The sequence below is a fragment of the Saccharopolyspora sp. NPDC045839 genome (assembly GCF_056431645.1).
In genome coordinates this window covers 24,936-82,344 of record NZ_JBWKKH010000015.1, presented here as the reverse complement: position 1 = coordinate 82,344, position 57,409 = coordinate 24,936, and the positions used below count along the sequence as shown (strand labels likewise).

Sequence of the window (57,409 nt, the reverse complement as noted above, 5' to 3'; positions counted from 1 at the left end):
TCGTGGACGGAGACCCGGCGGACGGGCGATTCGTCGCGATGTACCGCCGCGATGGCGAGGCCGTCGGCGTGCTGGGCTGGAACATGCCCAAGCAGACCCGGTTGCGCCGCGGCGAGGTCGTCGAGGCGCTTTCCGCACCGGTCCGGTGACGACGACCCAGGAAGGCAAGCGATGATCCCAGTTCGCGAGGAATCGGCGGATGTCCCGGAGTTCCCGATGGCCCGGGCGGCGGGCTGCCCGTTCGACCCGCCGCCAGACCTGCGGTCCCGGCAGGAGGCGGGGCCGCTCGCGAAGGTCCGGCTGTGGGACGGCAGCACTCCGTGGCTGGTGACCCGCTACGCGGAGCAGCGCACGCTGCTGGCCGATCCGCGGGTCAGCGCCGACATCACCCGCCCCGGCTACCCCAGCTCGGCGCCGGTCAGGCCGGGCGGTTCCGCCGTCAGCTTCATCCTGATGGACGACCCCGAGCACGCCAGGCTGCGGCGGATGGTGACCGCGCCGTTCACCGTCAAGCGGGTGGCCGCGATGCGCCCGGCCGTGCAGAAGATCGTGGACGACCTGATCGACGAGATGCTCGCCGGCCCGAACCCGGTGGACCTGGTCGAGGCGTTCGCGCTGCCGGTGCCCTCTCTGGTGATCTGCGAGCTGCTCGGTGTCCCCTACTCCGATCACGACTTCTTCCAGGAGAACAGCAAGACCATCATCAAGCGGGACGCGAGCCCCGACGACCGCACCGCCGCGATGGGCCGGCTGGCCGGTTACCTGGACGAACTCGTCGGCGCGAAGCTCGCGAACCCCGGCGACGACCTGCTGTCCCGGCTGACCGAGCGGGTCGCGGCCGGGGAACTGGCCCGGGACGAAGCGGCGCGGATGGGCGTGCTGCTGCTGATCGCAGGGCACGAGACCACCGCGAACATGATCGCCCTCGGCACGCTCGCCCTGCTGGAGCACCCGGAACAGCTGGCGCTGCTGCGCGGGTCCGACGACCCGAAGCTGGTCGCCGGCGCGGTCGAGGAACTGCTGCGCTACCTGCACATCACGCACAACGGGCGACGCCGGGTGGCGCTGGAGGACATCGAGATCGACGGTCACGTCATCCGCGCCGGCGAGGGCCTGATCATGGCCAACGACATCGGCAACCGCGATCCCGAGGCGTTCCCCGATCCCGACCGGCTGGACCTCACCCGCGACGCCCGCCACCACGTGGCCTTCGGTTTCGGCGTGCACCAGTGCCTCGGGCAGCCGCTGGCGCGGATGGAGCTGCAGGTCGTCTACAGCACGCTCTACCGGCGCATCCCCACCCTGCGGCTGGCCGAGGACCTGGCGCAGATCCCGTTCAAGCACGACGGTTCCGTCTACGGCGTCTACCGCCTGCCGGTCACCTGGTGACCGCCCGACCCCGAGGAGTTCCGATGAAGGTGACCATCGACCAGGACAAGTGCGTCTCGTCCGGTCAGTGCGTGCTGGCCGCGGAAGAGGTCTTCGACCAGCGCGACGAGGACGGCGTCGTGGTGCTGCTCAACGCGAATCCGCCAGCCGAACTCGCCGAGGACGTCCGGCAAGCAGCGGTGCTGTGCCCGGCGCTGGCCATCGTCGTGGAGGACTGACGGCAGCGATCGCGCCGCGGCTCGCCTGCGGCGCGATCGTTCAGGCCTTGGCCCGTCGGCGAGCCCGGTAGGCCGCGGCCTTGACGCGGTTGCCGCACTCGTCCATCCCGCACCAGGTGCGCCGGGCGCCGCGCGAGCGGTCGAGGTAGATGCGGGTGCAGTCGTTGCGACCGCATTCCTTGAGACAGGCGTGGGGATCGCCGAGCACGGCGATACCGCTCCTGGCTATGTGAGCCAGCACTGCACGGAGATCTCCCGAGATGTGCAGCCCCGCGTCGCTGAGCTTGATCGCGGGCAGCGGCGCGGCGGCCGCGCCGTTGACGATGTGCAGGCAGCCCGGGTCGAAGGGCCGGTCGAGCACGCGATCGAGGGCGAGCCGGTAGAGCGCTTCGCGCAGTGCCAGCGCGAACTCGAAGGTTGCGAAGTCGGCGGTGACCCGGTCCGGGAGCTCGGCGCATTCGGCCACCCACCGCTCCAGGTCCGCGGGCGCCGCCAGGGCGTCGATGGGCTCGTCCCGGCGAGACCCCACGGTGCCGGTCAGGTCGAGGGCCGCGTTGCCGCTCACGAATGCGAAATCCACGTCACCATCTTGACCGGTGACGAACTTGGGAGCAATATCGTCACCTGTCAAACCGGTGACGCCAAACCCCAGGAGGAGATCGCGTGGCAGAGATCCGCGACGTCGAGGTCGTCGTCTTCGACGTCCTCGGAACACTGGTCGACGAGCCCGGCGGACTGCGAGCGGCTATTCGCGACGCCGTACCCGCGTCCGACGATGCGAAGGTCGACGAGCTGCTCGCCGCGTGGCTGGAGCACGTCGAGCTCGAACAGCAGCGCATCGCGCAAGGACATCGCGCGTACGCCAACTCCGAGATCATCGACGGAGAGGCCGCTCGGCTGGTGGCCGACCGCGCCGGGCTCACCGATCCAGCGGCCATCGCCCGGCTGGCCACGGCGGGCCAGCGGCTGCCGCCCTGGGACGACACCGTCGCCAACCTGGAGCGGCTCGCGGAACACTTCGCCGTGCTCGGGCTCTCCAACGCCGGCCGCACCGCATTGATGCGGCTCAGCGCGCATGCGGGGTTGCGCTGGCACCAGGCCTTGCCCGGCGAAGCCGCCCTGGCCTACAAGCCGGCGCCGGAGGTCTACCGCCTCCCGATCGACACCGCCGGCTGCCCGCCAGAACGCGTGCTCATGGTGGCCGCCCACGCCTGGGACCTCCGCGGGGCCCAAGCGGCCGGCATGCGGACCGCCTACGTCCACCGGCCGGGAGGAGATCCGCCGACGAGCTCCGACACGTTCGACTGGCGGTTCGACGACCTGGACGACCTGACCACCGCGCTGACGGCGAGGTGACCAGACCCCGCCGCAGTCCGCCAAGCGCAGTGCCCCGGCCGACGGCGCGGCAGGTCGATCCGCCAGGTTCAGCCGGCGGCGATTCGGCCGAACTGGGCCGGCGCCGCCCCGAGGACGTCAAGTCCTATGTGGACGCCGTGCTGGAATCCTTCGGCGCGCCGGCGAATCGCTGGCACGCCTGCGTCCGGAAACGAAGAAGCACACGACCTGCGCACAGGTCGTGTGCTTCTGCTACCGACTCAGTCGGCGTGCGCGCTGCTTGCCGCGGCCTGCGGCAGCGGCGTCCCGCGCGGCGGGATCGCGTCGGCCTCCGCCGGATCGACCTTCGCCAGCGAGCCGTCGGCCGCGCCGTGCGCGATGGCCAGCATCGACCGCAGCGCCGAGTCGATCTGCGCCTGCTCGTGCTCCGCACCCATGTCGCTCAGCTCGATGAGCACGCTACCGCTGCCGCGCAGGCCGTAGGCGTTGCGGGCGATGCCCTGGTAGTCGCCGCCCGGGTACTGCGACACGTTCGCGCCGCCCTCGGTCATCGACCGCTGCGCCACCACCGAGATCTGCTTGGCCAGCGCGATGTCGTCGGCTTCGACACCCGGGGCCGTCGGCCACAGCAGCGACGCGGTGATCTCGCGCCCCGAGCCGTCGACGTAGCGGCCCTGCATGTGGTAGTCCACCACGATCTGCGGCTGGAACTCCGCGTAGTGCCGCTGGATCAGGCCGGCCTCGGTGGCCGGGTTGTCCTCGGGCGCGACCGCGGGGTCGTGGTAGCGGTTGATGTCGTAGCCCTTGCCCGCCTCGCCGTACTCGGGGTCGGCGTCGGGCGCGTAGTTGTAGCGCCAGTTCTGCTCGTGGCCATCGGGATTCGCCCGCACCACGATGTCGACGGTCACCTGCGACCGCAACCAGCGCTGGTAGTCGCTCCGGCCGACGCCGACGTCGCGCAGGAACTCCAGCGCGGCGGGCGTGCCGAGCGGCTCGTCACCGTGCTGCTGCGTGACGTAGAGGATGCGCAACGGCCCGTCGCCGACCCGCGCGCTCCACACCGGCCTGCCCTGGTTCGACTCGCCGATGGCGTCCACCCGGATCGCGCCGCGGCTGCGCCACTGGAGCTTCTGCAGCTCCCGGGCGAGCTCTTCCGTGCTGGGCCGCGGGTCGACCCGACCGGGCGGCGCGGCCTGCGAAGGCGCGACGAACCCCAGGACGGAAAGGACCGCTACGACAACGGAAAGCAGCGCTATGCGCGTCGACTTCACCATGACGCAGGAGTCTGCCCCGCCGGACGGCCGCACCACAAGATCCGGAGCCCAATTCCCTTGCGCCGACAACGATCGGCGGGTCCGTTTCACCGCCAGGCGCTGACGCACTCCCGGCTCCGGCTCGTGCCGACACCTGCCGTCGACCGCCCGGCGCGAACCCGTTGGCGCCGAACGAAACCGGGACGCCGAGCGGCGCTGTTCGGGTGGCGCGGTTAGCCCGTTCGTGCCCGCCGGTCGTGGCTCGCCCCAACGCCGCCTGCCACCGGCCTACGTTTGCGCTACGCGACGACGGGCCGGCGCGGAGAGGACGATGACGTGCAGCAGGTGATCACGGCGGGACAGGTGCTCATCGGCCCGGCCCGGCGCGAGTTCCAGCCGCCGGGCTGACCGGGCCGCGGCGAATTGGCCCGTGTTCCCCGCCCGCGAATGCACCAGATCCGCGGTCGTTCCAGCGCTTAGGGTCGTGGGGTGACAGCTTTCCCGGTGCCACAGCGCATGGATTCCTCCGCCGTCCTCGTCACCGCATGACCGGCGGCTCCCACCGGCAGCGCGCTGCGGATCGCTCTCCCCGAGAAGGGTTTCTGGAGTCGTGACGACCTGCGAGGATCCGGTGTCCGCGACCGGCCGGTCGACCGCCAGGGGCTGGCTCGCCGTGCTGGCGGTGTCCCTGGGCATCTTCTCCCTGATGACCTCCGAGCTGCTGCCGGTGGGTCTGCTGACCCCGGTCGGTTCCGAGCTGGACGTGTCGGAGGGCACCGCGGGCCTGATGCTGACCGTTCCCGGCCTCGTCGCCACCGTCTCCGCGCCGCTGGTCACGGTCGCGACCGGCCGGCTCGACCGCCGCGTCGTGCTGGCTGCCCTGATCGGCCTGGTCGGCGCCGCCAACCTCGCCTCCGCCTTCGCGACCGGCTTCACCACCGTCCTGATCGCGCGCTTCCTGGTCGGCATCAGCGTCGGCGGCTTCTGGTCCGTCTCCGGCGGAATCGCGCTGCGCCTGGTGCCGGAGCGGCACGCGCCCCGGGCGACCGCGGTCATCTTCGGCGGGGTCGAAACCGCGTCCGTCTTCGGCGTTCCCATCGGCACGTTCCTCGGCGACCTCACCGGCTGGCGCAACGCGTTCGCGGCCGTGGGCGGCCTCGGACTCGTCTCCCTGGTCTGCATCGCCCTGCTGATGCCGAAGGTGCCGGCCCGGCGGACCATCGGATTCGCCGACCTGCCGCGGGTCTTCCTGGGCAACGCGGGCGTGCGGGCCGGCATCGCCATCACGTTCCTCGGTGTCACCGGCCACTTCCTGGCCTACACGTTCATCCGGCCGATCCTGCAGGCCGACGGCGTCGACGGCGCCCTGATCGGCGTGCTGCTGCTGGCGTTCGGCCTCGCCGGGATCTGCGGCAACTTCGTCGCCGGCGCGCTCATCGCCAGGCGGATGCGGCAGACCGCCGCGGGCATCGCCGCGATCCCCGCCCTGGCCATGGTCGTCCTCTCCGTCGTCGACAACACCGCCGTCACCGCGGCCACCGTCCTGGTGCTGTGGGGTGCGGGCTACGGGGCGCTGCCGGTCACCTTCCAGACCTGGATCCTCAAGGCCGCGCCGGAGACCACCGAGGCCGCATCCTCGCTGTACGTCTCGACGTTCAACCTGTCCATCGCGCTCGGCTCGCTCGTCGGCGGCCTGGCCGTCGACGGCATCGGCACCACGAGCGTGCTGTGGTTCGGCGCGGCGCTCGCCGTCCTCGCCCTGTTCGTGGTGGGCGGATCCCGCCGCGCGAGGACCATCACCTCGCGATGAATGTCCACAAGGGATGTTGGACTCAGGGCTGCAGCCCCGGGAACCGCCGCGTGCGCTCCACGCAGTAGACGCGCAAGCCGTCGACCAGGGCCTGGATGGAAGGCCGCGCGTAGTGGGCGGCGTCCCAGCCCGCGTGGAGGGGCACCGTCAGCGGGCCTTCGCCGGTGCGCACGATCAGGTCCCGCAGACCGAACCTGGCCTCGTCGGTGACCAGGCAGATCCCGCGGCCCGCCGCGGCGAGGGCCTGGGCGAAGGCCGAGGAGCCGGTCTCGACGACACCGGCCGGCGTCAGGCCCTCCCGGCTGATGGCCTCGTCGACGACCAGCCGGGCCACGTTCGACCGGGTCATCACGATCAACGGCTCGGCGACCAGCTCAGCGAGGTCGATCGTGGTGCGCCCGCCCAGGGGGTGCTCGGCGGGGACCTGGGCCAGCACCGGGGTGCGCCCCAGGAACGCCGACTCCAGCGAGGCCGGGGCCGGGAACGTCGAGATGCCGATGTCGGCGTCGCTGCGCATCAGCGTCTCGAAGACCCGGCTCGGCTCCTCCTGGATCGCATCGCGGAGCGTGGGCCCCGCCACGCCGCCGCCCGCCATGAACGGGGCCAGCAGGGACGCGACCGTGGCGGGCGCGGCGACCACGGTGAGCGCCGCCTCCTCCCCCTCACCCACGGCGGCCATCGTCTCGGCGGCCTGCTCGGCGCGGCGCACCAGGTCCTGGGCGACCGGGCGGAAGCGGCGGCCGGCGGCGTTGAGCGTCAGCGACCCGGGGCGGCGCGTGAACAGCGAAACCCCCAGATCCCGCTCCAGGGCGCTCAGCTGGCGGGACAGGGAGGGCTGCGCGACGTGCACCATGCGGGCCGCGGCCGTGACCGACTCGGACTCCGCGACGGCGAGGAAGTAGCGCAGCACCCGCAGCTCCATGTCGTCCTCCCTTCCCATCATGCCTCCGAGGCATGAGATTGCTAGCAATCAAGTATTAGACGACATTGGTGGCCGAATTCAAACTATGGGCTGTCCAACACACCCGCCCGGCTCCTCCGGTGAGAACCCGCACCGAAGGCTCCGCTACCGCCGGAGACCCATGAACGTCCCACGCCCCGCCGGGGTTGCCCGCGCCTCCAGCCAGGCCCGCCGCGCGGGTCTCGCCTCCTTCGTCGGCACCACCATCGAGTGGTACGACTTCTACATCTACGGAACGGCGTCCGCGCTGGTCTTCGGGAAGCTGTTCTTCCCCGAGGTCTCGCCCGCCGCGGGTGTGCTCGCCTCCTTCGCGACCTTCTGGGTCGGTTTCCTCGCCCGGCCGCTGGGCGGCGTCATCTTCGGCCACTTCGGCGACCGCATGGGCCGCAAGGGCACGCTGGTCACCACGCTGCTGCTGATGGGCGTCGCCACCTTCCTGATCGGCGTGCTGCCCACCCACGCGCAGATCGGCGTCGCCGCCCCGTTCCTGCTGGCGCTGCTGCGCGCCGTCCAGGGCATCGCCGTCGGCGGCGAGTGGGGCGGCGCGGTCCTGATGGCGTCCGAGCACGCGCCGAAGGGCCGGGGTTCCTTCTTCGCGATGCTGGTGCAGCAGGGCTCCCCGGCCGGGGCGATCCTGGCCACGCTGGTCTTCCTGGCCGCGGGCACCCTGGACGACGCCGCCTTCCTCGCGTGGGGCTGGCGGGTGCCGTTCCTGCTGTCCGGGGCTCTCGTCGTGGTCGGCCTGCTGATCCGCATGAAGGTCGAGGAGTCCGGCGAGTTCGAGCGGGTCAAGTCCAGCGGCGACGTGGTGCGGCTGCCGGTCGCCGAGGTGCTGCGCACCGCCTGGCGGACCGTGCTGCTCGGCATCGGCGCCTCGATCATGGGCATCTCGACCGCCTACTTCACCAACACGTTCGTGCTCTCCTGGACCACCAACGAGCTGCACATGAACCGGCAGACGATGCTGTACGTCCTGCTCGCGCTCTCGGTCGCGCAGTTCCTGTGGCAGCCGGTCGCCGCGCTGATCTCCGAGCGGGTCGGCGAGGCCCGGTTCATGGTCTGCTCGCTGCTGGTCAACGCAGTCGTCGCCGTCCCGATGTTCCTGCTGATCAACACCGCGCAGCCGCTGCTGGTCTTCGCCGGGATCGCGCTCGCCATCGTCAGCGGCTGCGGGTACTACGCCGTGCTGGCGGGCTTCCTCGCCCGCGCCTTCCCCTCCCGGATCCGCTACACCGGGATCTCGCTGGCCTACCAGCTCTGCTCGACGCTCATCGGCGGCACGACGCCGTTCGTGGCCCAGGCCCTGCTGACCTCCAGCGGCGGTTCCTTCTGGCCGGTGGCCGCCTTCTACGTGGCCCTGCTGCTGATCACGACCGCGAGCGTCGCCGGTCTCGCCCGCTTCGGCGCGCGGCGAGCGGCCCAGGAACAGCCCGCCGAAGCCATCGCCTGACCCATCCAGAGAAGGAGTTGACCAACCGTGCGCCTCGACGCGATCTTCCACAATGGACGGTTCACCACCCTCGACCCGGACCGTCCCGCCGCCCACACCGTCGGTGTCCTGGGCGGCCGGATCGCCGCGCTCGACGACGAGGTGGCGGGCTGCGCGTCCGACGTGGTGGTCGACCTCGGCGGCGCGCACGCCGTGCCGGGCTTCAACGACGCGCACCACCACCTCAGTCTGGTCGGCAAGGGGCTGCGCGAGCTGGACGTCTCCTACGAGGCCGCGCCGAGCCTCGACGCGCTCTACCAGGCGGTGGCCGAGCGGGCGGCGACGCTGCCGGCCGACGCGTGGGTGACGGGCTCGGGCTACGACCAGAACAAGATCGGCGCCCACCCGACCGCCGAAGTGCTCGACCGGGCCGCGCAGGGTCGCCCGGTGTGGCTGATGCACACCTCGCACCACATGGCCGTGGCCAACACCGAGGCGTTCAGGCGGGCCGGGTTCACCGACCTCGCGGACGTGCCCGACATGCCGGGCGGCCACGTCGTGCGCGACGCGGGCGGGCGCGCGGTGGGGCTGCTCCAGGAGACCGCGATGCAGCTGGTCGAGCACGTGCTCCGGCCGGAGCCGTCCGAGGAGTGGGTCGCCAACATCGCCGCCGCCTCCGAGGCCGCGCTCGCGATCGGGCTGACCAGCGCGACGGAGCCGGGCATCGGCGTCGTCGACGGCATCGGCAATGGCCCCGCCGACCTGGACGCCTACATGCGCGCGCGGGAACGGGGGCTGCTCGGTGTCCGGATGACTGTCATGCCCTACATCACCGCGCTGCACGACTGCGGCGCACTCGAGCCGGGCAACACCTGGTACGGCCTCGACCTCGGCCTGCGCACCGGGTTCGGCGACGAGTGGCTGCGCATCGGGCCGACGAAGATCCTCTCCGACGGTTCGCTGATCGGCCGGTCCGCGGCGATGTGCTGCGACTACCACGACGCCCCCGGCAACAGCGGGCTGCTGCAGTACGAGCGGGAGCAGATCCGCCGCTACATCGTCGAGGCGCACCGCTGCGGCTGGCAGGTGGCCACGCACGCCATCGGCGACGCCGCTCTCGACGTCGTCCTCGACTCCTACGAGGAGGCGCAGCGACTGCACCCGCGCACCGACGTGCGGCACCGGATCGAGCACGCGGCGGTGACGAGCGCCGAGCAGGTCGCCCGGATCGCCGAGCTCGGCCTGATCCCGGTGCCGCAGGGCCGGTTCCTGTCGGAGATCGGCGACGGCATGCTCGCGGCCCTCGGGCCCGAGCGGGGACGGCTCGCCTACCGGATGCGCTCGTTCCTGGACGCGGGCGTGGTGCTGCCGGGTTCCACGGATGCGCCGGTGGTCGCCCCCGACCCGCTGCTGAGCATCCACGACATGGTGAACCGGCGAACCGCCTCGGGCGCGCCGATCGGACCGGACGAGGCCGTGACGGCGCACGAAGCCCTGCGCGCCTACACGATCGGCTCGGCCCACGCCGTCCACGAGGAGCACATCAAGGGCACTCTCGCTCGGGGTATGCTCGCCGACTTCACGGTCCTCAGCGACGATTTGCTGAGCGTGGCGCCGGAACGCATCGGCGAGCTCACGGTGGGCGCAACGGTGGCCGGCGGACGGATCGCCCACGACACCGGAGCGTTGAAGACCGTCTGAACGCACCGCAGCCGCCGCCGCACAACCCTGCGGCGGCGGCTCAGGCTCCGGGCGCGATGATGCGGCCGTAAGGCGTGGTCAGGTGTTGCGGCGGCCGGGACAGGTGCAGTGCGGCGTGGTAGCTGCCCCTGGTTTCCTTCCCGGCGGGGTCGGCTCCGGTGGCCTCGACGGCCGCGATGGCGTAGTGCTGCTCTTCCGGGTCGGTGAACCGGCGTTGCACGAAGGTGCGGGCCTCGTCGACCTCGGTGACGAGCCCGTGGTCGGCGAGGGCGTCGGCGATCGGCCGGTAGGTCCCGGTGCGCAGGACGAACGCGGCCACCCACACCTCTTCGGCGGCCGCGTGCAGCAGCTGGTGGAAGGTCCGGGCGGAGAGGAAGCTGACGCCGCCGGTCACGGTGATCAGGCTCGCCGGAGCGGCGGCCCGCAAGAACGCCGGAGACGCGGACGCGGTCTCCAGGTTCTCGGTGAAACCGGCGTCGAGCAGGCCGGCGGCCACCGCGTAGTCGATCGCGGGCGCGGCGATGTCCAGGCCCACCACCGGGACCGCGTCCGCGCGGCGGCGGGCGGCGTAGAAGTCCTTGTCGCGCTCGATCAGCTCGGCGGTCCCCAGCTCGGCCACGTCCGGCGAGGTGTAGTGGGCGTGGAGGTCGTCGAAGGTCAGGTGGTGGTTGAGCAGCGCGGCGTTGATGCCGTAGGAGCAGCACAGGTCCAGCACCGTCACCCGCCCGGCCCTCGCCCGTTCCGCCAGGAGGCGGCGGAACACCGGTTGGGCGTGGTGCGGCGTCCGGTAGCCGTACCGGCCGAGGCTGCGGAAGTAGGCGCGGGGGTCGGGCTGGTCGTAGATCTCGTCGAACGGCGTCCTGCTTCCCCGGGACTGCGACATGCCTCGATTCTGGCAGCGCGCCCGGCTTTCCGAGGCCCGCTGATCATCTGCAACACCTTTGGAACCAAGGCTTCGTCCAGATCGGTGAACGCGCTTGCTTCACGGCGCACACCGCCTCCGGCGGCAGAATCCACCGCGTCAGACGGGAGTTCCATTCGCAATCCACTGTGGACACACCGTGTCGGCGGAAGAACCGAACGACGAGGAGGGTGCCGGGTGTCCGCAACCCGACGCCCGCTCGCGTTCCCGCTCAGGCCGTCCGACGGCGACCGTCCCGCCGCGGCGCACCCGACCTGAGGGGTCGTTTCAGAATGGTGCGCGGGCGCGTGTGGGCGGTGGCCGTCTGGGCGGGTGCGGGGCGCCGGGGGACGAAACGACCCCCAAGTCCGCGTCAGCCCGCCTGATCGGCGGATTCCGGCAGGTTCCAGAGGCCGCTCGCGGTGCCGTTGGACACGTGCTCCTTGTAGACCGCGACCTTGTGGTCGATCAGGGCGAGGCAGTCGGTGAGCTCGTTGATCCGGTCGACGACCTGCCGCTGGTGCTCGCGCAGCAGCGCGAGCCGCTCGTCCTCGTTTCCTGGTCCGCTGCGGACCAGCTCGGCGAAGTGCCGGATGGTGGCCAGCGGCATCCCGGAGGCGCGGAACTTGGTGCAGTTGACCAGCCACTCGACGTCCAGCCGGCGGTAGACGCGGCGGCCGCTGGAATTGCGCCGCACCGGGCCGATCAGCAGCCCTTCGCGTTCGTAGAAGCGCAGGGCGTGCACGCTCAGCCCGGTGCGTTCCACGACCTGTCCGATGCCGAGCTCCGAGGCGCTGTGGGTCATGCCGCGAGCCTACTGATTTGACCTAGAGCGGGCTCTAGCTCATAGCGTCCGCCGCATGACAGCAACCGCAACCCCGCAGGGCAAGATCGGATCCGGGTTCGGCGCCCGCAGCACCGCCGCCGACGTCCTGCAAGGGATCGACCTCACCGGCAAGCTCGCGATCGTCACGGGCGGCTACTCCGGCATCGGCCTGGCGACCACCCGCGCGCTCACCGACGCCGGGGCGCACGTCGTCGTCCCCGCCCGCCGGCCGGCCGAGGCGCGGGAAGCCCTCGGGGATGTCGAGGTGGCCGGGATGGACCTCGCCGACCTGGACAGCGTCCGCGGCTTCGCCGACCGGTTCCTCGCCTCCGGCCGCCGCATCGACCTGGTCATCAACAGCGCCGGCACCATGGCCTGCCCGGAGACGCGGGTCGGTCCGGGCTGGGAGATGCAGTTCGCGGTGAACCACCTCGGCCACTTCGCGCTGATCAACCTGCTGTGGCCGGCGATCGCGCCGGGTGCGCGCGTCGTCTCGGTGTCCTCGGCGGGCCACCAGTTCTCCGGGATCCGGTGGGACGACCCGCACTTCGAGCGCGGCTACGACCGGTTCCTGGCCTACGGGCAGTCGAAGACCGCGAACGCGCTGTTCGCCACCCACCTCGACGCGCTCGGGCGGGATAGCGGCGTGCGGGCGTTCTCGCTGCACCCCGGTGCCATCCTCACGCCGCTGGTGCGCCACCTGCCCAAGGAGGAGATGGTCGCCGCGGGCTGGATCGACGCGGCGGGCAACCTGGTGAACAGCGACTTCAAGACGCCGGAGCAGGGCGCGGCGACGCAGATCTGGGCGGCGACGTCCCCGCGGCTGGCCGGGATGGGCGGCGCCTACTGCGAGGACTGCGACATCGCCGAACCCACCGACAGCACCGAAGGCTGGACCGGCGTGCGCGACTACCTGACCGACCCGGACCAGGCGGCCCGGCTGTGGGCGCTCTCCGCCGAGCTCACCGGCATCAACGCCTTCGCCTGACGGCGGCAGCCGACGTCCCGACCGGTGTCGTGAGTGCTTTGGAGCGCCATAGCGGCCAAAAACACTCACGACCCGATCGCTCCGCCGCGGTCATGCCCCGACCGAGGCTCCCGCAAGAGCAGGGGCGCCCCTGGCCGGCTCGGTCAGGGGCGCCCCTCGCCTCACGGCGAACAGCTTTCGATCACACCATCGGACGATCGGTGGGAGCGATCGGCGACGGCAGGATCTTGCGGCCCGCCAGGTAGCGGTCGACTCCCGCCGCCGCGGAGCGGCCCTCGGCGATCGCCCAGACGATCAGGGACTGGCCGCGGCCCATGTCCCCCGCCGAGAAGACTCCGTCCACACTGGACATGAAGTTCTCGTCCCGGGCGACGTTGCCGCGGGCGTCCAGGGATACGCCCAGATCCTCCAGCAGACCCGCTCGCTCCGGGCCGACGAAGCCCATCGCGAGCAGCACCAGCTGCGCGGGCAGCTCCCGCTCCGTGCCCTCGACCGGCTCGAAGCCGGTGTCGGTGCGCCGCACCTCCACCAGCCGCAACGCCCGCACGCGGCCCTGGTCGTCGCCCAGGAACTCCTGGGTGTTGACCGAGTACAGGCGCTCGCCGCCCTCCTCGTGCGCCGAGGACACCCGGTAGATCATCGGGTAGGTCGGCCACGGGTGCGCCTCGGAACGCGACTCCGGCGGCATCGGCATGATCTCCAGCTGCGTCACCGAAGCCGCGCCCTGCCGGTGCGCCGTGCCGACGCAGTCCGCGCCCGTGTCACCGCCGCCGATGACGACCACGTGCTTGCCCTCGGCGTGGATCGGCGAGCGCGCGAGGTCGCCCTCCTGCACCTTGTTGGCCAGCGGCAGGTACTCCATCGCCTGGTGCACGCCGTCCAGCTCGCGCCCCGGCGCCGGCAGATCGCGCGCCTGCGTCGCACCGCCCGCGAGGACCACCGCGTCGTAGTCGTCGCGCAGCTGCTCCACCGTCACGTCCACGCCGACGTTCACGCCGGTGCGGAATTCGGTGCCCTCGGCCCGCATCTGGCCCAGCCGCCGGTCCAGCCGCTGCTTCTCCATCTTGAACTCCGGGATTCCGTAGCGCAGCAGCCCGCCGATGCGGTCCGCCCGCTCGTAGACCACGACGCTGTGGCCGACGCGGGTCAGCTGCTGCGCCGCGGCGAGCCCTGCGGGCCCGGAGCCGACCACGGCGACCTTCTTGCCCGTGCCCGCGAGGGGCAGCTGCGGGCGGACGTGACCGGCTTCCCAGGCCTTGTCGATGATGGTGATCTCGACCTGCTTGATGCTGACCGGGTCGGAGTTGATGCCGACCACGCAGGCCGCCTCGCACGGCGCGGGGCACAACGTCCCGGTGAACTCCGGGAAGTTGTTCGTGGCGTGCAGCCGCTCCGCGGCCTCCTGCCAGTCGTCCCGCCACACCAGGTCGTTCCACTCCGGGATCAGGTTGCCCAGCGGACAACCCTGGTGGCAGAACGGGATCCCGCAGTCCATGCAGCGGCCGGCCTGCTTCTGCAGCTTGGGCTGTTCGAACTCCAGGTAGACCTCGCGCCAGTCCTTGATGCGCACGTCCACCGGGCGACGCCGCGGCGTTTCCCGCGGCGTCGTCATGAATCCCTTGGGATCAGCCATGTGCGGCCTCCATGATCGCCTCGTTGACGTCGCGCCCGTCGCGTTCGGCGGCGGTCCGGGCCGCGAGCACCCGCTTGAAGTCCCTCGGCATGACCTTGCCGAAGCGCTCGACGGCGGCGTCCCAGTCGGCCAGCAGCTCGCGCGCCACCGCCGACTCGGTCTGCTCGTAGTGCCGCCGAACCCGGTCGTGCAGGAACTCGCGGTCGGCGTCGTCCAGCGGATCCAGGTCGACCATCTCGGGGTTGATCCGCCTGGCGTCCAGGTCCAGCAGGTACGCGACGCCGCCGGACATGCCGGCCGCGAAGTTGCGCCCCGTCTCGCCGAGGATCACCACGCGACCACCGGTCATGTACTCGCAACCGTGGTCGCCGACGCCTTCGACGACGGCCACGGCACCGGAGTTGCGCACGCAGAACCGCTCGCCGACGACACCGCGAACGAACAGCTCACCGCTGGTCGCGCCGTAGAGCAGCACGTTGCCCGCGATGATGTTCTGCTCGGCCGCGAACGGCGCGGACGCGTCCGGGCGGACCACGATCCGCCCGCCGGACAAGCCCTTCCCGACGTAGTCGTTGGCGTCGCCCAGCAGCCGCAGGGTGATGCCGTGCGGCACGAACGCGCCGAAGGACTGCCCGGCCGAACCGGTGAACGTCACGTCGATGGTGTCGTCCGGCAGGCCCTCGCCGCCCCACCGCCGCGTCAGCTCCGAGCCGAGCATGGTGCCGACCGTGCGGTTGACGTTGCGCACCGGAATGTCCAGCCGCACCGGGGTGCCTTCCTTCAGCGCCCCTTCGCACAGCTGGATCAGCGTGTTGTCCAGCGCCTTCTCCAGACCGTGGTCCTGCTCGGTGGTCTGGTGCCGCGCCGCGCCGCGCGGCAGTTCCGGCACGTGCGTGATCGGCGTGAGGTCGAGGCCCTGGGTCTTCCAGTGCCGCACGGCATCGGAGGTGTCGATCAGGTCGGCGTGCCCGATCGCCTCGGCCAGCGACCGGAATCCCAGCTCCGCCAGGTATTCCCGCACCTCCTGCGCGATGAACTCGAAGAAGTTCACCACGTATTCGGCCTTGCCGGTGAACTTCTCGCGCAGCTGCGGGTTCTGCGTCGCCACGCCCACCGGGCAGGTGTCGAGGTGGCAGACCCGCATCATGATGCAGCCGGAGACCACCAGCGGCGCCGTCGCGAACCCGTACTCCTCGGCCCCGAGCAGGGCCGCGATCACCACGTCGCGCCCGGTCTTGAGCTGGCCGTCGGTCTGCACCACGATCCGGTCGCGCAGGTCGTTGGCCAGCAGCGTCTGCTGCGTCTCGGCCAGCCCGAGCTCCCACGGACCGCCGGCGTGCTTGATCGACGACAGCGGCGAGGCGCCGGTCCCGCCGTCGTGGCCGGAGATCAGCACCACGTCGGCGTGCGCCTTGGACACGCCCGCGGCGACCGTGCCGACGCCGACCTCGGACACCAGCTTGACGTGGATCCGCGCCCTGGGGTTGGCGTTCTTCAGGTCGTGGATCAGCTGCGCCAGGTCCTCGATCGAGTAGATGTCGTGGTGCGGCGGCGGCGAGATCAGGCCCACGCCCGGCGTGGAGTGCCGGGTCTTGGCCACCCACGGGTACACCTTGTGGCCGGGCAGCTGCCCACCCTCGCCCGGCTTCGCGCCCTGCGCCATCTTGATCTGGATGTCGTCGGAGTTGACCAGGTACTCGCTGGTCACGCCGAACCGGCCGCTGGCGACCTGCTTGATCGCCGAGCGCCGCGAATCGCCGCCTGCGTCCGGGGTGAACCGATCCGCGTCCTCGCCGCCCTCGCCGGTGTTGGACTTGCCGCCCAACCGGTTCATCGCGATGGCCAGCACCTCGTGCATCTCCTGCGAGATCGACCCGTAGGAGATGGCGCCGGTGGCGAACCGCTTGACGATCGACGACACCGGCTCGACCTCGTCGATCGGCACCGGCTTGCGCACGCCGTCGCGGAACTTGAACAGCCCGCGCAGGGTCATCAGCTCCTGCGACTGGTCGTCGACGGCCCGGGTGTACTCCTTGAACACCTCGTAGCGGCCGCTGCGCGTGGAGTGCTGGAGCTTGAACACCGTCTGCGGGTTGAACAGGTGCGGCTCGCCTTCGCGCCGCCACTGGTACTCGCCGCCGGTCTGCAGCATCCGGTGCGGTGCCGCGACGCCGTCGGCGGGGTACGCCCGCCGGTGCCGGTCGGCGACCTCCTCGGCCAGCACGTCGAACCCGACGCCGCCGAGCCGCGAGGTGGTGCCGGTGAAGCACTGCCGCACGACCTCGTCGCCGAGGCCGATGGCCTCGAAGATCTGCGCGCCCGTGTAGGAGGCCACAGTGGACACGCCCATCTTGGACATGGTCTTGCGGACGCCCTTGCCCAGCGCCTTGATGAGGTTCGCGGTGGCCTGCTTGGCGTCGACGCCCTTGATCACGCCACCGCGCACCAGATCTTCGACGGTGGCCATCGCCACATACGGGTTAACGGCAGCGGCGCCGTAACCGATGAGAAGAGCGACATGGTGCACTTCCCGGACGTCGCCGGCTTCGACGATCAGGCCCACCTGGGTGCGCTTCTTCTCGCGCACCAGGTGGTGGTGCACGGCGCCGGTCGTCAGCAGCGACGGGATCGGCGCGCGCTCGACGTCGGCCGAGCGGTCCGAGAGCACCAGCACGTGCGCCCCGCTCGCCACCGCGGCCGAGACCTCGTCGCAGATCTCGTCGAGGCGCGTGCGCAGCGCCTCGCCGCCACCGGCGACGTGGAACGTCGCGTCGATCACCGCGGGCTTGAGGCCCGGGTGGTCGCCGTCGTCGTCGACGTGCACGATCTTGGCGAGCTCGTCGTTGTCCAGCACCGGGAACGGCAGCGCCAGGTTGTGGCAGGCCCGCGGGTCGTGGTCGAGCAGGTTGTGCTCGGGCCCGACGTGGGTGCTCAGCGAGGTGACCAGTTCTTCCCGGATCGCGTCGAGCGGCGGGTTGGTGACCTGCGCGAACAGCTGGGTGAAGTAGTCGAACAGCTGCCGCGGCCGCTCGGAGAACGCGGCGAAGGGCACGTCGTTGCCCATCGAGCCGATCGGCTCGGCTCCGGTGGTGGCCATCGGCTTGAGCAGGACGCCCAGCTCTTCCTGCGTGTAGCCGAAGACCTGCTGCCGATGCACCAGCGAGTCGTGCGAGGGCAGCTCGCGCTCGCGCCCCGGCAGGTCCGCCAGGTGCACGACGCCCTCGTCCAGCCACTCCTGGTACGGGAATTCGGCGGCGAGCTCGCCCTTGATCTCGTCGTCGTCGATGATGCGGCCCGCGCCGGTGTCGACGAGGAACATCCGGCCCGGCTGCAGGCGGCCCTTGCGGACGACCTTGTCCGCGTCGGCCTCCAGCACGCCGACCTCGCTGGCCAGCACCACGAGCCCGTCCTCGGTGACCCAGTAGCGCCCGGGCCGCAGCCCGTTGCGGTCGAGGACCGCGCCGATCTGGGTGCCGTCGGTGAACGCCACCAGCGCGGGGCCGTCCCAGGGCTCCATCAGGTAGTTGTGGAACTCGTAGAACGCGCGGCGGGCCGGGTCCATCTCGGCGTGGTTCTCCCACGCCTCGGGGATCATCATCAGCACCGCGTGCGGCAGCGACCGGCCGCCCAGGTGCAGCAGTTCCAGCACCTCGTCGAAGGTCGCCGAGTCGCTAGCGCCCGGCGTCGCGATCGGGAACAGCCGCTGCAGGTCACCGGGGATCAGGTCGGTGGCCAGCATGCTCTCGCGGGTCCGCATCCAGTTGCGGTTGCCCTTGACCGTGTTGATCTCGCCGTTGTGCGCGATGAACCGGTACGGATGCGCCAGCGGCCAGGACGGGAACGTGTTGGTGGAGAAGCGGCTGTGCACCAGGCCGATCGCGCTGGCGAACCGCTCGTCGTGCAGGTCGGGGTAGAACGCGCCGAGCTGCGCTTCGGTCAGCATCCCCTTGTAAACGATGGTGCGCGCCGACAGGCTCGGGAAGTACACGTCGGCTTCGTGTTCGGCCCGCTTGCGGACGCAGAACGCGCGCCGCTCGAACTCCAGCGCCGTCTCGCCGTGCGCGGCATCGGTGCCGTCAACAAAGGAGAGGGGACCGAGGAATAACTGGCGGAAGCTCGGCATGGTCTCGCGCGCCGAACTGCCGGCGCAGCTGGGCTCCACCGGGAGTTCGCGCCAGCCGAGCAGCCGCAGGCCTTCCTCGGCAACGATCCGCTCGATGTCCGCCGCGGCCCGCGCCGCTTCGCCGGGGTCCGCGGGCAGGAACGCGGTACCCGCCGCGTAGCCGCCGCGCTCGGGCAGGTCGAACGGCACGACGGCGCGGAAGAACTCGTCCGGGATCTGGGTCAGCAGCCCGACGCCGTCCCCGGTGTCCGGGTCGGCACCCTTGGCACCGCGGTGCTCCAGGTTGCGCAGCGCCGTCAGCGCTTTGGTCACCAGGTCGTGACTGCGCCGACCGCGCAGGTCGGCGACGAATGCGACACCGCAAGCGTCGTGTTCGTAGGCCGGGTCGTAAAGACCCTGGGAAGCGGCGCTGCGCTGCGCCAATTTTCTTGCATGGTGGGATTGGGGCATCAGACCTCCCGTCGTCAGGCCGCAGGTCGCAGCAGGGCATGACTCACCCACTGCGATCCCGCAAGAGCCTTTGGGGGCACTGACAAAAGGATGCGCCGTTGCACTCTTGGTCAGTTTGAGGCACTCTACATAGCGAGCAGCCGGAAAGCTACCGCTGAGTAACGCGAAGTTAAACGAAGATTGCGGAGCTCCCAGCCATTGGGACACCGTTGTCGCAAACCCGGCGGGCTCGGGAATTCTGCACCACGACAATGTCCATACGCGACTGTTCCACGCCCCGAGTGGCATTGTTCACGATCTTCTTGCGCACCATCGAACCGTCGAACTACGAGTTCGGATTCGGTTCAGAACAAGCGTTTTCCGTGTTCGTCCGGACACCCCGGGTGCACCACGGCGAACTCACCCGATTGCCAACGAGTTCGCCGCCGCGGACCGTCCACTGTCGAGCCGGAGGTCCGGCTCAGCTCCGCAACGCGGCCGCAGCGAGTAGTTCTTCCGGCGCAGTCGGACGTGGTTGATTCCGGGCAAAACGACCGAGAAGCACAAGCAGCGCAAATCCGAGCAGCAGATAGGGATTGCCGAACACGTGCTGCAACGGCGTCCACGGCGGTCCCGTGGGCAACATCCGGAACGACGCGACGAGCACGGTCGCCAGGGTCACCCCGGCGGCGAGCAGCCAGCCCGGGCTGCGCAGCCGAACGGCGTAGCCGAGCAGCACCAGCAGCCCCGGCGCGCACCAGACCCAGTGATCCGACCACGACGTGGGCGACACCAGCAGCGCGAGCAGACCGTTGGCGACCACGGCGAGCGCCGGCTCGGTCCGGCGGATCGCGTAGGCCACGACAGCCGTGCAGGCCAGCGCGAGCACCAGCCACATCCCGTTCTGCGCCACCGGGGCCAGTTCCAGCCGGGCCAGCCCGCCCATGATCGACTGGTTGGTGTGGAAGGCGGAGCCGCTGACTCCGTGCGCCGGGCCCTTGCCGAACCAGTACTCCACGGCGGCCCGGTAGTTCAGCGCGAAGCCCGCCAGCGTGCCGAGCACGGCCGTCGCCACCGCGACACCGACGGCGCGGAAGTCCTTGCGGAACAGGAAGAACAGCAAGAAGGCGGCGGGCGTGAGCTTGATCGCAGCGGCGATGCCGATCAGCATGCCGCGCGGCCATCGCGGGTGGGGCGCCAGGCAGTCGACGATGACCAGCCCCATCAGCGCGATGTTGATCTGGCCCAGCCCGAACGAGGCGTACACCGGCTCCAGGAACAACGTCCACGGCAGCAGCGCCATCGCCACCGCGAGCGCGCCGCGCTTGCCGACCACCGGCCACATGTGGCGGGTGACCAGGTACAGCGCCGCGCCGATGGCGAGCAGGTCCACGACGTAGAGCGCGACCAGCCCGGCGACGAACGGCAGCAGCGCGAACGGCAGCAGCGGCAGCAGCGCGAACGGCGGGTACACCCAGGGCAGCACCCGGCCGATGCTGACGGTCGGGGCCGTGTTCATGATGTCGCCGCCGGCCAGCCAGGTGTGCACCGCCCAGCGGTACACCTGGTAGTCGATGCCGGAACCCTGGTCCAGCCCGGCCCGCCGCATCAGCACCAGCAGCGCGAACGACGCGATCAGCAGCGGCACCGAGACCGCGATGACGGCGCGGGCGTGGTTCACGACGATTCCGCGAAGCCGGTCCGGCAGGCCGCCGAGGTTCAGGACAGCACGGCCGGACTCGAACTGCACCGTGGCCAACTGGGTCCTCTCGATCAGGCGACCGACGTCGACCACCGCTTCGTGATCGAACGATCACTCCGAGTTCGCCAGGTCGCGGGAAACACCCGTGATGAACCGAAGAACTCTAACCCAACGAGATCAGGTGCCCGCACTCGCCTCGCCGCAGGACAGCGGGTCATCGCGCGGTTCCGTCGAGTGATTCCAGCACCTTGGCGAGGAGCTCGCCCAGTTTCTCCCGTTCGTCGGGTGCCAACGGCGCGAGCAGGTCGCGTTCACGCTCCAGCTGCGCCGGGAACAGCCGGTCGATCAGCTCCAGCCCGCGCTCGGTGAGCCGCACGTCGATCTCCCGCCGGTCGCGCCGGGACGAGGTGCGGGTGATCAAGCCCTCGGCCTCCAGCCGGGCCAGCCGCTTGGTGGTGGCCGCGCCAGAGGACAGCGTCTCCCTGGTGAGCTGGCTGGGCCGCAGCCCGCCGCCGGCCCGCCGCAGCGCGCTGAGCACCTCGAACTCCATCCGCGACAGCCCGGAGTCGGCGAACGCGGACTCGTCGAGCTGGTTGGTCAGCGCACCCAGCCGCCGCACCCTGCCGATCACGTCGATCGGGGACACGTCCAGGTCCGGGCGCTGCTCGCGCCATTGCGCGCTGATCCGTCCGACCACGTCGCCCAACGCAACTCCTTCACGAGTAAACCATCTGGTAATATTTTACTAGTGAACGTCTTCTCCCGCCTCCGCCGGACCCTGCGCACCCGCGAAGCGCTGCGGTTCGACTGGACGGTCGGCGGCGTGGTGGTGCCCGCGGCGCGCGTCGGCGTGTCGTTCGCCACGCCGATAGTCGCGCTGGTGGCCCTGGACCGCATCGACCTCGTCCCCTTCGCCGCGTTCGGCGCCTTCACGTCGCTGTACTGCCGGGTGGACACGTGGTCCCGCCGGGCGCGCCTGCTGCCGCTGATCGCGCTGGGCTTGGTCGCGAGCGTGGCGGCGGCAACGATGATCGCCGCCGCCACGGACCACCCGCTGGCCGGGGTCCTCGTGCTCACGGCGATCGCGGCGCTGGGGAAGCCGGCATCGGACGTGCTCGACTTCGGCCCGCCCGGCGGCCTGATGTTCGTCTTCGCGGCCGGCGCGGCCGCGTACGCCTCGCACGGCTGGTCCACCGTCGGCCTGCACATCGGGGTCACCGCCGCATCGGCGGCGCTGTCGGTGGCGCTGAGCCTGCTCGGCAACCTGCTGCACCCGACCGGGCCCCACCGGGTGGCCGCCGCCCGCGCCCTGGCGGCGGTCGCGGACCACCTCGAAACCCCGGACCACGCCACCCGCCACCGCGCGCACCTCGCGGTGCACCGGGCGTCGTCGACGCTGCGCGGCAAGCCCCACCGCGGCACGTTCGACCGCATCCGCGCCCACCTGGTCCACGCGGAAACCCTGCTCCACCACCCGGCCGACGCCGCCGCGGAGCTGCGCGCGCTGTCCCGGAAGATCCACCGCGGCCGAGTCCCGGCCACACCACACCGGCCCCCGGAGCCGCAGTTTCAATTGAAACCGCAGACGAGGACCCGCGGTTCGCGGTTTCAATTGAAACTGCGGACCACCCGGTTGCTGCGGCGGGTCGGGCCGTTCCTGCCCGGCGCCGGGCGGATGGTCATCGCGTGCCTGCTCGCCGGGTTGATCACCAACGCGTTGGGCCTCGGCCACGAGTACTGGGCGATCGTGTCGGCCAGCGCGGTGCTGCAGTCGGCGAACGCGACGAGCACCTGGCACCGCACGGTCCAGCGCACGACCGGGACCATCGCCGGGGCCCTACCGGCCCTGGTGATGTTCGGCTTCCACCCGGGACCGATGGCGATCCTCGTCCTGGTGGTGATCTGCCAGCTGGCCGCCGAACTCGTGGTGCAGGCCAACTACGCGCTGGGCCTGATGTTCGTGACTCCCCTGGCCCTAGGCCTCAGCTCGCTCGGCAACCCGGCGGCGCACAACACCCTGGTCGCCGAGCGGATCGGCACCACGGTGCTGGGCGCGCTGATCGCAGCCGCGGTGAGCCTCCTGCTGATCAACCGCCAGACCACTCGCCGCCTCGACGCGGCGCTCACCGAGTGCCGCCGGGCCCAGGAATCCCTCCGCGACGCCGTTTCACGCCACGAGACCACTGTGGACGGGGTCCGTTCCCGCCTGGCACGCTCCCTCTTCGCGCTCCGCAACGCCCACGCGGTCGCCAAAGGCGAACTCTGGCACCGGAACGCCCGAACCCAAGAAGTCCTCGACACCGAGCACACTGCCTACGAGCTCCTCGCGGCGACTGCTCCGGCCCGTGAGCGTTTTGGGGCGTCATAGCAACCCAAACCACTCACGACACGATGCTTCCGCCCGGCGGACCGTGCCGGGCATAGGCGTCCACCCCGATTGGGAGTTCCTCCACCACGACCATGGCACCCTGCTCGCCGGGACTTTCCATGGTCAGGAACCTAAAATCCGGCCCACCGACACCTCCCGTCAGCTCACGGCCCGCAATTTCCATTGAAATCGAAGGTTCGATTTCAATGGAAATTGCGGGATGACCCGGCACCCGAACACCTGGGGGCGCGCCGAAGCGGCACGGAGCGCTACGCAGCCAGCGGGCCAGCTCGGCGATCAGGCCCGGGTCGAGCTCCATGGCCTGGCTCGGGTCTTCGTTCTCGTCGGCACGGGGCGCCGCGCGGCGGGTTCCGCCGGATCGCCTCAGGCCAGGGCGCCGTGGGCCCAGAAGTTCGCCGTTCCCGGCTCACCTCGTGGACCTCGCGTTCCGGGTAGCGGTGGAGGACGAAGCGTGCCGCCCAGGAACGCTGCGCTGAGGTCCGGATCCGGGTCGGGCCGCAGTCAAGGTACGACGAGGTGTGAATCGAGAACGCGGGATGTCTGGCATCTGAGACACGTTCAGAGGCGGCGCGCTGGTGAACCGCACTACCGGCGTTGATGCTGTTCGGAAATGAAGGCGAGCCCGTGGAGGCGTGCATGGCCGGCACCCCGTGGTCCTGTCGTTCCGGAACACGAATTCGCCACCGCAGCGGGAAATCAGGCCCCAGTCGTGTTCGACCGGGGGCGCCTGCTTGCCATGATCGGCAACGCGCTCGGCGTCACGACTCTCTTCGAGGTCATGGCGCGCTCGCATCCAACCGTATGCCTGGACCGCGCAGCCGCCCGCCACGTACGGCGTCCAGTCGCAACATTCTCCTGCGGGTTAGCGGCCCGTGATCATCGCACCAGAGGCCACTTCGCCTTAGGAGCCCGTGCGAAATGCCAGCGAATCTCCGATCGCGCCCACGCGTCGGCTCGCCCCGCTGACGAACGGCCACTGCGGCGCGGGGCCGGAGGATCCCGATCTAGGGAAATCGGAAACCCCGCCTGACACCGCATTCTGCACGGACTCGCTGGCGCCCTCGCCGCGCACGCCTCCTACGACGGACTCCCGTGCCGGCGCGTCCCAGGCCATCTGGCCTTCCCAAGATTCGGTATCTGCACAACAGAAAGGGAAACCACATGTCTCCGTTCTCCCGCCGAACGGCACTGCGGGGTGCCGCCGTCGCCGGAGCGGGCGCATTCGGAATGAGCGCGCTCCCGGCATCGGCCGCAACAGATCAAGACGCGGTGAGGCTCACGGTGCTCGGCAGCGCCGGCGCGGTCCCGACCGAAGCGGAACCGTGCTCGGGATACTTGCTGGAATGCGCTGGATACCGGCTGGTCCTCGATTTCGGGTACGCGTCCTTCCCAGCCCTGCTGCGGCACTGCGCCCCTGAGCAGGTCGACGCAGTGCTGATCAGTCACGGCCACCCCGACCACGTCGCCGACCTCAGCCCATTCCTGCGCGCGCGGGCATTCCGGCGCGACCTGAACCTGCCGCCAGTGCCGCTGTACGCACCATCCGGGGCTCTGGACGCGGTGCTCGGGCTCGACCGGGAGGAGTTCGTCGGCCACCCGTACACCGTGAACGCGATCGATCCCCCGCACACGTTCGACCTCGGCCCGTTCCGGGTGGAAACTGTCGCCCTGCCCCATTACGAACCGAACATCGGCTTTCGGATCAGCGCAGGCGGCATCACGGTCGCGTACACCGGTGACACCGGGCCCGCCGAGGAACTCGTCGAGCTGGCCAGGGACGCCGACCTCTTCCTCGCACAAGCGATGTACACGAAGGAAGTCCCCGAACGCGATCGCGGCAACATGTGCAGCGCCGTGGACGTCGGGAACTTCGCGACCAGGGCAGGTGCCGCGGAACTCATGCTGACCCACCTGTACTTGATGAAGAACGTCACTCCGGCGGATGCCAAAGCAGCTGCCCGCACGGTCTACCGGGGACCGATCACCGTTGCGCGCAGCGGGCACGTCTGGTCCAAGCGCGTCCGGTATCCGGTCTGACGCCCCCCCGGAACGGGGGCGCGCCCGGGCCGACGGCTGAACCGCCGTCCAAGGCGCCGGGATGCCCCGCCTGGGATGCATGGGCTTTCTTGCGTCACCAGTCCAGCATTGCCCGATGCGTGATGACCGCGCGGCTCATCCGACCGCTCCACCTGTCCCGCTGCCCGCTTGTGGGGCAGGTGGAGCCACCCGCTTCAACAGCGCGCCCTGTCTCGCTCGATGTCCGGCCTTTGTGGACGATTATCAGCGTGGATGATCCACGACGACGCCTATGAAGACGAATCATCCGCGGCAGCAGAACCGAGAACGACCCGTCCGGTTTCGGACAGCGAGTACTACGGCCGGCCCACGCGGCTGAGAGATCGCGCGCACTTCCGGTTCGCGGCTCAGGCGAGAGAGCCGTGGGCCCAGAAGTTGGCGAGTTCCCGGCTCACCTCGTGGACCTCGCGTTCCGGGTAGCGGTGGAGGACGAAGCGCGTGTAGGCGTAGTGCTCCGTCATGCCGCCCAGGAACGCCGCGCTGAGCTCCGGGTCGAGGCTCGGGCGGATCAGGCCCCGCTCGATGCCCTTGCGGGCCATCCGCGTGATGCGGTCGTGGAACGTGCGCCGGCTCTCGGCCTGCATCGCTTCGATCTCCGGGTCCGTCTGCGCCGTCTCGTGCAGGACCCGGAACAGGTCGGCGTTGTCCTCGTAGTAGCGGAAGTAGCGCTCCGTGCTGATCACCACCGACTCGATCGCGTCTCCCGGGTTCCACCGGGCGCGTGACTGGTCGAAGAGGCCGTCCAGCAGCTCCGTCATCAGCTCGACCAGCGCTTCGCGCTTGTCCGTGTAGTACCGGTAGAACGCGCCGTTGGACATGCCCGCCTCGGCCGCGATGTCGGCGACGCGCGACGCCGCGAAGCCCGACCGGCCGAACACCGTGCGCGCCGCGCGCAGCAGCGATTCCTTCGAGCCGCGCCCCTTCGGCGTCTTCGGGCTGGCTACCGGTTGCAGCCGCTCAACGGCCACCGCTACCTCCTGGTGACTCGGTACAGAGATGCGCCAACTTAGCGCACGTCGAAAAACTGATATTGACGTCAGTTTTACACACAGCTTAGAGTGCCCGGCGTCACACACCCTCGGGAGGCCAGCGTTGACACTCCCCCGCACATCCCCGGACCCGGTGCTGGAAGTCGAGCACCTGAACATCTCCTTCCTCGGCCGGAAATCCCGCACCACGGCCGTGCGCGACGTGTCCTTCGACGTCGGTGCCGGCGAGATCGTCGGCATGGCGGGCGAAAGCGGCAGCGGCAAGTCGCTGACCGCGCTCGCCGTGATGGGCCTGCTGCCCACACCGCCCGCGGTGATCGGCGGCCGGATCCGCTTCGCGGGCACCGACCTGCTCCGCCTCTCGCAGCCCGAGCGGCAGCGGCTGCGCGGCAGCGAACTCGGCATGGTCTTCCAGGAGCCGATGAGCGCGCTGGACCCGGTGTTCACCGTCGGCCACCAGCTCACCGAATGCCTGCTGGCGCATCGCGGCATGGGCAAGCGGGCCGCCCGCACGGCCGCGATCGAGATGCTCGAAGCCGTCGGGATCCCGTTGCCGGAGCAGCGCTTCGGCGAATACCCGCACCAGCTCTCCGGCGGGATGCGGCAGCGCGTGATGATCGCGATCGCGCTGATCTGCCGCCCCCGGCTGCTGATCGCCGACGAACCCACCACCGCCGTCGACGTGACGATCCAGGCGCAGATCCTCGAACTGCTGCGGGACCTGACGCGGCAGCACGGCACGGCGGTCCTGTTCATCACCCACGACCTCGGCGTCGTCGCCGAACTCTGCGACCGGATGGTCACCCTCTACGCGGGCGAGACGGTCGAGAGCGGGCCCGTTTCCGACGTGCTCGGCGCGCCCCGGCATCCCTACACCTCGCGGCTGCTGCAGGCCATCCCGCGGATCGAGGCCCGCCACGCCGAGCTCAAGGCGATCCCCGGCCGGGTGCCGCCGCCGGACGCCCCGCCGCCGGGTTGCGTCTTCCACCCGCGCTGCGACTTCACCACCGACGACTGCCGGGACCACCGGCCCGAGCTGCTCCCGGTCGCCGGCGCGCGCACGGTGCGCTGCGGCCGCACCGCCGACCTGACGCTGCCGGGGGTCGCCCGGTGAGCGAGTTGCTTCAGGTCGATGACCTCGCGGTGTCGTTCGCGACCAAGCGCAAGGGCGAGCGGGTGCGCGCCGTCGACGGGGTTTCCTTCGCGCTGCGCGAAGGTGAAACGCTGGGCCTGATCGGCGAATCGGGCTCCGGCAAGTCCACCCTGAGCCGCGCGCTGCTGCAGCTGGTGCGCCCCAGCGGCGGCGAGGTGCGCCTCGCGGGCGCGGACCTGGCGGCGCTGCGCGGCCGGGCCAGGCGCGAGGCGCTGACCCGCTTGCAGATGGTGTTCCAGGACCCGAACGCGTCGCTGGACCCTCGGATGCGCATCGCGTCCAGCGTCGAAGAGCCGCTCGTGGTGCAGAGCAGGGGGAATCGCGCCGAGCGCAGGACCCGCGCGCTGGCGGCGCTGGAGTCGGTCGGCCTGTCCGCCGAACACGGCGAGCGCTACCCGCACGAGCTCTCCGGCGGCCAGAAGCAGCGGGTCAACATCGCCCGCGCGCTCGTCCTGGATCCGGCGCTGGTGGTCTGCGACGAACCGGTGTCGGCGCTGGACGTGGCGCTGCAGGCGGAGATCCTCGACCTGCTGCGCCGGCTGCAGGCCGGCCTCGGGCTGTCCTACCTGTTCATCACCCACGACCTGGCGGTGGTCTCGAACATCGCCGACCGGGTCGCGGTGATGTACCTGGGCCGGCTGATGGAGCTCGGCCCGGTGGACGAGGTGGTGGAGCGGCCGCTGCACCCCTACACCGAGGCGCTGGTCTCGGCGCAGCCGCGGATCGGCGCCCAGCAGCGGGACCGCATCGTCCTCGAAGGCGACATCCCGAGCCCGGTGGACCCGCCGTCTGGCTGCCGGTTCCGCACGCGGTGCCGCTACGCGCAGCAGCGGTGCGCCGAGGAGGTCCCGAAGTGGGCGGAGGTCGAACCGGGCCGCTGGTCCGCGTGCCACTTCCCCGAGTCCCTGCCGCTGCGCGGCGTCGAAGGAGGCCAGGCGTGAAGCGCATCGCCGCAGTGGTCTGGGTGTTGCTGCTGGCGCTGACCGCGTGCGGCAGCGGAGCCGCCGAGGGCGGGCAGCACCTGCGGGTGGCGTGGCGGTCCAATCCGTCCTCTTTGGACCCGCAGCGCGGCAACTCCGGTTCGGATCACGCGATCCTCTACACCATGTACGACACCCTGGTGTCGTTCGACCCGAAGACGCTGGAGCCCGCGCCGGGACTGGCCGAGTCCTGGAACCAGGACGACCCGACCGCGCTGGTGCTGCACCTGCGTCCGGACGTGCGGTTCCACGACGGCACGCCGGTCGACGCGCAGGCCGTCAAGTACAACATCGAGCGCGCCAAGGGCCCCGAGTCCAACATCAAGTCCGACGTGGCCGCCGTGACCGGCGTCGACGTGCTCGACGCGCGGACGGTGCGGCTGAACCTGGCCAGGCCGGACAGCTCGCTGCTGCTCACGCTCGCCGACCGCGCCGGGATGCTGGTCTCCCCCACCGCCGCCGAGCGCGAGGGCGACGCCTTCGAACGCAATCCCGTCGGCGCCGGGCCCTGGAAGTTCGTCGAATGGCGCTACGGCCAGCTGGTGCGGGTGGAGCGCTTCCCCGGCTACTGGCAGCGCGGGCTGCCGCACCTGGACAGCATCGACTTCACGATCATGAAGGACGGCTCGACCGCGGTGAACGCGCTGCGCTCCGGTCAGCAGGACATGGTGTTCAACCCGCCGCCGCAGGACGTCGGGCTGCTCAGCGCGGCGAAGGGCACCAAAGTCGCCGCGGGCCCGCAGCTGTACCAGCTGATCATCTACCTGGACCTGAGCGCGCCGGTGTTCCGCGACCAGCGGGTCCGCGAGGCGCTGAACCTGGCGCTGGACCGCGAGCAGATCCTGAAGGTCACGCAGTTCGGGCAGGGCGAACCGGGCTGGACACCGCTGCCGTCGGACCACTGGGCGTTCCCGAAGTCCGCCGTGCCCACCTACCCGCACGACCCCGACCGGGCCCGGCGGCTGCTCGCCGATGCCGGTCACGCCGACGGCCTGCGGTTCCCGCTGCTCACCTACCCGGATCCGGTCAACGTGCGGCTGGCCGAGGTGCTGAAGTACCAGCTCGGCAAGGTGGGCGTGCAGGTCGACCTGATCCCGACCGAGCTGACCCAGGCCAGCAGCGAGTTCTTCAACGAGCGCAAGTACCCGGCGCTGCTGTCGGCCTGGACCGGGCGGCCGGACCCGGGCCTGACCTACAAGCTGATGTTCACCGAGCGCGGCTACTACAACGCCGGGCACGTCGCCACGCCCGGCATCGACGAAGCGCTCAACGCCGCGAACAGCACCGCGGATCTGGCCCAGCGGTCGGAGAAGCTGGGCGCGGTGGCCCGGATCGTGGCCGACCGGTCGCTCTTCGTGCCGCTGATCTTCCCGGACGCGGTCGCCGCCTACCGCGAGCACGTGCAGGGCTTCGAACCGAACTTGCTGGGCAAACCCAAGTTCACCACCGTGAGGATCGACCGATGACCGCGCTGGCTTTGCGACCGGGCCGGGACACCGCGCTGCTGCGCATGATCGGCCGGCGGGTCCTGATGGCCGTCCCGACCCTGGTGCTGGCGACGTTCGTGGTGTTCGGCCTGCTGCACCTGATCCCCGGCGATCCCGCGCAGGCCATCGCCGGGGAGCACGCCACCCCGGAGCGGCTGGCCGAGATCCGCGCCCAGCTCGGACTGGACCAGCCCTTCGCGGTGCAGTACCTCGACTGGCTGCGGCACGCGATCACCGGCGATCTCGGCTCCTCGCTGAGCACCGGCGAGAGCGTGGGGTCGCTGATCTGGCAACGGCTTCCCACCACGCTGACGCTCGGCGCGGCGGCGCTGCTGGTCGCCGTCGGCCTCGGCGTTCCGCTCGGCGTGGCCGCCGCGCTGCGGCAGGGACGGCCGGCCGACACCGCCATCACCGGCGCGGCGACGCTGGGCATCGCGGTGCCGAACTTCTGGATCGGCATGGTGCTGGTGCTGGTCTTCGCCGTCCAGCTGCAGTGGTTGCCCGCGACGGGATTCGTCGGCCTCACCGAGAATCCCCTGCAGACGCTGCAATACGTGGTCCTGCCCGCGATCGCGCTCGGCATGGTCGGCGCCGCCGAGGTGTGCCGCCAGCTGCGCAGCGCGCTGATCGAGGTGCTGCGGTCGGACTTCATGCGCACCCACCGGGCGAAAGGCCTGTCGCACCGGACGATGGTCTGGCAGCACGCCTTGAAGAACGCCGGGCTGCCGCTCGCGACGATCATCGGGCTGCTGGTCAGCCGGGTGCTCGGCGCGAGCGTCGTGGTGGAGACGCTGTTCGCGATTCCCGGCCTCGGCACGCTCGTCGTGGAGGCGACAACCCAGCGCGACTACCCGGTGATCCAGGGCGTCGTGCTGATCACCGCGCTGCTGGTGCTGCTCACGAACCTGGTGGTCGACCTGGCCTACCGGTTCATCGACCCGCGTATCTCGGAGTGATGCCATGACCACGCTTTCCCCACCGCGCCGGGAGAACCGGCTGTGGCTGGTCGTGCGGGACTGGCGCGGCCTGGCGTCCGCCGGCTACCTCGTGGTGCTGGTGGCGCTGGCGCTGCTGGCGCCGGTGGTGACCGCGCACGAACCCAACGCGCAGAACTTCGACGCCATCCTCGCCCCGGCCGGCACGCCCGGCTACCTGCTGGGCAGCGACGATCTCGGCCGGGACGTGCTCAGCAGGCTGATCCACGGTGCGCAGGCGTCGCTGCTGGCCAGCTTCCTGGCGGTCGGGGTGGCACTGCTGATCGGCATCCCGCTCGGGCTGGCCGCGGGCTACCTCGGCGGCATCGTCGACAGCGCGGTGATGCGCGTGGTGGACACGCTGCTGTCGTTCCCGGCGATCATCCTCGCGATCGCGATCACGGCGGCCCTGCGGCCGAGCCTGGTCAACTCGATGATCTCGGTCGGCATCGTGTTCGCGCCTTCGGTGGCCCGCTTGATGCGCGCGCAGGTCCTCGCGGTGAAGGAGGAGACCTACGTCGAGGCGGCGCGCAGCTTCGGCAGCCGGGGCCGGCACCTCGTGCTGCGGCACCTGGTGCCGAACTCGATCCAGCCGGTGCTCGTGCAGTCCAGCCTGCTGCTGGCGCACGCGCTGATCGCCGAGGCCAGCCTGAGCTTCCTCGGCCTCGGCGTGCAGCCACCCGACCCGAGCTGGGGCTCGATGCTGGCCCGCGCTTACACGTTCCTCTACCAGGCACCGCTGCAGATGCTGGTGCCCGGCATCGCGATCGCCGCGACGGCGCTGGCGTTCAACGTCCTCGGCGACGTCGCGCAACAGGCCCTCGATCCACGCCGGAACCGCTAGGAGCTCACCCGAATGCGTCACGCCACCCTTCCAACACCACGCCGTCCACCCGTCCGCACGCCCGCTCGCGAGTTGGCGTTTTCGCGCGAAACCGGCGCGCGCCACGCCTGCGGAACGCCGGTTTCGCGCGAAAACGGCGCACCCCTCGGCCCGCGTGCCGCGCGCTGATGCGCCTCCACCGACCGATCCACGTGACCACTTTGGAGGGACATTGTCCTGGCAGCCGGAAATCGACGAACTGCGGCGGCGCGAGGAGCTCGCGCGGCGCATGGGCGGGCCGGAGAAGGTCAAGCGGCAGCACGACCACGGCAAGCTGACCGTCCGGGAACGCATCGACGAGCTGCTGGATCCCGGCAGCTTCCACGAGATCGGCGGTATCGCCGGGAAGTTCCAGCCGGACAGCGCGTTCCAGCCCGCGAACTTCGTGTTCGGCCGCGGGCGGCTGGACGCCAGGCCGGTCGTGGTCGGCGGCGACGACTTCACGGTGCGCGGCGGCGCGTCGGACGCCTCGATCCGGGAGAAGCAGATCATGGCCGAGCAGCTGGCCAACGAGCTGCAGATCCCGCTGGTGCGGCTGGTCGACGGCACCGGCGGCGGCGGTTCGATCCGCTCGCTGGAGACCATCGGCCGCACCTACGTCCCGGCCAACCCGGGCTGGGAGTGGGTCGCGGCGAACCTGGGCACCATCCCGGTGGTGGCGCTGGCACTGGGCTCGGTCGCCGGACTGGGCGCCGCGCGGGTGGCCGCCAGCCACTACTCGGTGATGGTGCGCGGCATCTCGCAGGTCTTCGCCGCCGGGCCGCCGCTGGTGGCGCGGCTGGGGCAGGCCGTCACCAAGGAGGAGCTGGGCGGCAGCGACATCCACGGCCGCAACGGCGTGGTGTTCGACGTGGTCGACTCCGAGAAGGAGGCCTTCGACCGCACCCGCCGCTTCCTGTCCTACCTGCCGCCGTCGGTGCACCAGCTGCCGCCGCGCGCGGAGTGCGGCGACGACGCCGAGCGCCGCGAGGACTGGCTGATCGAGGCCATCCCCCGCGACCGGCGCCGCCCCTACCGCATCCGCCCGATCATCAACGCCGTGGTGGACCAGGGCTCGTTCCTGGAGCTGGGCAGGGGTTTCGGCCGGTCGGCGGTCGGCGGCCTGGCGCGGCTCAACGGCTGGCCGGTGGCGGTGCTGGCCAGCGACCCGATGGTCTACGGCGGCGGCATGACCGCCGACTCCAGCCGCAAGATCGAGTGGCTGGTGGACCTCGCCGAGACGTTCCACCTGCCGGTGGTGCACCTGGTGGACCAGCCCGGCTTCGTCATCGGCGTGGAGGCCGAGAAGGCGGGCACCATGCGCTACGGCGTGCGCGCGCTCAACGCCGTCTACCAGGCGAAAGTGCCGTGGGCGTCGGTGATCCTGCGCAAGGTCTTCGGCGTCGCGGGTGCCGCGCACACCAACGCCGCGCGGGTGCACTACCGCTACGCGTGGCCGTCGGCGGACTGGGGATCCCTGCCCATCGAGGGCGGCGTCGAGGCCGCGTACCGGGCCGACCTGGACGCCGCCGAGGACCGGCAGGCGCTGCTGGACGAGATCACCGAGAAGATGAACGCGATCCGCTCCCCGTTCCGCACGGCGGAGGCGTTCAACATCGAGGAGATCATCGATCCCCGCGACACGAGACCGCTGCTGTGCGAGTTCGCCGAACTGGCCGCACCGCTACGCGCCGCAGGCCCTTCGACCTGGCATTTCAGGGGTTGATGTGATGATCAGCGCCATGAGCGGGGTGCGCGTGCTGGAGATCGCGCACTACATCGCCGGACCGCAGTGCTGCCAGATCCTCGCCGATCACGGGGCCGAGGTGATCAAGGTCGAGCCGCCGGACGGCGAGATGGGGCGCCGCGCCCAGCCGGTTCACGACGGCGACAGCCTCTACTTCGCCGCGAACAACCGCACCAAGCGCGCCATCGCCCTCGACCTGCGCAGCGAGCAGGGCAAGGAGGTCCTGCACGAGCTGATCGGCCGGGCCGACGTGCTGGTGACCAACTACGCCAACGGCGTGCCGGACCGGCTCGGTTTCGGCTTCGACGAGGTGCACCGGATCAACCCGCGGACCGTGATGGTGCACATCACCGGATTCGGCCGCACCGGGCCGTATTCGTCGTGGGTCGCCTACGACGGCATCATCCAGGCGATGAGCGGGCTGGCCGACATGACCGGCGAGCCCGACGGCGCGCCGACCATCGCGGGGCCGTTCGTCGCCGACAACGTCACCGGCATGCAGGCGGCGATGGCGGCCATGCTCGGCCTGCTGGCACGGGAACGCACCGGCCGGGGCCAGCTGATCGACGTGGGCATGCTGGATTCGATGGTCCCGCTGCTGGCGCACCACCTCTCGGTCGCGGCGGCGGGCATCGGCGAGCCGACGCGGTGGGGTTCGGCGCTGCCGACGAACTACTCCGGGCTGTACCCGGCCGGCGACGGCTGGGTGTACATCGCGCCGATCACGCCGAAGATGTGGAAATCCTTCAGCGCCTTGCTCGGCCACCCGGAGTGGGCGGAGCGGGAGGCGGCCGAGAGCGGCTGGCGGGTGCGGGAGCGGGAGCGGATCGACGCGCAGGTCGTCGAGTGGACCCGTGGCCGCACGAAGGCCGAGGTCGTGGCGGCGCTGCAGGCCGACGGGGTGGTGTGCGGGCCGGTGCGGTCGGTGGCCGATCTGGTGTCGGATCCGCAGGTCCAGGCCCGGGGCATCGCGGTGGAGGTGCCGTTGCGCGACGGCGCGCACGCGACGGTGCCCGGCCCGGCGCTGCGGCTGGCCGACACCCCGGCCCGCTCCCCCGAACGCCCGCCGGGGCTGGGCGAGCACACCGACGAGGTGCTGGCGCAACTCGGGTACTCGGCGGAGCGGATCAGCGCGCTGCACCGGGACAACGTCACCGGGAGGGCCTCGTGATCGACGGCCTGCTGGTGGCCAACCGGGGCGAGATCGCGCGGCGGATCATCCGGACCGCCCGCCGGCTCGGGGTGCGGACCATCGCGATCCATTCCGAAGTGGACACCGGGCTGCCCTACGTCGCCGAAGCCGACGAGGCGGTCCCGCTGGACTCGCCGCGCGACTTCCTCTCGGCGGAGGCGATCCTCGCGGTGGCGCGGAAGACCGGGGCGACGGCGGTACATCCGGGCTACGGATTCCTGTCGGAGAATCCTGATTTCGCCCGCCGCTGCGCGGCAGCGGGCCTGATCTGGGTCGGCCCGTCGCCGGAGGCGATGGAGCTGCTCGCCGACAAGGCGGCGGCGCGGGCGCACATGGCGTCGGCCGGGGTACCGGTGCTGCCGGGCAGTTCCGGGATCGCGTCGGCCGCCGAAGCCGACGCCGCAGCCTCGGAGCTGGGCTTTCCGTTGATGGTCAAGGCCGTTTCGGGTGGTGGCGGCATCGGGATGGGCGTCGCTCGCGATGCCGGGTCCCTGGAACGCGCGGTGCGGACGGCGCTGTCGCGCGGTGGGAGCGCGTTCGGCGACGCCCGGATCCTGCTGGAGCGGTACGTGCCGCGCGCCCGGCACGTGGAGGTGCAGGTCGTCGGCATGCCCGACGGCTCGGTGCGCGCGTTCGGCGAGCGGGACTGCTCGGTGCAGCGGCGGCATCAGAAGGTCGTGGAGGAATGCCCTTCCCCGGCCGTGGATGCCGAGCTGCGCTCCCGGCTGTGCGCGGCTGCGGTCCGGGCGGCCGAGAGCGTCGGGTACCGCAACGCGGGCACCGTGGAGTTCCTGCTCGATCCCAGTGCCGGGGAGTTCTTCTTCCTGGAGGTGAACACCAGGCTGCAGGTCGAGCACCCGATCACCGAGGAGGTGCACGGCGTGGACCTGGTGGAGCTCCAGCTGCGGATCGCCGCGGGGGCGGACGTTCCGGCGGACTTCCCCGCGCCGCGCGGGCATGCCGTCGAGCTGCGGCTCTACGCCGAGGACCCGGTCCGCTTCCTGCCCCGGCCCGGGCGGATCACCGGGTGGACCGAGCCGGCCGGGGTGCGGGTCGAGTCGGGCTACGCGGCGAACACCGAGGTGAGCCCGCACTTCGACCCGCTGCTGGCGAAGATCGTGGTGCACGGCGCCGACCGCGCGGACGCCCTGGCCCGGGCGCGGCGGGCGGTCGAGGAGTTCGTCGTGCGGGGCCCGAAGTGCAACCTGCCGTTCCTGGCCGAAGTGCTGGACGCCCCGGAGTTCGTCTCCGGTAACTACGACACCGGCGTGGTCGACCGGATCATCGCCGCCCGCTGATCTGAAGGGAACAACATGGAGATCAAGGCCGAGATGGTCGCCAACGTCTGGAAGGTGCTGGTGACCGAGGGCACGGCGGTCAAGGCGGACCAGGAGCTGGCCGTCCTGGAGTCGATGAAGATGGAGATCCCGGTGCTCAGCGAAACCGACGGCGTGGTGACCCGCGTGGCGGTAGCCGAAGGCGACGCGGTCAACGAAGGCGACCTCATCGCGGTCGTCGCCGCGGAGTGAAGCGAAGGGTGTGCGGGGCGTCTTCAGCCGAAGACGCCCCGCACACCGCGTCAACGCGCGTCGAACGCACCGGAGCGGAGCTTGGCGCCGAAATCGAGCCAGGCTGACCGGCTGAAGGCTAACGTTCCACCGTCACGATCCTTGGTGTCGCGAACTCCGACGAGGCCCGACGCAAATCCGACCTCGACGCAGTCGCGCTTTTCGTCGCTACGACTGGATTTCCTCCATCCGGCTAAGTTCTTCACAGTCCCCACCGCATTCTTTCCTTGCCTTGCGAATCAGTTGCAACGAACGGTCGATCGATGCTGCTGCGCCGAGAACGTGCCGCCAGGTCCGGCGATACAGGTCGACCAGAGCTACATCTTCCACGTACCGGGACTCCTCCAACAGGTCCAGATACACCAAGCCGGGGTGTTCCTGCAACGATTCCGGGAAGGTCATCAGGGTCCACGACTTGCCCTGCCCGCGGAAGGCCCCTGCATCGAGCGGCAAGACTTGCAGGTCGACGGTGGAAGTCCGAGCAGCCTCCTGGAGGTAGTCGAGCTGTTCGCGCATCACACCATTTCCTCCGCGCACCCGGTACAGCACACTTTCGTCGAGGACCACGTGCAGTTCGACCGGACGCCCTGCCCGCATGAAGATCTGCTTGCGCTCCATCCGAGCATCAACGAGCTGTTGGATCTCGGCATCTGAGTGATTCGGGTCCGCCCGAAACACCGCCGCTGCGTATTCCGGCGTCTGCAGAAGGCCTGGCACCAGCGAGGTTTCCACGATGTCGAGTCGAGCCATGTCGATTTCGAGGTTCAACCGGAGGTCGTGGTCTTCTGGGATCGGTGCCGCGCGCTTCGGCGTGCGCATACGCGCAACCGGGAGCAGGTCTCGCAGCTCCGGAAACTGTTCCTCCGCGCCGTAGTGCTCCAGGAGTTTCTCCAGGTCGGATTGGGTCGGTGCGTGGAGCCCCTTTTCGAGGTTGGCGATCGTCTGGCCGGTGCGGCCGATCCGCTTTCCCGCCTGCTGCTTGGTCAATCCCGATTCGGCGCGGAGTTGAGACAGCCGCAGCGCGAGGTAGTACCGGACGACCGCCGGGGACGACGTGATCACTTTGCTTCCTCCCGAACACGGCAGCGGGCATCAAGGGAACTGGGCCACGAGATCACCCGAACGAGACGCCGCGCCGCGTTGCCCGTCTTGAGTCCGAACTGCTTTATTTCAAGGGCAACGTCGAATCCGCCGGTCAAAGCAGGGCTCGACGATACAAGGCCAGGTCGCGGCGGTGTCAGCGACCCGCGGAAGCGAAGGAGCGGAGCATGGGCGGAACCAAGGTAGGCACCCGGGTCAGCATGGACGAGTGCTCGATCAGCTATACGGTCTGTCAGGACGAGGTCGAGTTCGAGATCGGCGGTCAGTCCGGCTTCGATCTCTTCACCACTGAGGCGGGCCTCGCAAAGCTCGTCGCCAAGGCTACCGACGCCCTTCGGGAGCTCCGCGAACTCAGGGCGCAAGAGGAGCAGTAGCCAAGGCGCACGTCCGGCCAGGCCAGGGCCCGTGCGTACTTTTTGCTGCTATAGCAGCACGAAGTACACACGGGTACCTGAGCAGCCGTTACCAGGCATCGACGATGGCTCGTGCCTGGGGGTTGGTCCAGCCCGCTCGCGCTACCGGTGGGAGGGCTCGGAGCAGGAGGTCCCGGGTGTCGGCCGGGTCGATGACGTCGTCGATCTCCAGGTGCATCGCCGTGTTGATCGCGCTGCCCGTTTCGTACATCTGGGCCACCAGCTCTTCGTAGCGCCGCTGCCGCTGCTCCGGGTCGGCGATCGCCTCCAGCTCGCGGCGGAAGCCCAGGCGCACCGCGCCTTCCAGGCCCATGCCGCCGACCTCGCCGCTCGGCCACGCAACCGTCAGCGCCGGTTTGGTCATCGTGCCGCCTGCCATGGCCATCGCGCCGAGACCGTAGCTCTTGCGCAGCACCACCGTCGCCATCGGCACCGTCAGGCGCGCACCGTGCACGAACATCCGGCCGAAGTGCCGCACCGTCGCCGTCTTCTCCGACTCCGGGCCGACCATGAATCCCGGTGTGTCGCACAGCGATACCACCGGCAGCCCGAACACCTCGCACAGTTGCAGCATCCGCGCCAGCTTGTCGGCGCCATCGGCGTCGATCGCACCGCCGAGCACCATCGGGTTGTTCGCGATCAGCCCCATCGGCCGGCCCGCGATGCGGACCAGCGCGGTGATCGTGCAGCGACCGAACTCCGGCCGCAGCTCCAGCACCGAACCCTCGTCGCAGAGGATGTCGATCGCGGCGTGCACGTCGTAGGCGCGCTTGCGGTTCTCCGGCACCACGTGGCGCAGTGCGCGCTGGTCCGGCTCGGTGTAGTCGGCGACATCGCCCTGGAAGTAGGACAGGTAGCGCTTGGCCGCCGCGACCGCTTCGGCCTCGTCGTCGACCGCCACGTCGACGACGCCGTTGGCCGTCTGCACGTCGATCGGGCCGATCTCCTCGGGGGCGAACACGCCGAGCCCGCCGCCCTCGATCATCGCCGGGCCGCCCATGCCGATGTTGGCGTCGCGGGTCGCGATCACCACGTCGCAGGTGCCCAGCAGCGCGGCGTTGCCCGCGTAGCAGCGGCCCGCCGCGATGCCGACCGTCGGAACCCGGCCGCTGAGCTCGCCCAGCGCCAGGAACGATGGGGTGATCAGGCCGCCGCCCTTGGGGATGTCGACGTCGCCCGGCCGGCCGCCGCCGCCCTCGGCGAACAGCACCACCGGGTACTGCCGCTGCCGCGCGACCTCCAGGATCCGGTCTGTCTTGCGGTGGTTGAAGTAGCCCTGCGTTCCCGCCAGCACGGTGTAGTCGTAGGCGAGCACCGCGCAGGTGCTGCGCTCCGGCCCGAACTGCGCGCCGTTGACCTGGCCGACGCCGGTGATCATGCCGTCGGCGGGCGTGTTGCGCAGCAGGTCGTCGAGCTCGCGGCGCTGGCGCTGCGCCGCGATGGCGAAGCCGCCGTACTCGGTGAAGGTTCCCTCGTCGACCAGGTCGGCCACGTTCTCGCGCGCGGTGCGCATGCCTCGCGAGTGGCGTTTGCGCACCGCTTCGGGACGGCTCTCATCAGCCCACAGGCTCTTCCGCTCCAGCACGCGGGCCAGGTCGGGCCGGACGTGGTCGGGGTCGATGCGCTCGTCCGCGAGGTCGGCGACGCCGAGCTCGTCGTTTCCGGAGACGATCACCACCGGTTCCCCGGCGTCGACCACGTCGCCTTCCCGGAAGCGGACCTGCGTCACCGTGCCGCCGCTTTCCGCGCGGATGACGTGCTGCATCTTCATCGCTTCCAGCACCATCACGACCTGCCCGCGCGCGACCACGTCGCCGAGGGACACCTCCACCGCGACGACCGAGCCGCTCATCGGCGCGACGGTGGCGCCGAGGGGAGCGTCCGGCACGGCGTTCGGCGCGGCCTCCAGCAGCCCGGCGCGATTGCTGTCCACATAGGACGTCGGGCAGCGTCCGGCGGCGAACTCGCCGGAGCGCAGGATCGCTTGCTGCAGCGGGAGGTTCGTGGCGACGCCGGTGATCTGCAGCTCGTCGAGCGCCTGGACCGCCAGCCTGCGGGCCACCGTGAAGCCCGCCGCGTCGTGCACCACGATCTTGGCCAGCAGGGAGTCGAAACCCGGGTTGGTGCGGTATCCCGGATAGCCGGCCGTGTCGACGCGGATGCCGCGCCCCGCGGGCATCCCGAACCGATCGAGGACGCCCGACTGCGGCAGGACCTGCCCGTCGGCGGTCAGCGTCTCGGCGTTGATCCGGATCTGGATCGCGCTGCCACGCGGGCACGGCACCCGGTCCTGGTCGAGGCCGAGGTCGGCGAGGCTCGCGCCGGAGGCGATCTCCAGCTGACTGCGCACCAGGTCCAGGCCGAGCACCTCCTCGGTGACGGTGTGCTCCACCTGCAGCCGCGGATTGACCTCCATGAAGAAGAATTCCTGGTCGCCGACCAGGAATTCCACGGTCGCCACGCCCCGGTAGCCGGCGGCGCCGACCAGCCGGGTCGCGGCCTGCAGCACGCTCTGCCGCAGCTGCCGGTCGAGCCCCTGGGCCGGCGCGACCTCGATCAGCTTCTGGTGCCGCCGCTGCACGCTGCAGTCGCGGTCCCAGAGGTGCGCGACCTCCTGGCCGTCGCCGATCACCTGGACCTCGATGTGCCGCGCGTCGGTGAGCAGCCGTTCGATGTAGAGCTCTCCGGAGCCGAACGCGGCGAGCGCCTCCGCTTCGCAGGCCCGGTACGCCTCGGCAAGCTCGTCCCGGCTGCGCACCACGCGCATGCCCCGGCCGCCGCCACCGGCGACGGCCTTGATCACCGCCGCGCTGCGCCCGTGCGAGAGGTCCGGCTCGAGGGTGTTCAGGAAGCGTTCCATGTCGGCGAGCGTCGCCACCGCCGTGCCGGGCAGCGTCGGGATCTCCAGTTCGCCGGCGAGCGCGCGGGCCTTCGCCTTGTCGCCGAAGAGCTCCAGCGCGCTCGGATCGGGGCCGACGAACGCGATGCCCGCGTCGGCGCAGGCCCTGGCCAGGGCGGGGTTCTCCGAGAGGAACCCGTATCCGGGGTGGATGGCCTCGGCGCCGGTCTTGCGGGCCGCCTCGATGATCGCGGCGACGTCGAGGTAGGCGGCGACACCGTTCGCGGGCAGCGGCACGGCCTCGTCGCAGCGGGCCACGTGCAGAGAGTCGGCGTCATCCGCCGCGTGCACGCCGACCATGCCGATGCCCAGCACCGCCGCGGCGCGGAAGACCCGCAACGCGATCTCGCCCCGGTTCGCGACCAGCAACGTCCCGAACGGCTCCCCGATGCCCATCCACGCCTCCTCCGCGCCGCACTGCGCCTGCCGGACCGCAACGGCGCATACCGACCAGTCGGTCCCTGGTCCTTAGCGTTGTAAAGAAGCGACCGGGTGTCAAGCGAACGGCCTGTTCGCGCCGTCTATCGAGGCGAACAGGCCGTTCGCTCCACCACCCGCCAGGGCACCACACCAGACCCGCCACCGGTCGTGCGTCAGCTCTCCCCCGGCTCCAGGTGGTAGAGCTCCGGGAGGTTGACCACGATCGCCTCCTGCGTGCTGCGGGCGATCACCACCTCCGCCGGGTCGCTCGGGTCCGGGTTCTCCTCGCGGTGCGGGACGAACGGCGGCACGAAGATGTAGTCGCCCGGCTCCGTCTTGATCCGCACCTCCTCGGTGCCGTCGTGGAAGACGAACTCCGGGTGGCCGCTGACCACGTAGATCGCCGTCTCCGACTCGCCGTGGTGGTGGTTGTCCGAGGCCGTCGACGGGCCGACGTGCGTCTCGCCCATCCAGATCCGCTCCGAGCCGACCAGCTCGCCGCTGATCGCCGCGAGCCGCCGCATGCCCGTCGTCTGCGCCGTCTTGTTGTCCAGGTCGGCGGCCCTGACGTGGTGCAGCCGGGCGCGCAGCGAGCGGCGCTGCTCCTCGGACACCGAGGTCGAGAGATCGGGGTGGAACGCGTCGTGCTGGGTCATCAGATTCCTTCCTTGTTCACCGATCGCCGACCAGCGGCACCCCGTCGAGGAACTCGCCGACCTGCCGGCCGAGTTCGCGCCACACCTCGGCGCCGGGTGAATCGTTGTGCACCGAGGTAACCCCACCCTCCACCGCGCGCACAACCTCGCCGATCGTGATTTCACCGGCCGGTCGCGCCAGCGAGTAGCCGCCGTCGCAGCCGCGCTGGCTGGTGACCAGCCCGGCCCGCCGCAGCTCGATCATCAGGTTGACCAGCGAGTTCAGCGGGATTCCCTGCCGCCGGGCGATGGTCTCGCACTTGACCTGCTCGGGGCCGCTGCCCGCCAGGTCGCGCAGCGCCCGCACCGAGTAGTCGGTGCGCGCCGAGATGTGCACCGGGGCCGACCGGCGGGCCCGCGGCGCGGCCGGCGTCTCGGGCAGCAGCACCGCGCCCTTGGCGACTTCCTCGCAGAACAGCACGATGCGTGCGGCCACGCTCCGATGGAACTTGTCGTTGAGGATGTCGTGCACGCCGTCCTTGAACACCGCGACCGAGCTCTGCGGGTGCTTGGCCGCCAGCGAGGTCACCGGGGCGACCGGCGCGAGCGTGTCCGCGTCGCCGTGCAGCAGCAGGGTCGGCACGTCCGGCAGCCGCTTCGGCGGCTCGGGGACGTCGTCGGTCAACCGGCCCCACTGGAACTCCGGATCGTTCTCCAGCAGTTCGCGGTGCACCGGGCACGACGTGCGCACCCCGATCTCCTCGTCCCGGTCGGCGGGCTGCTGTCCCTGCGCGAGCGGGGTGCCCGCCAGGATCAGGCCGTCCACCTCGACCTCCAGCGCGAGCGCCCAAGCGCGCAGCGCCCCGACATCGGTGCCGGCCAGGAATCGCGCCGCCCCGGGCCGGAACCAGGTCTCGGGATCGCCGACCGGGTCCGGCACCACCACGGCGTAGCCGTCCGCGGACAGCCGCCGGCCGAAGCGCTGGTAGACGGCGGGGTTCTCGCCCCTGCCCGGCAGCACCACCACGGTGCCGCGGCAAGGCCCGTCCGGCTCCCAGTTCCGGGTCATCTCAGGCTCCTCTCACTGAACTGTTTCGAAAGCGGCTTGCGTGGCGGTGCAGGTAGCGGAACCTCAGACGCCTTCTCGGTCCGGGATCCCCGACTCATGTATGACCAATACACCACGCCGGGGCTGTCCTCCCGAGAAGACGCCTGAGAACCCGCAGCGGTGCAAGTTGAGTTCCACACCGCAAGCGGCTGCCGCCGCTTCTTAACAGAACAAGGATTCACTTGCCGGGGTACAGATCCCGCTCGCAGGCCTTCGCCACGTCCACCTTCTCGCGCAGCACGCCCGCCTGGAGGTAGCGATCCGCCACGGCCTGCAGGTCGGCGACCACATCATCGGTCAACGGCCGCACCTCCTGCTTGGTCCGGGTCAGGATCTGGTGCGCCACCGGCGGCTCCAGCGACGTCAGCTTCTCGTAGACTCGCTGGTACTCCTCGGGATTCTCATCGCTCCACCGCCACGCCGCCTCGAACCGCCGCATCGCGTCGGCCAGCGCCTCGCGCTTGAGCGGGTCGGCGGCCGACGCCGTGGACACCGACAGGATGCCGTTGCGGCCGTTGATGCCCTGACCGTCGCGGATCACCCGGGCCCCGGCGTGCTCCGCGATCGACAGGTACGGGTCGAAGGTCGCCCAGGCGTCGATGTGCCCGGCGCTGAAGCCCGCCTGCGCGTCGGTCGGCAGGCTGAAGGTGATCTGCACGTCCTGCTGCGTCAGCCCGGCTTCGTCCAGCGCTCCGAGCGCGGTGTAGTGCGAGACGCTGCCCGGCGCGGTGGACACCACGAGGTGCTTGCCGCGCAGGTCGGCCACGGTGCGGATCGGCGAGCCCGGCGGCACGATGATCGCCGTCGATGACGGGGACGCCGCGGTCGCCACGGCCGGTCGCGCCGGCACGCCACCGGCGATGGCCTGCACGGTGGGCGCGTCCGCGGCGGTCGCGGTGTCCACGTCGCCGGAACGCATCGCTTCGAAAAGCGGTGCCGCGCCTTGGAAGTTGGCCCAGCGGATCTTGTACGGGGCGTCCTCGAACGCCCCGGATGCTTCCACCCTGGCCCGCAGCCCGCCGGCCTGGTCGCCGAGCACCAGCGTCACGTCGGACAGCGACTTGGGCTCGCTGCTCCCGGCGCAGCCGGCCACGGCGAGCAGCACCGCGGCCAGCACCGACACCAGGAATCTGGTCGTACGCACTCCGTTGTCTCCAGTCTCAGTCGAGCAGATCCGGCTGCTCGTGCACGATCTCTTCGAAGAGCGGGGCGAAGGTCACCCAGCCCGGGTCGCGGTGCTGCTGGTACTGCTGCCTGGTGTGCCGCGCGATCTCGTGCGGGATCAGCTGCAGCTGCCCGGCCGCCTGGGCGACGACCTGCACCTTCGAGTTCCGCTCGGCGGCCACGTACAGCGACACCGCCTCCTCCAGGCTGCGGCCGACGGTGAGCAGCCCGTGGTTGGCCAGGATCGCCAGCCTGCGCTGCCCGAGCGTCGCGGCGATCCGGCGGCCCTCCTCCAGGTCGAGCACGACCCCGGAGAAGTCCGGCACGATCACGTTGTCCTCGTAGAACTGGGCGCTGTCCTGCGAGATGGGCAGCAGTTCGGTGCCCAGCGCGGCGAGCGCCTTGCCCCAGATGGAGTGGCTGTGCGCGGCCGCGTCGACGTCCGGGCGGGCCCGGTGGATCTGCGAGTGGATGGCGAACGCGGCCTGGTTGACCGGGAGGTCCCCGTGCACGATCTCGCCGTCGTGGTTGACCAGCAGCAGCTCGGACGCCTTGATCCGGCTGAAGGCCCGGCCCAGCGGGTTGACCCAGAAGTGGTCCGGCAGCTCCGGGTCGCGGACCGTGATGTGCCCGGCGGCGCCCTCGTTGTAGCCGAGCTTGCCGAAGATCCGCAGCGCCGCGGCCAGCCGCTGCTTGCGGAACCGGCGTTCGTCCTCGACGTCGTCGAAGACCGGTCGGGCGGGGAAGCTGTTCTGCCGTGGGGAAAGCGATCGGGCGAACTCTGATCGCCCGGATGCGACGGTGGTCATGGCGTTCTCCTCGTGATGTCTCGGCGCGACGACCGGTGGCGATTTCGCGCGAAATCGACGTTCGGCACGCCTGGCAGGCGGCGATTTCGCGCGAAATCGCCGCATCTCGGGTCAGGCGACGGCACGGCGGGCGACTTCCTGGCGGACCAGCGGGATCAGCTCGCGGCCGTAGTCCACCGCGTCGTCGAACGGGTCGTAGCCGCGGATCAGCAGCGTCGTGACCCCGATGTCGACGTAGTCCAGCAGCGCCGCCGCCACCGTCTCCGGGGTACCCACCAATGCGGTGGAGTTACCCGCCGCGTTCGTGGCCGCCGCCGTGGGTGTCCACAGTGCACGGTCGTGCAGCTCGCCCGCCGCCGCGGCGGCGAGGAGTCGCTGCGAACCGACGTTGGCGACCTGCTGGCCCGGGTTCAGCGTCTTCGGCCCGGTGAAGGACGCCAGCCCACCGCGCGATGCGTTGATCCGGCCGAGGATGCGCTGGGCCCGCTCCCACGCCTGCTCCTCGGTCGCGCCCAGGATCGGCCGGAACGACACGCTGATCCGCGGCGGTTCCGCCCGCCCCGCTTCTGCGGCGGCCTTCCGGACCGCGGCGATCTGCTCGGCGGTCTGCGCCAGCGGCTCGCCCCACATCGCGAAGACATCGGCGTGCTTGCCGCCGACCCGCAGGGCGGCCGCCGAGGAACCGCCGAAGTACAGCGGGATCCCGGACTGCCGCACCGGGCGGACGGCGGCGTTGTAGTCCTCGAAGCGGTAGTGCGCGCCCTCGTGGCTCACCGGTTCCTCGGCGGCCCACACCCGGCGGAGGACGTCCAGGTACTCGTCGGTGCGCGCGTAGCGCTCGTCCTTGCCCAGGTAGTCGCCGTCGCGGCGCTGGTCCGCGTCGTTGCCGCCGGTGATGATGTGCACCGCGATCCGGCCGCCGGTGAGGTGGTCGGCGGTGGCGAAGGTGCGGGCCGCCAGCGTCGGGGCCACGAAGCCGGGGCGATGCGCGATCAGGAAGCCCAGCCGCTCGGTGTGCGCGGCGGCGTAGGCGGCGAGCTGGGTGTTCTCCGGACTGCTCGACCCGTAGCCGATCAGCACCCGGTCGAACCCGGCCGCCTCGTGCGCCTGCGCGAACTTCCGCAGGAACGCCGGGTTGACCGCCGGTCCGTCCGCCGCGTGGATCTCCGAGACGTGCTGCGCCCCGATCATCCCGATGAACTCGACGGTCATGACGAACTCCCCTCTCCGGTCCCGACACCCAGCCAGGACAGCAACTCCGCGCGCAGTGCCAGGAACGCCGGGTCGGTGACATCGCGCGGGCGGTCCAGGTCCAGCACCTGGTCGTAGCCGATGCGGCCGTCGCGCATCACCAGCACCCGGTCGGCCAGCAGCAGCGCCTCCTCCACGTCGTGCGTGACCAGCAAGATCGCGCAGCCGTGGCGCTGCCACAGCTCGCCGACCAGCTGCTGCGCCTTGATGCGGGTCAGCGCGTCCAGCGCCGAGAACGGCTCGTCCAGCAGCAACAGGTCCGGTTCGCGCACCAGCGCACGCGCCAGCGACGCCCGCTGCGCCTCGCCGCCGGAGAGCACCTTCGGCCAGACGTCCACCCGGTGGCCGAGGCCGACCTCCTCCAGCGCGGCCACCGCGCGCTTCTTGTCCGGGCGGCCGGGCAGGCCGAGGATCACGTTGCGCCACACGCGTTTCCACGGCATCAGCCGCGGCGCCTGGAACGCCACCGCGCGCCGCACGGCCACCTCGACCTCGCCGGTCACCTCGCGGTCGAGGTCGGCCAGGATCCGCAGCAGCGTGCTCTTGCCGCAGCCGCTCGGGCCGAGCAACGCCACGAACTGGCCGGGCTCGATGTCCAGGTCGAGGTCGTCGAGCACGGTGCGGTCGCCGAAGCGGCGGCTCAGGCCGCGCACCGAGGCGGGTTTCACTACGCTCCGCTGAACGCCGGTCGCCATGCCAGCAAGGTCCTTTCCAGCAGTCGGACGATGAAGTCGGCGACGAGGCCGAGCAGTGCGTACAGCACCAGGCAGACCACGATCACGTCGGTCTGGAAGAACTCGCGGGCCATGTTCATCTCGTAGCCGATGCCCGCGGTGGCGTTGATCGTCTCGCCGAATACCAGCGCCAGCCACGCCGAACCCAGCGAGTACCGCAGCCCCACCAGGGCGTTGGGCATCGCGGCGGGCAGGATGATGTGCCGCACCTGGGCGAACCAGCCGAGCCCGAGCGTCTTTGCCGCCTCCACCAGGCCCGCGTCGACGTTGCGGATGCCGCCGTAGATGTTCATGTACAGCGGGAAGGTCACGGCCAGCGCGATCAGCACGATCTTGGGCTGCTCGCCGATGCCGAACCAGATGATCAGCAGCGGGATGAGGCCGATCACCGGCACCGTGCGCAGCATCTGCATCGGCGCGTCGATGAGATCCTCGCCGCGGCGGAACAGGCCGGAGAGGGTCGCCAGCACGATCGCGACGACGACGCCGATCACCAGGCCGGCGCCGACGCGTTGCAGCGAGGCGGCGATCGCCTCCTGCAGCCGTCCTTCGTCCCACATCTCCACGGCGGTCCCGGCGACCGTGGCGGGCGAGGCGAGGGTGTCGTCGCTGAGCAGCCCGGTGCTGCTGAGGACCTGCCAGAGCGCCACCAGCGCGATGGGGCTGATCAGCTTGAAAACCCAACGGGGAACGCGGTTTTCGCGCCGCGCGGTGCGGGTTTGCACGGTGGTGACGGGGATCGGATCTCGATCGGTCGGCGCGCCGGTGGGCGCGCGTTCGGTGGATACAGTCATCTGCACTCTCCGGAGGGCATGAGGGCGCAGCACGGCCACGACGGATGGGCCGCGCTGGAGGATCACCGGAGCCCCTGTTCCGCTGCTCAGGTGCCGTGCGCACTTTTTGCTGCTATGGCAACAAAAACCACGCACGGGTGCCGACCAGCGGAGACGCTGTGCGGGGGGACTCCGGCGGAGCTGTAGGCGGTCGCGCTACGACGCGCGCGACGAAGCGGAGAAAACCGTTACCGGCAACAGAGTGCGGAGGACACGCGCACGAAGTCCACGTAACCTCGTGTCGTCAGGGCCGCTGTCCGGATCATGCCCAAGACCGTAACCGGACGCCCGGATCGTGTAAACCCAACTCCACGGATTGGGATTGTGATCGGATCCGCACCGGCGGAGGTCCTTCGCGCGACCCGCGGGCGCCTCGGGCGGTTCGCCCGGCGCTACCGTGGACCGGTGCAGCCGGAACTTTCCAGCGGGTCGGGCCGACCCGTCACCGCGATGCGAGCGGGCAGGCGCCCTGGAGGCCGTTCGTGATCGAGGAACTGCTGCCCGCCGAGGTCAGCTCCGCCGAAGCCTTCGCCGATCCACCGGACGTCGTCCTGTTCCCCGAAGAGGAAGCGCTGATCGCGCGCGCCCGGGACAAGCGCCGCCGGGAGTTCACGACCGGGCGGTGGTGCGCGCACCAGGCGCTGAGCCGGCTCGGCGTGCCGCCCGCTCCCCTGCTGCGCGGCGAGCGCGGAGCGCCGCAGTGGCCGGCCGGGATCCTCGGCAGCATCACGCACTGCGCCGGCTACCGGGCCGCCGTTGCGGCGCGCGCCGAGCAGGTGCACACCGTCGGCATCGATGCCGAGCCGCACGCCCCGCTGCCCGACGGCGTGCTCAACGTCGTGTCCCTGGAAGCGGAGCGCGCCGACCTGGCCCGGCTGTCCGCGGCGCGACCCGACACGCATTGGGACCGGATCCTGTTCAGCTGCAAGGAAACCGTCTACAAGGCGTGGTTTCCGATCACCGGCCGCTGGCTCGGCTTCGAAGACGCCCGGCTCGAACTCGGCGCCGGAACGTTCACCGCGCACCTGCGAAAGGAGGGCGCGGAACTGGCGGGCCGCCCGCTGACGGCGTTCACCGGCCGCTGGCTGGTCCGCGACGGCCTCGTCGTCTCCGCCATCGCCGCGACCCGGTCGAACGCGTGAAGGGCGCCTCCCGACGGGAGACGCCCTTCACTCCTGAAGCCCGAGATGGATCAGGCGTCGGCGCCGGCCTTGAGGGCCTTGGCGACCGTCACGACCCGCTTGGCCTGGACGGCAGCCGCCGCGCGGGTGACGTCGTCGACCTTGTTCGCACCCTGGGCGTCGACGTGGCTGGTGCCGTACGGGTTGCCGTCGGCGAACTTCGCGCCATCGGTGTAGCCCGGGGCGACCACGATGCCGCCGAAGTGGTGGAACGTGTTGTACAGCGCCAGCAGCGTCGACTCCTGGCCGCCGTGCGCGGTCGAGCTGGAGGTGAAGCCGCTGTAGACCTTGTCCGCCAGCTGCCCCTGCGCCCACTGCCCGCCGAGGGTGTCGATGAACTGCTTGAGCTGGGAGGCGATGTTGCCGAAGCGGGTCGGCGAGCCGAACAGCACCGCGTCGGCCCACACCACGTCGTCCGGGGTGGCCTCGGGGATGGACTGGGTGGCCTCGACGTTGGCGCGCCACGCCGGGTTGCTGTCGATCGCCGCGTCGGGCGCCAGCTCCGGGGCACGCCGCACCCGCACCTCTGCGCCGGCCGCCTCGGCCTCGGCGGCCAGAGTGTTGGCGATCTCGGTGCCGGTTCCGGTGGCCGAGTAGTAGATGACGCTGACCTTCACGGGGGTGCTCACTGTCGGACTCCTGTTCAAGGGGCTGGGCGGCTGCGTCGGAACCAGTCGCTCATCTCTTCCATGGAAGACAATACTCGGGCTGCATCTTCTTCGCAAGAGATTTCCTTGCGAGCTGTTTCAGGTAGACTGGTGGGGCCGCAATCGCAGGAGGGAGCATCCCGGTGGACAGCAAGACCGGCCCGGATCCGTGCACCGATGACGACGAGATCATCACCTGGTGGGGACTGGTGATCGAGGGCTACCACGTCACGCAGGGGCACATCGACGCCGAGATCGGCGAGCGCTTCGGGCTCCCACCGGCCTCCTTCGAGATCCTGCTCCGCCTGGTCCGCACGCCCGACCACCGGATGCCCATGACCAAGCTCGCCCGCGAGGCGGCGCTGAGCAGCGGCGGCTTCACCAAGGTCGCCGACCGCCTCGCCAAGGCCGACCTGATCCGCCGCGAGCCGTGCGAGACCGACCGCCGGGTCACCTACGCGGTCCTCACCGACCACGGCCGCGACATCGCCGAGCGCTCCCGCGCGGCGTGCGCCGAGATCCTGCGCAAGCGCGTCCTGGCCCCGCTCGGCAAGGCCGACTCGGCGGCCCTCGCCGAGGCCATGCGCGCCCTCCGCGCCGCCAACACGCCGGACTGCTGAACCCAAGCCCGATCCCACCCAAGGGGTCGCGCCAGAAAGGCCCCGAGGACAGGCTCCCCCGGATGCGCCCGGCACCTGACGGGGTGGCGGTTTCGCGCGAAGCCACCACCCCGCCCTCACACCGAGCGCCGTTTCGCGCGAATGGCTTGAGTGGGCCTTGGGGCCGAACCGCGTCAGCGTGCTGGCCAGACCTCGGGCGACCAAAGCCCGCTTGCGCACAAAGCGCCGAGGCGCGGTCACGGTGCGGAACCTCGTTGCCGGCCACCACCCGCCGTGACCCGCTACGCGGGCGCCGGCTCGATCACCACTCGAACCTGAACCGGGCGAGGGACACGAAGTCGCCGGTACCGACGCTGCTGCGTTCTTTCCCTTTCGGGGCAACGACCTTCAAGTACACGTCGTGGGCACCGGTCACCGGTGCGACCGGCCGGCTTTGCCGCAGCCGTTCATACGAGTTGTCCGTGACCGTGCCCGAAATCGGGATCGTGGCGATCGGCGGGCTGCCGGACGAGTCCCCGGAAGCCGCTGGCCGCCAAGTCCGGGTGTTGCCGCATGCCAGCGAACTGGTCGTGACGCCGAGCCACCGCACGCAGTTGGAGCGGTCACCCTCGTACTACCGCACGGTTGCGCCCCGTTGACCGTTGCCAAGGAACGGGACGGATCCATATACTCCCATTTAGTGAGCATCGCGCTCACTATTTGAGCATACTGCGCTCATTCGTCCCGGACGAGGGCCGCACCGAAGGACATTCAATGGCGAATTCCACCACCGACGGCGTCACAGCCACCGGCCAAGCGGGCGCGCGACCCGCGCAGTCGCACGCCAAAGTCATCCGCGCCGCCATCCTGGGCACCGTCGTCGAGTACTACGACTTCGGCATCTACGGCTACATGGCGACCATGGTCAGCGCCCACTTCTTCGTCCAGGACGATCCGACCGCGGCGCTGCTCGGCACCTTCGCCGCGTTCGCCGTGGCGTTCTTCCTCCGCGTGCCGGGCGGGATCTTCTTCGGCCACATCGGCGACAAGTACGGCCGCAAGAAGGCGCTGACCTGGACGATCCTGCTGATGGCAGTGGCCACCGCACTGATGGGCCTGCTGCCCACCTACGCCACGCTCGGCGTCTGGGCGACCGCGCTGCTGACGCTCTCGCGCTGCTTGCAGGGTTTCGCCGCCGGTGGTGAGCTCGGCGGCGCCAACTCGTTCGTCTCCGAGCACGCCCCGGCCAAGTGGCGCGCCTTCCAGACATCGATGGTCAACTCCGGCACCTACATCGGGTCGCTGTGCGCATCCCTGATGGCGCTCGCGCTGACCACGGGGCTGTCGGCCGAGCAGATCGCGGCCTGGGGCTGGCGAATCCCGTTCCTGCTGAGCCTGGTCATCGGCGTGGTCGGGCTGTGGATCCGCAACTCGCTGGATGAGACCGAGCAGTTCGAGGACGTCCAGCAGCAGAGCGACGTCGTGAAGGTCCCGCTGTTCGCGGTGCTTTCGACCGCGTGGCGGCAGGTCCTCACCATCATCCTGCTCGGCGCGGTGATCACCGGCGGCTACTACATCGCCTCGGTCTACGCCGCGACCTACCTGCAGACCGCCGGGCAGCGCTCGCCGCAGTTCGCCTTCGCCGCGACCTGCATCGCGATGGTCCTGGGCGTGATCACCCTGCCGATCTCGGGCTACCTCGGTGACCGGATCGGGCGCAAACCGGTGTTCATCGGCGGATCCGCGGCCGGGGCGCTGCTCGGGGTGCCGATGTTCATGCTGATGGCCGACGGCCCAGCGCCGCTGGCGATCCTGGGCCCGGCCGTGCTGTTCATCTGCGTCTCGGTGGTCAACGGCGTCTCGTTCGCCACGTACGCGGAGATGCTGCGGGCCCGCTTCCGGTACAGCGGAATCGCGTTGGGCAACAACGTGACCAACATGCTGCTCGGCGGCACTGCGCCGTTCGTCGCGACGCTGCTGGTGAGTTCGACCGGCAACAAGCTCGCCCCGGCCGGGTACTTCGTCGCCTGCGCCCTGATCAGCCTCGTCACCTCCTTCTTCCTCAAGGAGACCAAGGGAAGGGAACTCGCACTATGACAGCCAGGTTTCGCGATCGCCGGATCGTGGTGACCGGCGCCGGAAGCGGCATGGGCCGGGCGGAGGCTCTCTGCCTCGCCCGGGAAGGCGCCGATGTTCTGCTCGCCGACATCGATCTGGCCGCCGCCCGCGCCGTCACCGACGAAATCACCGCGGCGGGCGGCACCGGCCGGGCTCACCACCTCGACGTGGCCGACCCCGATGCGTGGCGAGGACTCGCGACGGCGCTCGACGGGAAGCCGTTGCACGGCCTGGTGAACAACGCCGGTGTGAGCTTCCGGAAAGGCATCGCCGAGACGTCGGTCGACGACTGGCGCCGGGTCGTGGACATCAACCTCTCCAGCGTCTTCTTCGGGATGAAGTTCCTCTCCGGCCCGCTGGCGCGAGCCGGGGGCGCGTCGGTGGTCAACGTGTCCTCGATCGCCGGGATGGTCGGCTACTTCTCCGCTTCCTACGGGGCGAGCAAGTGGGGTGTGCGCGGGCTGTCCAAAGTGGGCTCCCTGGAATTCGCCGCCAAGGGCGTCCGGGTGAACTCCGTCCACCCGGGGCTGGTCGACACTCCCCTGCTGCATTCCGGTGACCACCGGTTCGTCGACGAGAGCCTCCGGTCCGTGCCCGCCGGCCGGGTGGCCGCGCCCGAGGAGATCGCCGGGGCGGTCGCCTTCCTGCTCTCCGACGAGGCGTCCTACATCAACGGCACCGAGCTCGTCGTCGACGGCGGCCTGGTGTCCGGCGGCACCTACCACCGCATCACCAGCGCGCTCGCCGAGGACGCCTCATGACCGGCGCACTCCTCGAAATCCTGAACCTGCTGGGAAAACAGGCCCACGCCATCGACGGCGGCGCGGCCCGGCAGTGGGCCGAGACCTTCACCCCCGACGGCGTGTTCCGCTCCCCCACCTATCCCGAACCCGTCCGCGGACGGGAAGCGCTCACCGAGTTCGCCGCCGCCTTCGCCGCGAACAACCCCCGAGCCCACCACATCGTCACCAACGTCTGCATCGACCGCGAGATCAGCGCGGACGAGTGCCACGTCAAGGCCAACCTGCTCATCGTGCGGACCACGAGCTCCGACGCGGTGGCCATCGACCGGGTCACCACCATCGACGACAGCTTCGTCCGCCACGACGGGCTCTGGCGGATCGCCGAGCGGGTCGTCACCCGCGACTGAACCACCTCTTCCTGCGAACCCCTGGAGAATCCCCGATGACGGCACCGAACGACCAGGCCAACCCGACGCGCGCGGACGACAGCCCCATCGCCGCGAGCTACCCCGAACTCGTCGGCAAGGTCGCCGTCGTGACCGGTGCGGGTCGCGGCATGGGCGCGGTCTTCGCCACCGAGCTCGCCCGGCGCGGCATCAACGTCGTGGCCGGTGACCTCACCGGTGCGCCCGAGGTCGCCGAGCAGGTCAACCGGCAGATCACCGACGGCGGGCGGGTCGTCGGCCACCGCGCCGACGTCACCGACCCCGCCGGTCACGACGGCCTGCTGCGCGCCGGGCTCGACGAGTTCGGTCGGGTCGACTTCTGGGTCAACAACGCAGGGATCTTCCCGCAGGCCGAGTTCACCGAGATCCCGCCGGAGCAGCTCACCGCCACCTACCAGGTCAACGTCAACGGCGTCGTCTACGGCGCGCAGACCGCCGCCAGGCACATGCGCGAACACGGCGGCGGCGCCATCGTCAACATGGCCTCGGTGGCCGGAGTCCGGGTGCGCGCCACCCGCGCGGCCTACAACTCGTCCAAGGCCGCCGTGCGGCACCTGACCAGCTGCATGGCCGTGGAACTGGGCTCGGACAACATCCGGGTCAACGCGATCGCGCCCGGCTTCGTCGACACCGAGATGACGCGATGGGTGCGGGAGGACCCGGCGGCGCTCGACCGCGCGCTCAGCACCGTGCCGCTGCACCGGGTCGGCGCGCCCATCGAGGTCTTCGGCGCCCTGTACTTCCTGCTGTCCGACAGCGCGCGGTACATCACCGGCGCGGTGATCCCGGTCGACGGCGGCTCCCAACACATCTGAGGTAGATCCATGGGTTACGACTACGACCTCGTCGTCATCGGCGCCGGGGGCGCCGGGCTGGCGGCGGCGGTGTCGGCGGCGCAGCACGGGCTGCGGGTGCTGGTGCTGGAATCCGAGGCCGAGATCGGCGGGTCGACGCAGCTCTCCGCCGGGATGCTGACCGCCGCGGCCACCGGCGTGCAGCGGGCGCTGGGTGTCGAGGACTCGCCGGAACGCATGTTCCAGCACTACATGGACCTCAACCAGTGGCGCGTGCTGCCCGGCCCGACGCGGATGTTCTGCGAGCAGTCGAGCACGCTCATCGACTGGCTGCTCGACCTCGGCGTCGAGATCCCCGCCCAGCTGTCCCGCAACGCGCACATGCCGGGGTTGACCCGCGCCGGCGTCGAGGACGTCTGGCGCGGCCACGTGCCGAAGGACCAGGGATACGGGCTCGTCCAGGCCCTGGACCGCGCCCGCCGACGGCTCAAGGTCGATCTTGCGCTCGGCAGCCGCGCCACCGACCTGCTCCGCGACGGGCCGGCGGTGCGCGGGGTCGTCGTCGACGGCGCGGAGGTCACCGCGCCGTCCGTCGTCGTGGCCTGCGGTGGGCTGGCCCAGAACCCCGAGCTGGTGCGGGACTACTTCCCGGACGCCGGCATCGCCGGCGACAGCCTGTTCGTCGTCGCCGCCCCCGGCAGCCGGGGCGATCACATCGCGCTGGCCGAGCGGCACGACCTGTCGCTGTTCGGACACGGCTGGGGTCTGCTGCTGGTCACCGCCGAGTTCCAGCGGTTCCACCACTGGCAGAGCGGATTCCCGCCGGTGTCCCGGATCCACGTCAACGCCGACGGCCACCGGTGCATGGACGAGGACGCCCCTTATGCGGTCAGTCCCGGAATCCTCAAGGACCACGGCGGATTCGTCTGGGCGGTCTTCGACGAAGCGGCCCGCACCGGCCTGCCGCCCGGTTACGCCGACTGGGCGGCGGACCGGGTCCTCGAAGAGGTCGGCAAAGGCGTCGTCCGGTGCGCCGACACGCTGCCCGGACTCGCCGCGCGGATCGGCATGCCGGCCGCCAACCTCATCCGGAGCGTCGAGCGGTTCAACGCGCTGTTCGAACGGGGCCACGACGAGGACTTCCTCCGGCACGAGTCGCTGGCCGCCAAGCAGGTCGACCCCCGGCTGCCACCGGTGGGAACCGGTCCGTTCTACGCGGTACGGATGCTCCCAGCGGAGCTGGTGTGCACGCACACCGGCCTCCGCATCGACAGCCGCGCCCGCGTGCTCGACACCGGCGGCCACGTCGTTCCGGGGTTGTTCGCGGCGGGCGAAGCGGCCGGAGGAATCCTCGGGGAACGCTACGTGGGCGGCGGGAATTCCGTGGCTCATGCCCTGGTGCTCGGTCGGCTCGCCGGGCAGGAAGCAGCACAACGGCTCAACGACGCAGGGAGCGGCGCATGACCACATCGGACGATCGGGTCGCCATCGAGCAGGTGCTCTACCGCTACGCGAGGGCGGTGGACCGGCTCGACTACGACGGCATCCGGGACTGCTACTTCCCCGACGCCATCGACGACCACGGCGGCTACCACGGGCCGGTGAGCGGCCTGATCGAGGACATCCGGCGGCGGCACACCACGATCGACTCGTCCCAGCACTTCATCAGCAACGTGCTCATCGACTTCACCGGCGACGACGCGGCCGAGGTCGAATCCTACTGCCTCTGCTACCTCAGACAGGCGCCGGTCGACGGCGCGACCGAGCAGGAACTGGCCATCATCCGATGCCGCTACGTGGACCGGTTCGAACGGCGCAGCGGCCAGTGGCGCATCGCCGACCGGGTCGTCGTCTTCGACGAGTTCCGCGCACAAGCCATCACCGACAGCCTCAACCCCGGCTGGGTCCGCTCCAGGAGGGACGCCACTGATCCGGTCTACCGGCAGTGATGGTCTGCGGCGTCAGCGCACCCGTGAGCGTGAGGCGAACAGCTGCGCGCTCACCTCGCGGGCCGCCTCCACCACCCGCGGCGCCACCTGCTCGACCGCAGCGGGATCGACCAGCGACACACCGATGCTGACCTCCGACATCGTCGGAGGTGTCTCCACCGGCACCGAAACCCCGATGACTCCCGGGATCACGTGACCGGTGGAAACGGCGTAACCCTGCTCGCGGGCCGCCACCACCTCGGCCGGGTCGTCATCACGGGGCGGGCGGCCCGCCAAGATCGCAATACCGCCTGAGCCGCGGGCTATCGCGTGGCGCTGACCTGTCCGGAAGGCGATGTGCGCCGCGGCGAGCCGCGGCTCGACCACCAGCACCGCTTGTACCTCGGCATCGCTGACCGGCACCATCAGGTGCGCCGTCGCATCGACCGCGTCGGCGAGCCCCGCCATGATCGGGTAGGCCAAGCCGCGCAGATCACTGTCCACCGCCGACGCCAACTCCACGAGACCGTAGGCCAGGTGGTACCGCTTGTCCTCGGTCCGCCGGACCAGGTTGTGCGCGGTGAGCGCCTCCAGCATCCGGTGCAGCGCATTGCGGTTGAGCCCCAACGAGCGCGCCATTTCGGTCAGCGTCTCGCCGTCCGGCCGTCGGGCGAGGTGCCACAGGACCCGGATTCCCCTGTCGAGGGTCTGGGCCCCCGAAACCGAGGATCCTCGGTTGTCTTCCACGCTCATCCGCCGCCTTGCCGATCGCACTTCCCGCGCAATCCTATCCAACCGCCGACGACCACGCGAAGGCCAGCTCAGCGCACCGATGGCCTCTCTGGTGGCGAGCGTCGACGAGAACGTGCTCCGCAGCGCAAGCGGTCGGCCGAGCTGGCCCCACGGCCGGAGCTGCACCGCCGGCCGCGGAAGGTGCCGCCGAACCTAGCCGGGGAGGCCGGCGCGCATGCGCGCTACGCCGCTGTTGCCGACGCGGTCGAGCGGATCCCGGATCCGCCTGGCGACTTCGGCCGAGTGCCCTCAACCGACGCCGGCAACAAACCACAGTGGACATTTCCTTGACCGGATTTCCCAAGGATTTCACAGAATTCACATTCTTGAATGTGCGTCACATACTTGACGTGACCCGATCGACTGCCCTACTTTTGACACCAAGGTCGGGGGTGACGCGGAATCCGCGTCCACCAGCCGGGGGTTCGTTCATGTCTGGCGGCGGGAGCGAACCCCCACCCGACCACCTACCGCCTCGGTTCCGGCGTGCAGACCCCGCCACCGATGGTGAAATCCCCTCCGCACCAGCACTTTTCAACACCGGGACGGCCGACCGGTGTGGACTTGCGTGCCGAGCGGGCCGTGGACCGTGCCGGGTCGCGCTACACCCCCCAAAACTTCCTGTAGTCGCTTCGGCCGTTGACCTCCCCGCGTCTTCTTTCTACCCGCTACACCCTCC

General features: G+C 70.6%; 52 protein-coding genes (1 of these 52 running past the window's edge). 29 read left to right on the top strand and 23 right to left on the bottom strand.

Going from position 1 to position 57,409, the window contains the following annotated elements:
- The 3 genes in view from AC07EQ_RS21630 to AC07EQ_RS21620 are tightly spaced (at most 23 nt apart) and all read left to right on the top strand, a layout consistent with a single transcriptional unit that may run on beyond the window.
- Positions 1-149: the 3' portion of an NAD(P)/FAD-dependent oxidoreductase gene (locus AC07EQ_RS21630; RefSeq protein WP_478389722.1), read on the top strand. The gene continues 1,033 nt to the left of window position 1, outside the view; 149 of the gene's 1,182 nt are visible here — the last part of the coding sequence; its start codon lies beyond the left edge, outside the window; it ends in the stop codon at positions 147-149.
- A 22-nt stretch (positions 150-171) separates the two neighbouring features.
- A complete protein-coding gene (locus tag AC07EQ_RS21625; protein WP_478389721.1) occupies positions 172-1,389 on the top strand; it encodes a cytochrome P450 in 1,218 nt (405 codons plus the stop codon).
- Positions 1,390-1,412: 23 nt separating this feature from the next.
- Complete coding sequence (locus AC07EQ_RS21620) at positions 1,413-1,607, top strand: ferredoxin (RefSeq protein WP_358302256.1); 195 nt, start codon at positions 1,413-1,415, stop codon at positions 1,605-1,607.
- Positions 1,608-1,647: 40 nt separating this feature from the next.
- On the opposite strand, the gene AC07EQ_RS21615 is transcribed toward AC07EQ_RS21620, so the two are convergent.
- Positions 1,648-2,187, bottom strand: coding sequence for a CGNR zinc finger domain-containing protein (locus tag AC07EQ_RS21615; protein ID WP_478389720.1), 540 nt, complete (start codon positions 2,185-2,187; stop codon positions 1,648-1,650).
- 83 nt (positions 2,188-2,270) lie between these two features.
- Between AC07EQ_RS21615 and AC07EQ_RS21610 the strand changes: the two genes are divergently transcribed.
- Positions 2,271-2,963 carry a haloacid dehalogenase type II gene (locus tag AC07EQ_RS21610; RefSeq protein WP_478389719.1) on the top strand — a complete coding sequence of 231 codons (693 nt, stop codon included), beginning with the start codon at positions 2,271-2,273 and terminating at the stop codon, positions 2,961-2,963.
- Between the two features lie 239 nt (positions 2,964-3,202).
- Here AC07EQ_RS21610 and AC07EQ_RS21605 read toward each other — a convergent pair whose 3' ends face one another.
- Entirely contained in the window at positions 3,203-4,216 is a 1,014-nt protein-coding gene (locus tag AC07EQ_RS21605) for a M14 family zinc carboxypeptidase (RefSeq protein WP_478389718.1), read from the bottom strand.
- Positions 4,217-4,805: 589 nt separating this feature from the next.
- Here AC07EQ_RS21605 and AC07EQ_RS21600 point away from each other — a divergent pair.
- Positions 4,806-6,005 carry an MFS transporter gene (locus tag AC07EQ_RS21600; RefSeq protein ID WP_478389717.1) on the top strand — a complete coding sequence of 400 codons (1,200 nt, stop codon included), beginning with the start codon at positions 4,806-4,808 and terminating at the stop codon, positions 6,003-6,005.
- A 22-nt stretch (positions 6,006-6,027) separates the two neighbouring features.
- Here the strand turns inward: AC07EQ_RS21600 and AC07EQ_RS21595 are convergent, their stop codons facing one another.
- On the bottom strand, positions 6,028-6,945 hold the full coding sequence (locus AC07EQ_RS21595; protein ID WP_478389716.1) for a LysR family transcriptional regulator: 918 nt from the start codon (positions 6,943-6,945) through the stop codon (positions 6,028-6,030).
- Between the two features lie 142 nt (positions 6,946-7,087).
- Between AC07EQ_RS21595 and AC07EQ_RS21590 the strand changes: the two genes are divergently transcribed.
- Positions 7,088-8,416, top strand: coding sequence for an MFS transporter (locus tag AC07EQ_RS21590; RefSeq protein WP_478389715.1), 1,329 nt, complete (start codon positions 7,088-7,090; stop codon positions 8,414-8,416).
- Positions 8,417-8,443: 27 nt separating this feature from the next.
- Positions 8,444-10,096, top strand: coding sequence for an amidohydrolase (locus AC07EQ_RS21585; RefSeq protein WP_478389714.1), 1,653 nt, complete (start codon positions 8,444-8,446; stop codon positions 10,094-10,096).
- 40 nt (positions 10,097-10,136) lie between these two features.
- On the opposite strand, the gene AC07EQ_RS21580 is transcribed toward AC07EQ_RS21585, so the two are convergent.
- Both AC07EQ_RS21580 and AC07EQ_RS21575 read right to left on the bottom strand, forming a co-directional pair.
- The gene (locus tag AC07EQ_RS21580; protein ID WP_478389713.1) at positions 10,137-10,979 is read right to left on the bottom strand and encodes a class I SAM-dependent methyltransferase; all 843 of its coding nucleotides are present in this window, start codon (positions 10,977-10,979) and stop codon (positions 10,137-10,139) included.
- Positions 10,980-11,370: 391 nt separating this feature from the next.
- Positions 11,371-11,802, bottom strand: a complete 432-nt coding sequence (locus tag AC07EQ_RS21575) for a MerR family transcriptional regulator (RefSeq protein ID WP_478389712.1) — start codon at positions 11,800-11,802, stop codon at positions 11,371-11,373.
- 55 nt (positions 11,803-11,857) lie between these two features.
- Between AC07EQ_RS21575 and AC07EQ_RS21570 the strand changes: the two genes are divergently transcribed.
- On the top strand, positions 11,858-12,811 hold the full coding sequence (locus AC07EQ_RS21570) for an SDR family NAD(P)-dependent oxidoreductase (protein WP_478389711.1): 954 nt from the start codon (positions 11,858-11,860) through the stop codon (positions 12,809-12,811).
- Positions 12,812-12,992: 181 nt separating this feature from the next.
- Here AC07EQ_RS21570 and AC07EQ_RS21565 read toward each other — a convergent pair whose 3' ends face one another.
- From AC07EQ_RS21565 to AC07EQ_RS21550, 4 genes are all read right to left on the bottom strand, one after another.
- The gene (locus AC07EQ_RS21565) at positions 12,993-14,444 is read right to left on the bottom strand and encodes a glutamate synthase subunit beta (protein WP_478389710.1); all 1,452 of its coding nucleotides are present in this window, start codon (positions 14,442-14,444) and stop codon (positions 12,993-12,995) included.
- Entirely contained in the window at positions 14,437-19,017 is a 4,581-nt protein-coding gene (gene gltB / locus AC07EQ_RS21560) for a glutamate synthase large subunit (RefSeq protein WP_478389709.1), read from the bottom strand. The genes AC07EQ_RS21565 and gltB overlap by 8 nt, the downstream gene beginning before the upstream one ends.
- 460 nt (positions 19,018-19,477) lie before the next feature.
- Positions 19,478-20,791, bottom strand: coding sequence for a glycosyltransferase family 87 protein (locus tag AC07EQ_RS21555; protein WP_478389708.1), 1,314 nt, complete (start codon positions 20,789-20,791; stop codon positions 19,478-19,480).
- Positions 20,792-20,912: 121 nt separating this feature from the next.
- A complete protein-coding gene (locus AC07EQ_RS21550) occupies positions 20,913-21,395 on the bottom strand; it encodes a MarR family winged helix-turn-helix transcriptional regulator (RefSeq protein WP_358566869.1) in 483 nt (160 codons plus the stop codon).
- A gap of 51 nt (positions 21,396-21,446) precedes the next feature.
- Between AC07EQ_RS21550 and AC07EQ_RS21545 the strand changes: the two genes are divergently transcribed.
- Positions 21,447-23,066 carry an FUSC family protein gene (locus AC07EQ_RS21545; RefSeq protein ID WP_478389707.1) on the top strand — a complete coding sequence of 540 codons (1,620 nt, stop codon included), beginning with the start codon at positions 21,447-21,449 and terminating at the stop codon, positions 23,064-23,066.
- Between the two features lie 13 nt (positions 23,067-23,079).
- On the opposite strand, the gene AC07EQ_RS21540 is transcribed toward AC07EQ_RS21545, so the two are convergent.
- Positions 23,080-23,385 (bottom strand): hypothetical protein, encoded by a 306-nt coding sequence (locus AC07EQ_RS21540; protein ID WP_478389706.1) that lies wholly within the window; start codon positions 23,383-23,385, stop codon positions 23,080-23,082.
- Positions 23,386-24,356: 971 nt separating this feature from the next.
- Here AC07EQ_RS21540 and AC07EQ_RS21535 point away from each other — a divergent pair.
- Positions 24,357-25,124, top strand: a complete 768-nt coding sequence (locus AC07EQ_RS21535; RefSeq protein WP_478389705.1) for an MBL fold metallo-hydrolase — start codon at positions 24,357-24,359, stop codon at positions 25,122-25,124.
- 386 nt (positions 25,125-25,510) lie between these two features.
- Here AC07EQ_RS21535 and AC07EQ_RS21530 read toward each other — a convergent pair whose 3' ends face one another.
- Entirely contained in the window at positions 25,511-26,131 is a 621-nt protein-coding gene (locus tag AC07EQ_RS21530) for a TetR/AcrR family transcriptional regulator (protein ID WP_478389704.1), read from the bottom strand.
- Between the two features lie 124 nt (positions 26,132-26,255).
- Here AC07EQ_RS21530 and AC07EQ_RS21525 point away from each other — a divergent pair, with 124 nt between their 5' ends.
- From AC07EQ_RS21525 to AC07EQ_RS21485, 9 genes are all read left to right on the top strand, one after another.
- Positions 26,256-27,266, top strand: coding sequence for an ABC transporter ATP-binding protein (locus AC07EQ_RS21525; RefSeq protein ID WP_478389703.1), 1,011 nt, complete (start codon positions 26,256-26,258; stop codon positions 27,264-27,266).
- Positions 27,263-28,246 (top strand): ABC transporter ATP-binding protein, encoded by a 984-nt coding sequence (locus tag AC07EQ_RS21520; RefSeq protein WP_478389702.1) that lies wholly within the window; start codon positions 27,263-27,265, stop codon positions 28,244-28,246. The genes AC07EQ_RS21525 and AC07EQ_RS21520 overlap by 4 nt, the downstream gene beginning before the upstream one ends.
- The gene (locus tag AC07EQ_RS21515) at positions 28,243-29,751 is read left to right on the top strand and encodes an ABC transporter substrate-binding protein (RefSeq protein WP_478389701.1); all 1,509 of its coding nucleotides are present in this window, start codon (positions 28,243-28,245) and stop codon (positions 29,749-29,751) included. The genes AC07EQ_RS21520 and AC07EQ_RS21515 overlap by 4 nt, the downstream gene beginning before the upstream one ends.
- Entirely contained in the window at positions 29,748-30,728 is a 981-nt protein-coding gene (locus tag AC07EQ_RS21510) for an ABC transporter permease (protein ID WP_478389700.1), read from the top strand. The genes AC07EQ_RS21515 and AC07EQ_RS21510 overlap by 4 nt, the downstream gene beginning before the upstream one ends.
- Before the next feature lie 4 nt (positions 30,729-30,732).
- Complete coding sequence (locus AC07EQ_RS21505) at positions 30,733-31,590, top strand: ABC transporter permease (protein ID WP_478389699.1); 858 nt, start codon at positions 30,733-30,735, stop codon at positions 31,588-31,590.
- A gap of 211 nt (positions 31,591-31,801) precedes the next feature.
- Positions 31,802-33,334, top strand: a complete 1,533-nt coding sequence (locus tag AC07EQ_RS21500) for an acyl-CoA carboxylase subunit beta (protein WP_478389698.1) — start codon at positions 31,802-31,804, stop codon at positions 33,332-33,334.
- 16 nt (positions 33,335-33,350) lie between these two features.
- On the top strand, positions 33,351-34,526 hold the full coding sequence (locus AC07EQ_RS21495) for a CaiB/BaiF CoA transferase family protein (protein WP_478389697.1): 1,176 nt from the start codon (positions 33,351-33,353) through the stop codon (positions 34,524-34,526).
- A complete protein-coding gene (locus AC07EQ_RS21490) occupies positions 34,523-35,845 on the top strand; it encodes an ATP-binding protein (protein ID WP_478389696.1) in 1,323 nt (440 codons plus the stop codon). The genes AC07EQ_RS21495 and AC07EQ_RS21490 overlap by 4 nt, the downstream gene beginning before the upstream one ends.
- A gap of 15 nt (positions 35,846-35,860) precedes the next feature.
- Complete coding sequence (locus tag AC07EQ_RS21485; RefSeq protein ID WP_358394915.1) at positions 35,861-36,076, top strand: biotin/lipoyl-binding carrier protein; 216 nt, start codon at positions 35,861-35,863, stop codon at positions 36,074-36,076.
- 50 nt (positions 36,077-36,126) lie between these two features.
- Here AC07EQ_RS21485 and AC07EQ_RS21480 read toward each other — a convergent pair whose 3' ends face one another.
- Both AC07EQ_RS21480 and AC07EQ_RS21475 read right to left on the bottom strand, forming a co-directional pair.
- Complete coding sequence (locus AC07EQ_RS21480; protein ID WP_478389695.1) at positions 36,127-36,321, bottom strand: DUF397 domain-containing protein; 195 nt, start codon at positions 36,319-36,321, stop codon at positions 36,127-36,129.
- The gene (locus AC07EQ_RS21475) at positions 36,284-37,177 is read right to left on the bottom strand and encodes a helix-turn-helix domain-containing protein (protein WP_478389694.1); all 894 of its coding nucleotides are present in this window, start codon (positions 37,175-37,177) and stop codon (positions 36,284-36,286) included. The genes AC07EQ_RS21480 and AC07EQ_RS21475 overlap by 38 nt, the downstream gene beginning before the upstream one ends.
- A 206-nt stretch (positions 37,178-37,383) precedes the next feature.
- On the opposite strand from AC07EQ_RS21475, the gene AC07EQ_RS21470 reads away from it, so the two are divergent.
- The gene (locus tag AC07EQ_RS21470) at positions 37,384-37,590 is read left to right on the top strand and encodes a hypothetical protein (protein WP_478389693.1); all 207 of its coding nucleotides are present in this window, start codon (positions 37,384-37,386) and stop codon (positions 37,588-37,590) included.
- Positions 37,591-37,678: 88 nt separating this feature from the next.
- Here the strand turns inward: AC07EQ_RS21470 and AC07EQ_RS21465 are convergent, their stop codons facing one another.
- The 8 genes from AC07EQ_RS21465 to AC07EQ_RS21430 form a co-directional block, all read right to left on the bottom strand.
- A complete protein-coding gene (locus AC07EQ_RS21465) occupies positions 37,679-40,924 on the bottom strand; it encodes an acetyl-CoA carboxylase family protein (RefSeq protein WP_478389692.1) in 3,246 nt (1,081 codons plus the stop codon).
- A 197-nt stretch (positions 40,925-41,121) separates the two neighbouring features.
- Entirely contained in the window at positions 41,122-41,604 is a 483-nt protein-coding gene (locus tag AC07EQ_RS21460) for a cupin domain-containing protein (RefSeq protein ID WP_478389691.1), read from the bottom strand.
- A gap of 16 nt (positions 41,605-41,620) precedes the next feature.
- Complete coding sequence (locus tag AC07EQ_RS21455; RefSeq protein ID WP_478389690.1) at positions 41,621-42,652, bottom strand: Rrf2 family transcriptional regulator; 1,032 nt, start codon at positions 42,650-42,652, stop codon at positions 41,621-41,623.
- 217 nt (positions 42,653-42,869) lie between these two features.
- Positions 42,870-43,835 (bottom strand): ABC transporter substrate-binding protein, encoded by a 966-nt coding sequence (locus AC07EQ_RS21450; protein ID WP_478389689.1) that lies wholly within the window; start codon positions 43,833-43,835, stop codon positions 42,870-42,872.
- A gap of 16 nt (positions 43,836-43,851) precedes the next feature.
- Positions 43,852-44,664, bottom strand: coding sequence for a class II aldolase/adducin family protein (locus AC07EQ_RS21445; RefSeq protein WP_478389688.1), 813 nt, complete (start codon positions 44,662-44,664; stop codon positions 43,852-43,854).
- Positions 44,665-44,775: 111 nt separating this feature from the next.
- A complete protein-coding gene (locus tag AC07EQ_RS21440; protein ID WP_478389687.1) occupies positions 44,776-45,876 on the bottom strand; it encodes an LLM class flavin-dependent oxidoreductase in 1,101 nt (366 codons plus the stop codon).
- On the bottom strand, positions 45,873-46,610 hold the full coding sequence (locus tag AC07EQ_RS21435; protein WP_478389686.1) for an ABC transporter ATP-binding protein: 738 nt from the start codon (positions 46,608-46,610) through the stop codon (positions 45,873-45,875). Before AC07EQ_RS21435 ends, AC07EQ_RS21440 begins: the two co-directional genes overlap by 4 nt.
- Positions 46,583-47,443, bottom strand: coding sequence for an ABC transporter permease (locus AC07EQ_RS21430; protein ID WP_478389685.1), 861 nt, complete (start codon positions 47,441-47,443; stop codon positions 46,583-46,585). The genes AC07EQ_RS21435 and AC07EQ_RS21430 overlap by 28 nt, the downstream gene beginning before the upstream one ends.
- A gap of 521 nt (positions 47,444-47,964) precedes the next feature.
- Here AC07EQ_RS21430 and AC07EQ_RS21425 point away from each other — a divergent pair.
- Entirely contained in the window at positions 47,965-48,624 is a 660-nt protein-coding gene (locus tag AC07EQ_RS21425; RefSeq protein WP_478389684.1) for a 4'-phosphopantetheinyl transferase family protein, read from the top strand.
- Positions 48,625-48,674: 50 nt separating this feature from the next.
- Here AC07EQ_RS21425 and wrbA read toward each other — a convergent pair whose 3' ends face one another.
- On the bottom strand, positions 48,675-49,292 hold the full coding sequence (gene wrbA / locus AC07EQ_RS21420) for an NAD(P)H:quinone oxidoreductase (protein ID WP_478389683.1): 618 nt from the start codon (positions 49,290-49,292) through the stop codon (positions 48,675-48,677).
- Between the two features lie 161 nt (positions 49,293-49,453).
- Between wrbA and AC07EQ_RS21415 the strand changes: the two genes are divergently transcribed.
- The 8 genes from AC07EQ_RS21415 (at position 49,454) to AC07EQ_RS21380 (ending at position 55,959) form a co-directional block, all read left to right on the top strand.
- The gene (locus AC07EQ_RS21415) at positions 49,454-49,930 is read left to right on the top strand and encodes a MarR family winged helix-turn-helix transcriptional regulator (RefSeq protein WP_478389682.1); all 477 of its coding nucleotides are present in this window, start codon (positions 49,454-49,456) and stop codon (positions 49,928-49,930) included.
- A 254-nt stretch (positions 49,931-50,184) separates the two neighbouring features.
- Positions 50,185-50,568 (top strand): hypothetical protein, encoded by a 384-nt coding sequence (locus AC07EQ_RS21410; RefSeq protein ID WP_478389681.1) that lies wholly within the window; start codon positions 50,185-50,187, stop codon positions 50,566-50,568.
- Between the two features lie 115 nt (positions 50,569-50,683).
- On the top strand, positions 50,684-52,006 hold the full coding sequence (locus AC07EQ_RS21405; protein WP_478389680.1) for an MFS transporter: 1,323 nt from the start codon (positions 50,684-50,686) through the stop codon (positions 52,004-52,006).
- Positions 52,003-52,788, top strand: a complete 786-nt coding sequence (locus tag AC07EQ_RS21400; RefSeq protein ID WP_478389679.1) for an SDR family NAD(P)-dependent oxidoreductase — start codon at positions 52,003-52,005, stop codon at positions 52,786-52,788. The genes AC07EQ_RS21405 and AC07EQ_RS21400 overlap by 4 nt, the downstream gene beginning before the upstream one ends.
- Positions 52,785-53,177: a nuclear transport factor 2 family protein gene (locus AC07EQ_RS21395; RefSeq protein WP_478389678.1), complete on the top strand. Its 393-nt coding sequence runs from the start codon at positions 52,785-52,787 to the stop codon at positions 53,175-53,177. The genes AC07EQ_RS21400 and AC07EQ_RS21395 overlap by 4 nt, the downstream gene beginning before the upstream one ends.
- Before the next feature lie 35 nt (positions 53,178-53,212).
- Positions 53,213-54,031 carry an SDR family NAD(P)-dependent oxidoreductase gene (locus AC07EQ_RS21390; protein WP_478389677.1) on the top strand — a complete coding sequence of 273 codons (819 nt, stop codon included), beginning with the start codon at positions 53,213-53,215 and terminating at the stop codon, positions 54,029-54,031.
- A gap of 9 nt (positions 54,032-54,040) precedes the next feature.
- A complete protein-coding gene (locus AC07EQ_RS21385; protein WP_478389676.1) occupies positions 54,041-55,474 on the top strand; it encodes an FAD-dependent oxidoreductase in 1,434 nt (477 codons plus the stop codon).
- Positions 55,471-55,959, top strand: a complete 489-nt coding sequence (locus AC07EQ_RS21380) for a nuclear transport factor 2 family protein (RefSeq protein WP_478389675.1) — start codon at positions 55,471-55,473, stop codon at positions 55,957-55,959. Before AC07EQ_RS21385 ends, AC07EQ_RS21380 begins: the two co-directional genes overlap by 4 nt.
- A gap of 12 nt (positions 55,960-55,971) precedes the next feature.
- Here the strand turns inward: AC07EQ_RS21380 and AC07EQ_RS21375 are convergent, their stop codons facing one another.
- Positions 55,972-56,685, bottom strand: a complete 714-nt coding sequence (locus AC07EQ_RS21375) for an IclR family transcriptional regulator (RefSeq protein WP_478389674.1) — start codon at positions 56,683-56,685, stop codon at positions 55,972-55,974.
- Positions 56,686-57,409: the final 724 nt, after the last annotated feature.

Bases quoted from the DNA above. Each gene is read 5' to 3' on its own strand.
- AC07EQ_RS21625 (WP_478389721.1), top strand. From the start codon at position 172: ATGATCCCAGTTCGCGAGGAATCGGCGGATGTCCCGGAGTTCCCGATG.
- AC07EQ_RS21620 (WP_358302256.1), top strand. From the start codon at position 1,413: ATGAAGGTGACCATCGACCAGGACAAGTGCGTCTCGTCCGGTCAGTGC.
- AC07EQ_RS21605 (WP_478389718.1), bottom strand. From the start codon at position 4,216: ATGGTGAAGTCGACGCGCATAGCGCTGCTTTCCGTTGTCGTAGCGGTC.
- AC07EQ_RS21595 (WP_478389716.1), bottom strand. From the start codon at position 6,945: ATGGGAAGGGAGGACGACATGGAGCTGCGGGTGCTGCGCTACTTCCTC.
- AC07EQ_RS21590 (WP_478389715.1), top strand. From the start codon at position 7,088: ATGAACGTCCCACGCCCCGCCGGGGTTGCCCGCGCCTCCAGCCAGGCC.
- AC07EQ_RS21580 (WP_478389713.1), bottom strand. From the start codon at position 10,979: ATGTCGCAGTCCCGGGGAAGCAGGACGCCGTTCGACGAGATCTACGAC.
- AC07EQ_RS21575 (WP_478389712.1), bottom strand. From the start codon at position 11,802: ATGACCCACAGCGCCTCGGAGCTCGGCATCGGACAGGTCGTGGAACGC.
- AC07EQ_RS21570 (WP_478389711.1), top strand. From the start codon at position 11,858: ATGACAGCAACCGCAACCCCGCAGGGCAAGATCGGATCCGGGTTCGGC.
- AC07EQ_RS21565 (WP_478389710.1), bottom strand. From the start codon at position 14,444: ATGGCTGATCCCAAGGGATTCATGACGACGCCGCGGGAAACGCCGCGG.
- gltB (WP_478389709.1), bottom strand. From the start codon at position 19,017: ATGCCCCAATCCCACCATGCAAGAAAATTGGCGCAGCGCAGCGCCGCT.
- AC07EQ_RS21540 (WP_478389706.1), bottom strand. From the start codon at position 23,385: ATGGAGCTCGACCCGGGCCTGATCGCCGAGCTGGCCCGCTGGCTGCGT.
- AC07EQ_RS21510 (WP_478389700.1), top strand. From the start codon at position 29,748: ATGACCGCGCTGGCTTTGCGACCGGGCCGGGACACCGCGCTGCTGCGC.
- AC07EQ_RS21505 (WP_478389699.1), top strand. From the start codon at position 30,733: ATGACCACGCTTTCCCCACCGCGCCGGGAGAACCGGCTGTGGCTGGTC.
- AC07EQ_RS21495 (WP_478389697.1), top strand. From the start codon at position 33,351: ATGAGCGGGGTGCGCGTGCTGGAGATCGCGCACTACATCGCCGGACCG.
- AC07EQ_RS21485 (WP_358394915.1), top strand. From the start codon at position 35,861: ATGGAGATCAAGGCCGAGATGGTCGCCAACGTCTGGAAGGTGCTGGTG.
- AC07EQ_RS21470 (WP_478389693.1), top strand. From the start codon at position 37,384: ATGGGCGGAACCAAGGTAGGCACCCGGGTCAGCATGGACGAGTGCTCG.
- AC07EQ_RS21465 (WP_478389692.1), bottom strand. From the start codon at position 40,924: ATGGGCATCGGGGAGCCGTTCGGGACGTTGCTGGTCGCGAACCGGGGC.
- AC07EQ_RS21460 (WP_478389691.1), bottom strand. From the start codon at position 41,604: ATGACCCAGCACGACGCGTTCCACCCCGATCTCTCGACCTCGGTGTCC.
- AC07EQ_RS21455 (WP_478389690.1), bottom strand. From the start codon at position 42,652: ATGACCCGGAACTGGGAGCCGGACGGGCCTTGCCGCGGCACCGTGGTG.
- AC07EQ_RS21445 (WP_478389688.1), bottom strand. From the start codon at position 44,664: ATGACCACCGTCGCATCCGGGCGATCAGAGTTCGCCCGATCGCTTTCC.
- AC07EQ_RS21440 (WP_478389687.1), bottom strand. From the start codon at position 45,876: ATGACCGTCGAGTTCATCGGGATGATCGGGGCGCAGCACGTCTCGGAG.
- AC07EQ_RS21435 (WP_478389686.1), bottom strand. From the start codon at position 46,610: ATGGCGACCGGCGTTCAGCGGAGCGTAGTGAAACCCGCCTCGGTGCGC.
- AC07EQ_RS21430 (WP_478389685.1), bottom strand. From the start codon at position 47,443: ATGACTGTATCCACCGAACGCGCGCCCACCGGCGCGCCGACCGATCGA.
- AC07EQ_RS21405 (WP_478389680.1), top strand. From the start codon at position 50,684: ATGGCGAATTCCACCACCGACGGCGTCACAGCCACCGGCCAAGCGGGC.
- AC07EQ_RS21400 (WP_478389679.1), top strand. From the start codon at position 52,003: ATGACAGCCAGGTTTCGCGATCGCCGGATCGTGGTGACCGGCGCCGGA.
- AC07EQ_RS21395 (WP_478389678.1), top strand. From the start codon at position 52,785: ATGACCGGCGCACTCCTCGAAATCCTGAACCTGCTGGGAAAACAGGCC.
- AC07EQ_RS21390 (WP_478389677.1), top strand. From the start codon at position 53,213: ATGACGGCACCGAACGACCAGGCCAACCCGACGCGCGCGGACGACAGC.
- AC07EQ_RS21385 (WP_478389676.1), top strand. From the start codon at position 54,041: ATGGGTTACGACTACGACCTCGTCGTCATCGGCGCCGGGGGCGCCGGG.
- AC07EQ_RS21380 (WP_478389675.1), top strand. From the start codon at position 55,471: ATGACCACATCGGACGATCGGGTCGCCATCGAGCAGGTGCTCTACCGC.